General features: G+C 50.9%; 62 protein-coding genes and 2 pseudogenes. 45 read left to right on the top strand and 19 right to left on the bottom strand.

The window, feature by feature from the left end; all coding sequences use genetic code 11:
• Positions 1-204: 204 nt before the first annotated feature.
• The 5 genes from lolC to cobB are packed head-to-tail and all read left to right on the top strand — an operon-like array spanning position 205 to position 5,144.
• Positions 205-1,404: a lipoprotein-releasing ABC transporter permease subunit LolC gene (lolC, locus tag ACOTXL_RS17395; protein WP_017384712.1), complete on the top strand. Its 1,200-nt coding sequence runs from the start codon at positions 205-207 to the stop codon at positions 1,402-1,404.
• On the top strand, positions 1,397-2,098 hold the full coding sequence (gene lolD / locus ACOTXL_RS17390) for a lipoprotein-releasing ABC transporter ATP-binding protein LolD (protein WP_045350096.1): 702 nt from the start codon (positions 1,397-1,399) through the stop codon (positions 2,096-2,098). The genes lolC and lolD overlap by 8 nt, the downstream gene beginning before the upstream one ends.
• Positions 2,098-3,342, top strand: a complete 1,245-nt coding sequence (gene lolE, locus ACOTXL_RS17385; RefSeq protein WP_003857918.1) for a lipoprotein-releasing ABC transporter permease subunit LolE — start codon at positions 2,098-2,100, stop codon at positions 3,340-3,342. Before lolD ends, lolE begins: the two co-directional genes overlap by 1 nt.
• 54 nt (positions 3,343-3,396) lie before the next feature.
• Entirely contained in the window at positions 3,397-4,308 is a 912-nt protein-coding gene (gene nagK / locus ACOTXL_RS17380; protein ID WP_045350094.1) for an N-acetylglucosamine kinase, read from the top strand.
• A gap of 14 nt (positions 4,309-4,322) precedes the next feature.
• Positions 4,323-5,144, top strand: coding sequence for a Sir2 family NAD+-dependent deacetylase (cobB, locus tag ACOTXL_RS17375; protein ID WP_022647760.1), 822 nt, complete (start codon positions 4,323-4,325; stop codon positions 5,142-5,144).
• Between the two features lie 34 nt (positions 5,145-5,178).
• Here the strand turns inward: cobB and potD are convergent, their stop codons facing one another.
• The 4 genes from potD to potA are packed head-to-tail and all read right to left on the bottom strand — an operon-like array spanning position 5,179 to position 8,987.
• Positions 5,179-6,213, bottom strand: coding sequence for a spermidine/putrescine ABC transporter substrate-binding protein PotD (potD, locus tag ACOTXL_RS17370; protein ID WP_022650796.1), 1,035 nt, complete (start codon positions 6,211-6,213; stop codon positions 5,179-5,181).
• The gene (gene potC, locus ACOTXL_RS17365) at positions 6,210-7,001 is read right to left on the bottom strand and encodes a spermidine/putrescine ABC transporter permease PotC (protein WP_015570805.1); all 792 of its coding nucleotides are present in this window, start codon (positions 6,999-7,001) and stop codon (positions 6,210-6,212) included. Before potC ends, potD begins: the two co-directional genes overlap by 4 nt.
• Complete coding sequence (gene potB, locus ACOTXL_RS17360; RefSeq protein WP_017693625.1) at positions 6,998-7,855, bottom strand: spermidine/putrescine ABC transporter permease PotB; 858 nt, start codon at positions 7,853-7,855, stop codon at positions 6,998-7,000. The genes potC and potB overlap by 4 nt, the downstream gene beginning before the upstream one ends.
• Positions 7,839-8,987 carry a spermidine/putrescine ABC transporter ATP-binding protein PotA gene (gene potA / locus ACOTXL_RS17355; protein ID WP_176687082.1) on the bottom strand — a complete coding sequence of 383 codons (1,149 nt, stop codon included), beginning with the start codon at positions 8,985-8,987 and terminating at the stop codon, positions 7,839-7,841. Before potA ends, potB begins: the two co-directional genes overlap by 17 nt.
• A gap of 237 nt (positions 8,988-9,224) precedes the next feature.
• Between potA and pepT the strand changes: the two genes are divergently transcribed.
• Positions 9,225-10,448, top strand: coding sequence for a peptidase T (gene pepT, locus ACOTXL_RS17350; protein ID WP_023315823.1), 1,224 nt, complete (start codon positions 9,225-9,227; stop codon positions 10,446-10,448).
• A gap of 92 nt (positions 10,449-10,540) precedes the next feature.
• Here pepT and ACOTXL_RS17345 read toward each other — a convergent pair whose 3' ends face one another.
• From ACOTXL_RS17345 to rluE, 8 genes are all read right to left on the bottom strand, one after another.
• Positions 10,541-11,662 carry a cupin domain-containing protein gene (locus ACOTXL_RS17345; protein ID WP_023315824.1) on the bottom strand — a complete coding sequence of 374 codons (1,122 nt, stop codon included), beginning with the start codon at positions 11,660-11,662 and terminating at the stop codon, positions 10,541-10,543.
• A gap of 91 nt (positions 11,663-11,753) precedes the next feature.
• Complete coding sequence (gene phoQ, locus ACOTXL_RS17340) at positions 11,754-13,217, bottom strand: two-component system sensor histidine kinase PhoQ (protein WP_015570801.1); 1,464 nt, start codon at positions 13,215-13,217, stop codon at positions 11,754-11,756.
• Complete coding sequence (gene phoP, locus ACOTXL_RS17335) at positions 13,218-13,889, bottom strand: two-component system response regulator PhoP (RefSeq protein ID WP_026094318.1); 672 nt, start codon at positions 13,887-13,889, stop codon at positions 13,218-13,220.
• Between the two features lie 859 nt (positions 13,890-14,748).
• Positions 14,749-16,119 (bottom strand): adenylosuccinate lyase, encoded by a 1,371-nt coding sequence (purB, locus tag ACOTXL_RS17330; protein ID WP_022650802.1) that lies wholly within the window; start codon positions 16,117-16,119, stop codon positions 14,749-14,751.
• A gap of 19 nt (positions 16,120-16,138) precedes the next feature.
• Positions 16,139-16,768 carry a high frequency lysogenization protein HflD gene (gene hflD, locus ACOTXL_RS17325; RefSeq protein ID WP_003857903.1) on the bottom strand — a complete coding sequence of 210 codons (630 nt, stop codon included), beginning with the start codon at positions 16,766-16,768 and terminating at the stop codon, positions 16,139-16,141.
• 27 nt (positions 16,769-16,795) lie between these two features.
• Positions 16,796-17,908: a tRNA 2-thiouridine(34) synthase MnmA gene (gene mnmA, locus ACOTXL_RS17320; RefSeq protein WP_032103856.1), complete on the bottom strand. Its 1,113-nt coding sequence runs from the start codon at positions 17,906-17,908 to the stop codon at positions 16,796-16,798.
• A 40-nt stretch (positions 17,909-17,948) separates the two neighbouring features.
• The gene (locus ACOTXL_RS17315; RefSeq protein ID WP_022650804.1) at positions 17,949-18,422 is read right to left on the bottom strand and encodes an NUDIX hydrolase; all 474 of its coding nucleotides are present in this window, start codon (positions 18,420-18,422) and stop codon (positions 17,949-17,951) included.
• Positions 18,422-19,084 (bottom strand): 23S rRNA pseudouridine(2457) synthase RluE, encoded by a 663-nt coding sequence (gene rluE, locus ACOTXL_RS17310; protein ID WP_022650805.1) that lies wholly within the window; start codon positions 19,082-19,084, stop codon positions 18,422-18,424. The genes ACOTXL_RS17315 and rluE overlap by 1 nt, the downstream gene beginning before the upstream one ends.
• A gap of 117 nt (positions 19,085-19,201) precedes the next feature.
• Between rluE and icd the strand changes: the two genes are divergently transcribed.
• Both icd and ACOTXL_RS17300 read left to right on the top strand, forming a co-directional pair.
• Entirely contained in the window at positions 19,202-20,452 is a 1,251-nt protein-coding gene (gene icd, locus ACOTXL_RS17305; protein ID WP_045625985.1) for an NADP-dependent isocitrate dehydrogenase, read from the top strand.
• Positions 20,453-20,782: 330 nt separating this feature from the next.
• Entirely contained in the window at positions 20,783-21,994 is a 1,212-nt protein-coding gene (locus tag ACOTXL_RS17300) for a hypothetical protein (RefSeq protein ID WP_127341241.1), read from the top strand.
• Positions 21,995-22,054: 60 nt separating this feature from the next.
• Here ACOTXL_RS17300 and ACOTXL_RS17295 read toward each other — a convergent pair whose 3' ends face one another.
• From ACOTXL_RS17295 to ACOTXL_RS17275, 5 genes are all read right to left on the bottom strand, one after another.
• Positions 22,055-23,182 (bottom strand): site-specific integrase, encoded by a 1,128-nt coding sequence (locus ACOTXL_RS17295; RefSeq protein ID WP_045350088.1) that lies wholly within the window; start codon positions 23,180-23,182, stop codon positions 22,055-22,057.
• Complete coding sequence (locus ACOTXL_RS17290) at positions 23,163-23,408, bottom strand: excisionase (RefSeq protein WP_071785721.1); 246 nt, start codon at positions 23,406-23,408, stop codon at positions 23,163-23,165. Before ACOTXL_RS17290 ends, ACOTXL_RS17295 begins: the two co-directional genes overlap by 20 nt.
• Positions 23,409-23,460: 52 nt before the next feature.
• Positions 23,461-25,941 carry an exonuclease gene (locus tag ACOTXL_RS17285; protein ID WP_072223401.1) on the bottom strand — a complete coding sequence of 827 codons (2,481 nt, stop codon included), beginning with the start codon at positions 25,939-25,941 and terminating at the stop codon, positions 23,461-23,463.
• Between the two features lie 437 nt (positions 25,942-26,378).
• Positions 26,379-26,645, bottom strand: a complete 267-nt coding sequence (locus ACOTXL_RS17280; protein WP_045350086.1) for a hypothetical protein — start codon at positions 26,643-26,645, stop codon at positions 26,379-26,381.
• 295 nt (positions 26,646-26,940) lie between these two features.
• Positions 26,941-27,351 (bottom strand): helix-turn-helix domain-containing protein, encoded by a 411-nt coding sequence (locus ACOTXL_RS17275; protein ID WP_045350084.1) that lies wholly within the window; start codon positions 27,349-27,351, stop codon positions 26,941-26,943.
• 131 nt (positions 27,352-27,482) lie between these two features.
• Here ACOTXL_RS17275 and ACOTXL_RS17270 point away from each other — a divergent pair, with 131 nt between their 5' ends.
• From ACOTXL_RS17270 to ACOTXL_RS17230, 9 genes are all read left to right on the top strand, one after another.
• A complete protein-coding gene (locus ACOTXL_RS17270) occupies positions 27,483-27,710 on the top strand; it encodes a transcriptional regulator (protein ID WP_029485136.1) in 228 nt (75 codons plus the stop codon).
• A 2-nt stretch (positions 27,711-27,712) separates the two neighbouring features.
• Positions 27,713-28,267 carry a toxin YdaT family protein gene (locus ACOTXL_RS17265; RefSeq protein WP_045350080.1) on the top strand — a complete coding sequence of 185 codons (555 nt, stop codon included), beginning with the start codon at positions 27,713-27,715 and terminating at the stop codon, positions 28,265-28,267.
• 36 nt (positions 28,268-28,303) lie between these two features.
• Positions 28,304-29,362: a DnaT-like ssDNA-binding domain-containing protein gene (locus ACOTXL_RS17260; protein WP_045350078.1), complete on the top strand. Its 1,059-nt coding sequence runs from the start codon at positions 28,304-28,306 to the stop codon at positions 29,360-29,362.
• A complete protein-coding gene (locus tag ACOTXL_RS17255; RefSeq protein WP_122974555.1) occupies positions 29,274-29,819 on the top strand; it encodes a replication protein P in 546 nt (181 codons plus the stop codon). Before ACOTXL_RS17260 ends, ACOTXL_RS17255 begins: the two co-directional genes overlap by 89 nt.
• A gap of 14 nt (positions 29,820-29,833) precedes the next feature.
• Complete coding sequence (locus tag ACOTXL_RS17250) at positions 29,834-30,253, top strand: PerC family transcriptional regulator (RefSeq protein ID WP_045350075.1); 420 nt, start codon at positions 29,834-29,836, stop codon at positions 30,251-30,253.
• Positions 30,254-30,256: 3 nt separating this feature from the next.
• Entirely contained in the window at positions 30,257-30,514 is a 258-nt protein-coding gene (locus ACOTXL_RS17245; protein ID WP_045350074.1) for a DUF977 family protein, read from the top strand.
• Between the two features lie 279 nt (positions 30,515-30,793).
• Positions 30,794-32,371 carry an AAA family ATPase gene (locus tag ACOTXL_RS17240; RefSeq protein WP_045350072.1) on the top strand — a complete coding sequence of 526 codons (1,578 nt, stop codon included), beginning with the start codon at positions 30,794-30,796 and terminating at the stop codon, positions 32,369-32,371.
• Entirely contained in the window at positions 32,368-33,258 is an 891-nt protein-coding gene (locus ACOTXL_RS17235; protein ID WP_045350070.1) for an HNH endonuclease, read from the top strand. Before ACOTXL_RS17240 ends, ACOTXL_RS17235 begins: the two co-directional genes overlap by 4 nt.
• A 278-nt stretch (positions 33,259-33,536) precedes the next feature.
• Positions 33,537-34,004 carry a GNAT family N-acetyltransferase gene (locus tag ACOTXL_RS17230; RefSeq protein ID WP_045350068.1) on the top strand — a complete coding sequence of 156 codons (468 nt, stop codon included), beginning with the start codon at positions 33,537-33,539 and terminating at the stop codon, positions 34,002-34,004.
• A 139-nt stretch (positions 34,005-34,143) separates the two neighbouring features.
• Here the strand turns inward: ACOTXL_RS17230 and ACOTXL_RS17225 are convergent, their stop codons facing one another.
• Positions 34,144-34,686 carry a GNAT family N-acetyltransferase gene (locus ACOTXL_RS17225; protein ID WP_045350066.1) on the bottom strand — a complete coding sequence of 181 codons (543 nt, stop codon included), beginning with the start codon at positions 34,684-34,686 and terminating at the stop codon, positions 34,144-34,146.
• A gap of 208 nt (positions 34,687-34,894) precedes the next feature.
• On the opposite strand from ACOTXL_RS17225, the gene ACOTXL_RS17220 reads away from it, so the two are divergent.
• From ACOTXL_RS17220 to ACOTXL_RS17160, 13 genes are all read left to right on the top strand, one after another.
• Positions 34,895-35,128 (top strand): DinI-like family protein, encoded by a 234-nt coding sequence (locus ACOTXL_RS17220; protein ID WP_023315838.1) that lies wholly within the window; start codon positions 34,895-34,897, stop codon positions 35,126-35,128.
• A gap of 39 nt (positions 35,129-35,167) precedes the next feature.
• On the top strand, positions 35,168-35,401 hold the full coding sequence (locus ACOTXL_RS17215; RefSeq protein WP_230201754.1) for a hypothetical protein: 234 nt from the start codon (positions 35,168-35,170) through the stop codon (positions 35,399-35,401).
• A gap of 288 nt (positions 35,402-35,689) precedes the next feature.
• A complete protein-coding gene (locus ACOTXL_RS17210) occupies positions 35,690-37,267 on the top strand; it encodes a colicin-like bacteriocin tRNase domain-containing protein (protein ID WP_072050209.1) in 1,578 nt (525 codons plus the stop codon).
• Positions 37,268-37,276: 9 nt separating this feature from the next.
• Positions 37,277-37,531 (top strand): colicin E3-like toxin immunity protein, encoded by a 255-nt coding sequence (locus ACOTXL_RS17205; RefSeq protein ID WP_023315840.1) that lies wholly within the window; start codon positions 37,277-37,279, stop codon positions 37,529-37,531.
• A 256-nt stretch (positions 37,532-37,787) separates the two neighbouring features.
• The gene (locus tag ACOTXL_RS17200) at positions 37,788-37,988 is read left to right on the top strand and encodes a hypothetical protein (RefSeq protein WP_045351060.1); all 201 of its coding nucleotides are present in this window, start codon (positions 37,788-37,790) and stop codon (positions 37,986-37,988) included.
• The gene (locus tag ACOTXL_RS17195; RefSeq protein ID WP_045351061.1) at positions 37,979-38,347 is read left to right on the top strand and encodes a RusA family crossover junction endodeoxyribonuclease; all 369 of its coding nucleotides are present in this window, start codon (positions 37,979-37,981) and stop codon (positions 38,345-38,347) included. The genes ACOTXL_RS17200 and ACOTXL_RS17195 overlap by 10 nt, the downstream gene beginning before the upstream one ends.
• Entirely contained in the window at positions 38,347-39,366 is a 1,020-nt protein-coding gene (locus ACOTXL_RS17190; RefSeq protein ID WP_045351062.1) for a DUF968 domain-containing protein, read from the top strand. Before ACOTXL_RS17195 ends, ACOTXL_RS17190 begins: the two co-directional genes overlap by 1 nt.
• A gap of 13 nt (positions 39,367-39,379) precedes the next feature.
• A complete protein-coding gene (locus tag ACOTXL_RS17185; RefSeq protein WP_045351063.1) occupies positions 39,380-39,985 on the top strand; it encodes a hypothetical protein in 606 nt (201 codons plus the stop codon).
• Positions 39,986-41,213: 1,228 nt separating this feature from the next.
• Positions 41,214-41,429 (top strand): class II holin family protein, encoded by a 216-nt coding sequence (locus ACOTXL_RS17180; RefSeq protein WP_023292747.1) that lies wholly within the window; start codon positions 41,214-41,216, stop codon positions 41,427-41,429.
• Positions 41,429-41,965, top strand: a complete 537-nt coding sequence (locus ACOTXL_RS17175; RefSeq protein ID WP_045351064.1) for a lysozyme — start codon at positions 41,429-41,431, stop codon at positions 41,963-41,965. The genes ACOTXL_RS17180 and ACOTXL_RS17175 overlap by 1 nt, the downstream gene beginning before the upstream one ends.
• A complete protein-coding gene (locus ACOTXL_RS17170) occupies positions 41,962-42,501 on the top strand; it encodes a hypothetical protein (RefSeq protein WP_045351065.1) in 540 nt (179 codons plus the stop codon). Before ACOTXL_RS17175 ends, ACOTXL_RS17170 begins: the two co-directional genes overlap by 4 nt.
• Before the next feature lie 328 nt (positions 42,502-42,829).
• Positions 42,830-43,267, top strand: a complete 438-nt coding sequence (locus ACOTXL_RS17165; protein ID WP_045351066.1) for a hypothetical protein — start codon at positions 42,830-42,832, stop codon at positions 43,265-43,267.
• Between the two features lie 134 nt (positions 43,268-43,401).
• On the top strand, positions 43,402-43,839 hold the full coding sequence (locus ACOTXL_RS17160; RefSeq protein WP_052686676.1) for a hypothetical protein: 438 nt from the start codon (positions 43,402-43,404) through the stop codon (positions 43,837-43,839).
• A 474-nt stretch (positions 43,840-44,313) separates the two neighbouring features.
• Here the strand turns inward: ACOTXL_RS17160 and ACOTXL_RS17155 are convergent, their stop codons facing one another.
• On the bottom strand, positions 44,314-44,634 hold the full coding sequence (locus ACOTXL_RS17155; RefSeq protein ID WP_045351067.1) for a hypothetical protein: 321 nt from the start codon (positions 44,632-44,634) through the stop codon (positions 44,314-44,316).
• Positions 44,635-45,008: 374 nt separating this feature from the next.
• On the opposite strand from ACOTXL_RS17155, the gene ACOTXL_RS17150 reads away from it, so the two are divergent.
• The 15 genes and pseudogenes from ACOTXL_RS17150 to ACOTXL_RS17080 all read left to right on the top strand — a co-directional run.
• Complete coding sequence (locus ACOTXL_RS17150) at positions 45,009-45,368, top strand: HNH endonuclease (RefSeq protein WP_045351068.1); 360 nt, start codon at positions 45,009-45,011, stop codon at positions 45,366-45,368.
• Positions 45,369-45,504: 136 nt separating this feature from the next.
• Positions 45,505-45,939: a P27 family phage terminase small subunit gene (locus ACOTXL_RS17145; RefSeq protein ID WP_045351069.1), complete on the top strand. Its 435-nt coding sequence runs from the start codon at positions 45,505-45,507 to the stop codon at positions 45,937-45,939.
• A 34-nt stretch (positions 45,940-45,973) separates the two neighbouring features.
• The gene (locus tag ACOTXL_RS17140) at positions 45,974-47,689 is read left to right on the top strand and encodes a terminase large subunit (RefSeq protein WP_045351070.1); all 1,716 of its coding nucleotides are present in this window, start codon (positions 45,974-45,976) and stop codon (positions 47,687-47,689) included.
• Positions 47,683-47,862 (top strand): hypothetical protein, encoded by a 180-nt coding sequence (locus ACOTXL_RS17135; protein WP_045351071.1) that lies wholly within the window; start codon positions 47,683-47,685, stop codon positions 47,860-47,862. Before ACOTXL_RS17140 ends, ACOTXL_RS17135 begins: the two co-directional genes overlap by 7 nt.
• Positions 47,862-49,121, top strand: a complete 1,260-nt coding sequence (locus ACOTXL_RS17130; RefSeq protein WP_045351072.1) for a phage portal protein — start codon at positions 47,862-47,864, stop codon at positions 49,119-49,121. Before ACOTXL_RS17135 ends, ACOTXL_RS17130 begins: the two co-directional genes overlap by 1 nt.
• Positions 49,122-49,154: 33 nt before the next feature.
• Positions 49,155-50,072 carry a S49 family peptidase gene (locus ACOTXL_RS17125; RefSeq protein ID WP_045351073.1) on the top strand — a complete coding sequence of 306 codons (918 nt, stop codon included), beginning with the start codon at positions 49,155-49,157 and terminating at the stop codon, positions 50,070-50,072.
• Between the two features lie 68 nt (positions 50,073-50,140).
• Positions 50,141-51,436 carry a phage major capsid protein gene (locus ACOTXL_RS17120; protein ID WP_045351074.1) on the top strand — a complete coding sequence of 432 codons (1,296 nt, stop codon included), beginning with the start codon at positions 50,141-50,143 and terminating at the stop codon, positions 51,434-51,436.
• Between the two features lie 59 nt (positions 51,437-51,495).
• Complete coding sequence (locus ACOTXL_RS17115) at positions 51,496-51,942, top strand: hypothetical protein (RefSeq protein WP_052683337.1); 447 nt, start codon at positions 51,496-51,498, stop codon at positions 51,940-51,942.
• Positions 51,923-52,246, top strand: coding sequence for a head-tail connector protein (locus ACOTXL_RS17110; RefSeq protein WP_010433118.1), 324 nt, complete (start codon positions 51,923-51,925; stop codon positions 52,244-52,246). The genes ACOTXL_RS17115 and ACOTXL_RS17110 overlap by 20 nt, the downstream gene beginning before the upstream one ends.
• The gene (locus ACOTXL_RS17105) at positions 52,243-52,584 is read left to right on the top strand and encodes a phage head completion protein (protein WP_044865532.1); all 342 of its coding nucleotides are present in this window, start codon (positions 52,243-52,245) and stop codon (positions 52,582-52,584) included. Before ACOTXL_RS17110 ends, ACOTXL_RS17105 begins: the two co-directional genes overlap by 4 nt.
• Before the next feature lie 157 nt (positions 52,585-52,741).
• A pseudogene (locus tag ACOTXL_RS17100) lies at positions 52,742-53,632 on the top strand (DUF1983 domain-containing protein); the annotation flags it as partial.
• Between the two features lie 42 nt (positions 53,633-53,674).
• Positions 53,675-53,989, top strand: a complete 315-nt coding sequence (locus ACOTXL_RS17095; protein ID WP_045351076.1) for a hypothetical protein — start codon at positions 53,675-53,677, stop codon at positions 53,987-53,989.
• Positions 53,990-54,661: a hypothetical protein gene (locus ACOTXL_RS17090; protein ID WP_045351077.1), complete on the top strand. Its 672-nt coding sequence runs from the start codon at positions 53,990-53,992 to the stop codon at positions 54,659-54,661.
• Positions 54,662-54,768: 107 nt separating this feature from the next.
• Entirely contained in the window at positions 54,769-55,002 is a 234-nt protein-coding gene (gene cor / locus ACOTXL_RS17085) for a phage exclusion lipoprotein Cor (protein ID WP_045135225.1), read from the top strand.
• Between the two features lie 59 nt (positions 55,003-55,061).
• Positions 55,062-55,574 (top strand): annotated as a pseudogene (locus tag ACOTXL_RS17080) (phage tail protein); the annotation flags it as partial.

Raw genomic sequence — 55,574 nt, 5'->3', positions numbered from 1 at the left:
AGCCCTGATGTAATGGGTAACAGTCTGTATCAGGACGATTTTCGGAAAAGGTGGAGACTGTCTGGCGGAAGTTCAGTCAGTAGCATGATGATTTATCTGAATTTTTCGGAAAAATGATTACCGAATCTTACGGTTTCAGTCATTTACGCTTAACGGATTCGCTTATATACTCGTGGGTCTGCTATCAGCAAACAGACGGATTTCATGTATCAACCTGTCGCACTCTTTATAGGCTTACGTTACATGCGTGGGCGCGCCGCGGACCGCTTCGGTCGCTTTGTCTCCTGGCTTTCGACTATTGGCATTACGCTTGGCGTGATGGCACTGGTGACGGTGCTTTCCGTCATGAACGGCTTCGAGCGCGAGCTGCAAAACAATATCCTGGGGCTGATGCCGCAGGCCGTTCTCTCTTCCACTCAGGGTTCCGTTAATCCGCAACAGCTGCCGGAAAGCGCGGTGAAGTTACAGGGTGTCACGCGCGTTGCGCCGCTCACGACGGGCGATGTGGTGCTGCAAAGCGCCCGTAGCGTGGCGGTCGGGGTGATGCTGGGTATCGATCCCGCGCAAAAAGATCCGCTGACGCCGTTCCTGGTCAATGTGAAACAAACCGACCTGGAAGCGGGTAAATACAACGTCATCCTCGGCGAGCAGCTTGCCGGGCAGCTCGGGGTCAACCGTGGCGATCAGCTGCGCGTGATGGTGCCGTCAGCCAGTCAGTTTACGCCGATGGGGCGTCTGCCAAGCCAGCGCCTGTTCAACGTGATTGGCACGTTTGCGGCGAACAGCGAAGTTGATGGTTACCAGATGTTGGTGAACATTCAGGACGCCTCGCGTCTGATGCGCTACCCCGCGGGAAATATTACCGGCTGGCGTCTGTGGCTTGATGCGCCGCTGAAGGTGGATACCCTCAGCCAGCAGACGCTACCGGAAGGGACGAAATGGCAGGACTGGCGCGACCGGAAAGGCGAACTGTTCCAGGCCGTGCGCATGGAGAAAAACATGATGGGGCTGCTGCTGAGCCTGATCGTGGCCGTTGCCGCGTTTAATATCATCACCTCGCTCGGGCTGATGGTGATGGAGAAGCAAGGCGAAGTCGCCATTCTGCAAACCCAGGGGCTGACTCCGCGCCAGATCATGGCGGTATTTATGGTCCAGGGCGCCAGCGCCGGCATCATCGGCGCGCTGCTCGGCGCGGCGCTGGGGGCGCTGCTCGCCAGCCAGCTCAACAATCTCATGCCGATTATCGGCGCGCTGCTTGATGGCGCGGCGCTGCCGGTGGCTATCGAGCCGCTCCAGGTGGTCGGTATTGCGCTGGCCGCGATGGCCATTGCGCTGCTTTCTACGCTTTATCCTTCCTGGCGGGCTGCCGCCACTCAACCCGCTGAGGCTTTACGTTATGAATAAGATCCTGTTGCAGTGCGACAACCTGTCCAAACGCTATCAGGAAGGCACTGTGCAGACCGACGTGTTGCACAATGTGAGTTTTAGCGTGGGCGAAGGCGAGATGATGGCGATTGTCGGCAGCTCTGGCTCCGGTAAAAGTACGTTGCTGCACCTGCTTGGCGGGCTGGACACGCCAACCGAAGGCGATGTGATCTTCTCCGGGCAGCCGCTGAGTAAAATGTCGTCTACGGCGAAAGCCGAGCTGCGTAACCGCGAGCTGGGCTTTATCTATCAGTTCCACCATCTGCTGCCGGACTTTACGGCGCTGGAAAACGTCGCAATGCCGCTGCTGATTGGTAAAAAGAAACCCGCGGAAATTAATGCCCGCGCCAGCGACATGCTAAAAGCGGTAGGGCTGGGTCATCGCGGGAATCACCGTCCGTCTGAGCTTTCCGGCGGTGAGCGTCAGCGTGTGGCCATCGCCCGTGCGCTGGTCAACAACCCGCGCCTGGTGCTGGCGGATGAACCGACAGGTAACCTCGATGCGCGTAACGCAGACAGCATTTTCCAGCTTCTCGGCGAACTGAACGCCGCACAGGGAACCGCGTTTCTGGTGGTCACCCACGATTTACAACTGGCTATGCGGATGGGGCGTCAGCTGGAAATGCGCGACGGTCGTCTGAATGCTGAACTGACGCTGATGGGAGCGGAGTAATGGCTTCACCGTTATCGTTACTCATCGGGTTACGCTTTAGCCGCGGTCGTCGCCGGAGCGGGATGGTTTCCCTTATCTCCGTGATCTCCACCATCGGTATCGCCCTGGGCGTGGCGGTGTTGATTGTGGGCTTAAGCGCCATGAACGGCTTTGAGCGTGAACTGAATAACCGCATTCTGGCCGTTGTCCCTCACGGTGAAATCGAGCCGGTTAACCAGCCGTGGTCCAACTGGCAGGATGCCCTGAACAAAGTGGAAAAGGTGCCCGGTATTGCGGCGGCTGCACCTTACATTAACTTTACCGGGCTGGTAGAGAGCGGGGTAAACCTGCGCGCCATTCAGGTGAAAGGGGTAAATCCTCGTCAGGAAGAGCGTCTGAGCGCGCTGCCGCGCTATGTGCAAAATGGCGCATGGGCAAACTTTAAGGCCGGCGAGCAGCAGATTATCATGGGCAAAGGCGTTGCCGATGCGCTGAAGGTGAAGCAGGGCGACTGGGTCTCGATCATGATCCCGAACGCCAGCGCTGATCACAAATTGCAGCAGCCTAAGCGCGTACGTCTGCACGTCACCGGTATTTTGCAGCTGAGCGGCCAGCTCGATCACAGCTTCGCGATGGTGCCGCTGGAAGATGCACGCCAGTATCTGGATATGAGCGACAGCGTGACGGGCATTGCCATTAAGGTTAACGACGTCTTCAACGCCAATAAACTGGTGCGTGACGCTGGCAGCGTGACCAATAACTATGTCTACATCAAAAGCTGGATCGGCACTTACGGGTATATGTACCGTGATATCCAGATGATCCGCGCGATTATGTATCTGGCGATGGTGCTGGTGATTGGGGTGGCGTGTTTTAATATCGTCTCGACGCTGGTGATGGCCGTTAAGGATAAGAGCGGCGACATCGCCGTGCTGCGTACCTTAGGGGCGAAAGACGGTCTTATTCGCGCCATCTTCGTCTGGTACGGTTTACTGGCGGGGCTGTTTGGCAGCCTCTGCGGTGTGGCGATCGGCGTGGTGGTTTCCCTTCAGCTGACGCCGATTATCAACGGGATTGAAGCGCTTATTGGCCATCAGTTCCTGTCAGGCGATATCTATTTTATTGACTTCCTGCCGTCTGAACTGCACTGGCTGGACGTTATTTATGTGCTGGTTACAGCACTTTTACTGAGTCTGCTGGCAAGCTGGTATCCGGCGCGTCGCGCTAGCCGAATTGATCCGGCGAGGGTATTAAGTGGCCAGTAATTTCGTCATGGTTTAGCGGTCTTTTGGCCGCTGAATCAAACAGAGGAATGCATCATGTATTACGGATTTGATATTGGCGGCACCAAGATTGCGCTCGGCGTGTTCGATAAAGATCTTAAGCTACAATGGGAAACCCGCGTCCCCACGCCGCGCGAAAGCTACGATGAATTTTTAACCGCCATTGCCGCACTGGTGGCGCAAGCGGATGAACGCTTTGGCGTCAAAGGCAGCGTTGGCATTGGTATTCCGGGTATGCCCGAAACCGACGATAACACGCTGTACGCGGCCAACGTGCCTGCCGCCAGCGGCAAACCGCTGCGGGCCGATCTCTCCGCGCTCCTTGAACGCGATGTGCGTTTAGATAACGATGCCAACTGCTTCGCGCTCTCTGAAGCCTGGGATGATGAATTCCGTCGCTTCCCGCTGGTGATGGGGCTGATCCTCGGAACGGGCGTCGGTGGCGGGATTGTCATTAACGGTAAGCCCATTACCGGGCGCAGCTATATTACCGGCGAATTTGGCCATATCCGCCTGCCGGTGGATGCTCTGGAGGTCGTCGGACGTGATTTCCCGCTGACCCGCTGCGGCTGTGGGCAGCACGGCTGTATTGAGAACTACCTATCAGGCCGCGGGTTTGCATGGCTTTACGAACACTTCTATCATCAGAAACTTGAGGCCCCTCAAATCATTACCCTGTGGGAGCAGGGGGATGCGCAGGCGCGTGAGCACGTCGAGCGCTATCTGGATCTGCTGGCGGTGTGTCTGGGGAATATCCTGACTATCGTCGATCCGGATCTGCTGGTGATCGGGGGAGGGCTGTCAAATTTCACTGCGATTACGGAACAGTTGTCCGGGCGTCTGACCCGACATTTATTGCCGGTCGCCCGCGTGCCGCGCATTGAGCGTGCGCGACACGGGGACGCAGGAGGCATGCGCGGAGCCGCATTCCTTCATCTCACCGATTAGTTTACGAGGTTATTATGCTGTCGCGTCGCCAGGGTCGACTCAGCCGTTTTCGCAAAAATAAACGCCGCTTACGTGAACGCCTGCGTCAGCGGATCTTTTTCAGAGACAGGATGATGCCAGAAGCGATGGATAAACCCAGAGTGGTGGTGTTGACCGGGGCGGGGATCTCCGCCGAATCCGGTATTCAGACTTTCCGCGCAGCGGATGGACTGTGGGAAGAACACCGAGTTGAAGATGTGGCGACGCCGGAAGGTTTCGCCCGCGACCCGGCGCTGGTGCAGGCGTTCTACAATGCCCGCCGTCGCCAGCTTCAGCAGCCGGAGATTGCGCCGAATGCGGCGCACCTGGCGCTGGCAAAGCTGGAGGAGGCGCTGGGGGATCGTTTTCTGCTGGTCACGCAGAACATCGACAATCTTCACGAAAGGGCCGGAAACCACAACATCATTCACATGCACGGCGAACTGCTCAAGGTGCGGTGCGCATGGAGTGGTCAGGTGCTGGAGTGGAAAGAGGACGTGCTGGACGAAGACCGCTGCCACTGCTGTCAGTTCCCTTCGCGTCTGCGTCCGCATGTGGTCTGGTTTGGCGAAATGCCGCTGGGAATGGATGAGATCTACAGCGCCCTGGCCATGGCGGACGTCTTTATCGCCATTGGTACTTCGGGACATGTCTATCCGGCGGCGGGATTTGTTCACGAAGCGCGACTTCAAGGCGCCCATACGGTGGAGCTTAATCTGGAGCCAAGCCAGGTCGGGAGTGAGTTTGAAGAGAAACATTACGGTCTGGCGAGCGAGGTGGTGCCAGCCTTTGTGGATAAACTCCTGAAGGGGCTATAAGAGTAACGGGCGACATTGCGTCGCCCGTTATGCATTAACGGCCTGCTTTTAGCTTCTGATAATATTCTTCATACAGGCGGCTCGCGTCACCGACGTCGTTCTGCCATTCCCCTTTGCTGATGGTTTCAGCGTCCGGATAAAGCGATTTATCATTTGCCACTTCAGGGCTTAAAAGCTTCCGCGCGGCCAGGTTTGGCGTCGGGTAGCCGATAGTTTCCGCCACCTCTTTTGCCACATCCGGGCGCAGCAGGAAGTTGATCAGCTTCAGGGCACCCTCGACGTTTTTCGCATTCGCCGGGATCGCGAGGCTGTCCATCCAGAAGATGCCGCCCTCTTTCGGCCAGACCACCTCAAGCGGCGTCCCGGCCTGACGCGCCACAAACGCAGAGCCGTTCCAGACCATCCCCAGATTCACTTCACCTTCCATATACGGGTTAGCCGGGTTATCCGAGTTGAACGCCGCCACGTTTGGCATCAGCTTTTTCAGTTCGTTATACGCTGCTTCGATCTCTTTCGGATCGGTGGTGTTGCCGGAATAGCCGAGTTTACGCAGCGCCACCTGGAACACTTCGCGCGCATCGTCGGTTAACAGCAGGCTGCTTTTGTATTCCGGCTTCCACAGGTCAGCCCAGGATGAAACCGTTTTGGGATCAATGGCATCGCTGTTGATGCCAATTGCCGTCGCGCCCCAGATGTACGGAATGGAGTAGTCGTTGTTCGGGTCGAACGGCTTGTTTAGCATCTCAGGATCGAGGTTAGAAAAATTGGTTAGCTTCGTTTTGTCGATCTTCTGGATCATGCCTTCTTTGCGCATCTTGTCGACGAAATAGGTCGACGGCACCACCAGGTCATACGCGCCATCTTTATAGGTTTTAAGCTTGGCGTACATGGTTTCATTCGACTCGTAGGTCGAATAGATCACCTTGATGCCTGTCTCTTTGGTGAACTGCTCCAGCAGGCCCGGCGGCACATACTCGGTCCAGTTGTAGAAATAGAGCGTTTTGCTGTCATCAGCATGCGCAGCGCCCATTCCGAGCACCAGTGCCGCAGCGGCAAGCATTTTTTTCATTTCTGTGTCCCCTGAGATTTTGTTTTATCACGAGCAATAACCTGGCTGGCAATCACCAGAACCAGCGATAACACCAACAGAATAGTCGCCAGCGCGTTCACTTCGGGTGAAACACCGACTTTAACCATTGAGTAGATCTTCAACGGCAGAATTTCATAGCTCGGCCCGGTGACGAAGGAGGACACGACCACGTCGTCCATCGACAGGGTAAAGCTGAGCAGCCATCCTGCTGCCACGGCGGGCATCGCCAGCGGCAGAATGATTTTGCGCAGAATGGTCATCTCGCTGGCACCCAGATCTTTCGCCGCTTCCAGCATGCGAACGTCGAACCCTTTCAGACGCGCGTAGACGGTTACCACCACAAACGGCAGACAGAAGGTGATATGCGAGAACAGCAGCGACCAGAAACCGAGCTGGACGCCCAGCAGCATAAACAGCACCAGCAGTGAAATGGCCATCACGATATCCGGGGACATCATCACCACAAACAGCATACCGCTGACGAACGGCTTACCGCGAAAACGGTAGCGGTACAGCGCCACGGCGGTCAACGAGCCAATCAGCGTCGCGAAGGTGGCAGAGAATACCGCCATCGTCAGCGAGTGCTGAGCGGCCTGTAGCAGGCTGTCATTGTTCATCAGCAGGCCATACCATTTGGTGGTAAACCCTTGCCAGTTGATCCCGAAGCGCGAGCTGTTAAAGGAGTTCACGATCAAAATGATTATCGGAATATAAAGATACGCATAAATGGCGGTCATAAAACCACCGCGAAGCAGTCGACCGATCATTCCAGCTCCACCTTCTTATTCAGCAGGCGTGAGGCACGCCAGTAAACCAGCAGCATCAGCCCCATCACCACCGTCAGCGTTATGCTGGTGGCCGAGCCGAACGGCCAGTCGCGAATGTTAAGGAACTGGCTCTTAATCACGTTACCGATCAGCAGGTTTTTCGCCCCGCCCATCAGGTCCGAGACGTAGAACAGCCCCATCGCAGGCAGCATGACCAGCAGACAGCCGGCGATAATACCCGGCATGGTCAGCGGAATAATGATGCGGACAAAGGTTTGTAACTTACTGGCGCCCAGGTCTTTCGCTGCTTCCAGCAGCGGTTTATCGAGCTTTTCAATGCTGGAGTAGAGCGGCATCACCATAAACGGCAGCAGGATATAGACCAGGCCGACAATCACCGCGCCCGGGGTGAACATGATGCGGATCGGCGTCTCGATCACCCCCAGCCACAGCAGAAACTCGTTCAGATAACCTTTGGTGCTGAGGAAGATTTTCAGCCCGTAGATGCGGATTAACGAGTTGGTCCAGAACGGCACAATCAGTAAAAACAGCAGCAGCGGCCGCACTTTTTGCGGCAGGCGGGCCAGGAACCAGGCGAACGGATACCCCAGTACCAGGCAGGCGAGGGTGGCAATCAGCGCCATATTGAGCGAGTGCAGCAGCACGTCAAAATAGAGCGGATCGAGCAGGCGCGCGTAGTTGTCCAGCGTAAAGACCATCGCCACGAAGTTCGCATCGTCGCGGGTCAGGAAGCTGGTCACGATGATCATCAGGTTGGGAAGAAAGACAAACAACACAAGCCAACCGACGATCGTGGCAATCACCACATTCTGGAACTTACTTGTGTTCTTCATCAGCCAGTACAACCTCCCAGCTTTCTACCCAGTTGATGACCATTTTCTGATCCAGCGAGTGGTCGAAGTCCGGATCGTCCTCGTTAAAGAATTCGCTGACCATCACCATTTTGCCGTTTTCCAGTTCGACCACGGATTCGAGGGTCATCCCTTTGTAGTTACGTTCGCGAACGTAACCGATCAGACCTTCGACGTCAGCCGTGTCGTGGATTTCATCAACGCGGAGATCTTCCGGGCGCAGCAGGACGTTGAGCCTTTGCCTCTTTTCCACGGCAAAGTTCACCGTGATGTTGCATTCGCGGCCTTCCACGTTCGCGCGCACGCGCTGCTCGTCCAGACGCTCAATCACCGTGGCGTTGAAAATATTGATTTCACCAATGAAGCTGGCGACGAACAGGTTTTTCGGCTCTTCATAAATTTCACGCGGGGTGCCATCCTGCTCAATCTTGCCGTCGCGCATCACCACGATACGGTCTGACATGGTCAGGGCTTCTTCCTGATCGTGCGTGACAAACACGAACGTAATCCCGAGCTTACGCTGAAGTGCTTTCAGCTCGTTCTGCATCTGCTTGCGCAGCTTGTAGTCCAGCGCGGAAAGGGATTCATCCAGCAGGAGCAGGCGAGGTTTGTTGACCACGGCGCGGGCAATGGCCACACGCTGCTGCTGACCACCGGAAAGTTGATGAGGCTTGCGCTGGGCGAATGCCTCCAGCTGCACCATGCGCAGGGCTTCGGTAACCCGAGGCGGGATCTCGCTGGCCGGTGTTTTTTGCATCCGCAGGCCAAACGCCACGTTCTCAAACACGGTCATGTGCGGGAACAGGGCATAGCTCTGAAAGACGGTATTGACGTGGCGATCTTCGGCAGGAACCTGGGTAATGTCCTGGTTCTCAAGATGGATATGGCCGTTATCGACGCTTTCCAGCCCGGCGATAAGGCGCAGGACGGTGGTTTTGCCGCAGCCGGAGGGGCCGAGCAGCGTGAGAAACTCACCGTCATTGATGGTCAGATTAAGGTCGGAAATGACATCTTTGCCATCGAAACTTTTACGAATTCGTTCCAGTTGCACCAGCGGTGAAAGGGAACGGTGTTGTGTATTCAATTTTCGCGCTGTCCCATATAGACGCCTCAGGCAGCAGACTGAAGCGGGGTTTGTGTGTAACCACCTTGGTGACTCGTAATGAGGGCGGACATTCTACGGCAAACCCATTGAATCGCCAATCCTTCTCACTTATTCATAAGCTACATTTATTAACGCAGAACGATATAAACGTAAAAAGTTCTCGTTTGCGGGATAAAAGTGACCTGACGCAATATTTGCGTTTTGCTGCTTAATGATAATGTTGTCACAAAAAGTGAGGGTGACTGCATGGATAAACTACTTGAGCGTTTCTTACATTACGTTTCGCTGGATACCCAATCTAAGCCGGGGGTCCGACAGGTGCCAAGCACCGAAGGCCAGTGGAAGCTGCTAAATCTGCTGAAAGAGCAGATGGAGGCTATGGGGTTGGTTGACGTCACGCTCAGCGAAAAAGGGACCGTGATGGGAACGCTGCCGGCGAATATTGACGGCGATATCCCGGCAATTGGCTTTATTTCTCATGTCGATACCTCACCTGATTTTAGCGGTAAACACGTTAATCCGCAGATTGTTGAAAACTACCGCGGCGGTGATATAGCACTGGGCATTGGCGACGAAGTGCTGTCGCCAGTGATGTTCCCGGTACTGCATCAGCTGCTGGGGCAGACGTTAATCACCACCGACGGCAAAACCTTGCTGGGGGCCGATGACAAAGCGGGCATCGCCGAGATCATGACGGCGCTGGCGGTGCTGAAGGGCAAAAATATCCCGCATGGCGATATCCGCGTGGCCTTCACGCCGGATGAAGAGGTTGGAAAAGGCGCGAAACACTTTGACGTTGAGGCGTTTAACGCGCAATGGGCCTACACCGTTGACGGTGGCGGCGTGGGTGAACTTGAGTATGAAAACTTCAACGCGGCATCGGTAACGATCAAAATCGTCGGGAATAACGTGCACCCGGGCTCTGCGAAAGGAGTGATGGTGAATGCACTGTCGCTGGCTGCGCGTATTCATGCGGAAGTGCCCGCCGAAGAAAGCCCGGAGATGACGGAAGGGTATGAGGGTTTTTATCATCTGACCAGCATCAAGGGGACCGTGGACAGCGCGCAGATGCACTATATTGTCCGCGATTTCGACCGCAAAGCCTTTGAAGCGCGCAAGCGTAAGATGATGGAGATCGCGAAAAAAGTCGGCAAGGGGCTACATCCGGATTGCTATATTGAGCTCATCATCGAAGACAGCTATTACAATATGCGCGAGAAGGTGATGGAACATCCGCACATTCTTGATATCGCCCAGCAGGCGATGCGCGATTGTGACATCGAGCCGGTGATGAAACCGATCCGTGGTGGAACCGATGGTTCACAGCTGTCGTTTATGGGCCTGCCGTGCCCGAACCTGTTTACCGGTGGATATAACTACCACGGCAAGCATGAGTTCGTGACGCTGGAAGGGATGGAGAAAGCGGTGCAGGTGATTGTGCGGATAGCGGAGTTAACCGCGAAGCGGTAAAAAAAGCCCGGTGGCGCTTCGCTTACCGGGCCTACAGGAACGGCTTTTGTAGGCCGGGTAAGGCGTAGCTGCCACCCGGCAAACATCATGGTTCAGTCCTCAAAAAACCAGTACCCGCTGTTAACCAGCGCGGCCAGCATGGCGAGGAAGGAGGGATCGTCCAGCGCGTCGCCAAAGGTATCCGCAGTCAGCACCATATGGCTGGCAATTGCTTCCAGCGCCGGGCGATGCGGAGAGTCCAGGCGCTCGCCGTTGACGAATACCTCTTCGCCAATGCGCAGTACACGTAATCCGCCCAGACGAACCAGCTTATCGCCCTGCTGGAGCGCATCATAAATTTCATCTGCCTGATAAGGCGGCTCTGGCGGTGCGACGTCCAGTTCGTGACGCGACTGGCTGATAAACTCGCCAAACCACTGTCTGAAGTGCTCCGGTTCGTTGATCAGATCCAGCATCATCCCGCGCAGCTTATCCAGCTCCTCTGGCAGAATATCCGCCGGATGCTCACGCGCCGGAACGTTCGGATCGCTGTAACGGTAACTGCCCAGCTCACGCTGTAAAACATAGTCAGCAAATCCGCTGATCATCTCGCGCCCGCTTGGCGCGCGGAAACCAACCGAATAGTTCAGCGAGTTTTCCAGGGAATAACCTTCATGCGGGAAGCCCGGTGGGATATAAAGAATGTCACCTGGCTCCAGCTCTTCATCAATGATCCCTTCAAACGGATCAACCTGGAGCAGATCCGGGTGCGGGCAGTGCTGTTTCATTGGCACTTTTTCGCCCACGCGCCAGCGACGGCGACCGGTACCCTGAATGATAAACACGTCGTACTGATCCAGATGCGGACCCACGCCGCCACCGGGAACGGAGAAGGAGATCATCAGATCGTCCATTCGCCAGTCTGGCAGGGCGCGGAAGGGACGCATTAAGGCTGCGGTAGGTTCGTGCCAGTTGTTGACCGCCTGCACCAGTAAAGACCAGTTGTTTTCGCCCAGGTGATCGTAGCTTTCAAAGGGACCGTGGCTGACCTGCCATTTCCCGTCCTGGTGGCTTACCAGACGGCTGTCTACCTCGTTTTCCATCGCCAGACCAGCGAGTTCGTCAGGAGAAATAGGGTCGATAAAATTGCTGATCCCGCGTTTAAGAACGACCGGGCGTTTTTGCCAGTAACGTTCAATAAAGTCGGGCCAGTTAAGCGTTAATTGATAATCCATATTTATGTATTCCGCAGGCTCTTACTGAGTCGGATTATAACGGAAGCCCCGCTCCCTGGCTGCGAGATCCGCGTATTTTTCACATTCCGGGTCAACTATCGTTCGATACGGGATGCTGGCGGCCAAAAATGACTTCCATCCGGGCTCCGCCCAGCAAACTTTCACCGGTTTCAATCTTGCCCTCGTACTGATCGACAATTTCCCTGGCGACGGATAATCCGACGCCCTGGCCTGGCCGCAGCGTATCGGCGCGCTGGCCGCGATCGAACACCACTTCGCGTTTATTACGGGGAATGCCAGGACCATCATCCTCAACGATAATATGCAGTTCGTTATCCGTTACCCGCGCGGAGACCTCGACAAACTCCAGACAATATTTGCAGGCGTTATCGAGCAGGTTTCCCATCACTTCCATAAAGTCATTCTTCTCGCCAACAAAGCTAATTTCCGGTGAGATATCCAGACTGATGTTGACCCCTTTACGCTGGTACACCTTGTTCAGCGCCGAGGTGAGGTTATCCAGCAGCGGGGCTACCGGGTGCAGTTCACGGCTCAACAGAGCGCTTCCGGAGCGCATGCTCGCGCGGTGCAGGTAATAGCCGATCTGCTGTGAAATACGGCTGATTTGTTCCAGCATCACCGGCTCTGCATCATCCACGCTCATTTTCGAACTGCGCATGGAACGCAGGGTACTCTGCATCACCGCCAGCGGGGTTTTCAGGCTGTGCGTAAGGTCGGTGAGCGTCGTGCGATACTTGTCGTAGCGTTCACGTTCGCTTTTCAGCAGGCGGTTGAGGTTGCGCACCAGGCTGGTCAGTTCGCGCGTAGTTTCCGGGTTCAGCTTCTCGCGGTGATGTTCTTCCAGCTCGCGCACCTCTTTGGCAAGGGATTCAATCGGGCGGAGGCTCCACCATGCAGCAACCCACAGGAGAGGGATCACCAGCAGCAGGTTGGCAGCCAGAACATACACAAACCAGTTCCATACCATATATGAGCGTTTCAGCTCAACCGGGATGGTATCGATCACCACAATGGTTAACTGCGGCATGTTCAGGGTGGCGGGATAAAGGTTGATGGCCACAGAGTGGGTCATCTCCGTGTCGTCATCTTCGGCACGGATCTCATTAAGCTTGATCTGTAAGGCGCGATCGTCACGCAGCAGGCTGCTGGTGGAGTTGAGATCGGCTTCTATTTCATGAAAACCGTTGGTTTTCAGCCATTCCGGACGGATGCGCTTTTTCAGCCACGGGACATCGCGCTGGGCCCACAGCAATTTCCCTTTTTCATCGTAGATCAGCGCCAGCGTCGGGCTCTGCTGATTCAGGTTTTCCGGCATCTCGACGGTGATTCGGTTGTTCTCCCACTTCGCCAGGGTATAAAACAGGTTACTTTCGCCGCGAAGCAGGCGGAAGGTGGTTTTATCGAAGCTCACGCTATACCCGACCAGCGCCACCATCCCGTAAGAGAGCGACAGCACCAGCACGACGGCGGCGGTTGCCAGCAAAAAGCGAACCCGCAGCGAAAGGGGTAAAATGTGACGCAAAATCCCTTTCATTTAGCGTAATTCAAACAGGTAGCCCTGACCACGCACGGTGGTGATCACGTCATGCGGGTACTGCGCCTGAATTTTTTTACGCAGGCGGCCCATCAGCACGTCAATGGTGTGGCTTTCGCGCAGTTCGGCATCCGGATAGAGCTGAAGCATCAGGGAATCTTTGCTCACCACTTTACCGTTGTTACGGATCAGCGTTTCCATGATGGTGTATTCGAATGCGGTCAGCTTGATCACTTCATCATTAATAGAAAATTCGCGGCGGGAGAGATCCACCTGGAATGGCGGCAGAGAGATCACCTGCGACGCCAGCCCGCTGTTGCGGCGCAGAAGCGCCTGCATACGCGCGGCGACTTCTTCAATATGGAAGGGTTTAGTCACGTAGTCATCCGCGCCAGCGCTCAGGACTTCAACCTTGTCCTGCCAGCCTTCACGGGCAGTTAGCACCAGCACCGGCAGGGAAACGTCATGGCTACGCCAGCGGCGGATAAGGGACAATCCGTCTTCATCCGGTAGCCCTAAATCGACAATGGCGATGTCCGGCAGGTGTTCATTGAGATAATAATCGGCCTCTTTTGCGTCTTCAGCATCGTCCACCTGATGACCCATCTCCTGAAGTTGAACTTTCAGGTGATGACGTAGCAATGCGTTATCCTCAACAACCAGTACGCGCATCATCACTTCTCCCTTTATAAATGGTATGAATAGTTTAACGCTGATTATTCAGGTTGACACCAGCGCGATGAAATTAAATGATTTTTTTGCATGCTCCAGAACACAGGGGGCATGACGCCAGGCGCGGGTAATATAAACGGACTTGTTTTCGCAAGCTTCTGCAATCCGGATAAAACAGCCATCCGTTTATGAAATGTTGAAGGCGAGTCGCTTTTTTGACAGAAGGGTCACGCCAGTTTTGTAAAGATTGCCCTTTTTTTTTGTAAGGATGTTCTCACTATGTCTGCCTTTGTCTACGCTTATTTTATGGTGCGAAATTAGATTTGCATAAGATGTGCCAGAAAAGCAGCATTTTTACACGACAAAACAGCAATATAGCGAGTAAAGAGGGTTTTATGGAATGGAAGGTTGTTGAGACTATTGCGAGCCCGGAAAGCGGAACTATCTTTTGCAAAGTTGAAACACAGTATGGCCTGAATTATATCCTGTGGTTAAAGGGAGATTAATACGTCGTACAGGTGAAATCATCACCACCTCAAACCAGGGGATCCTGATTAACGATCGACGCCGTAGAGTATGGATAGCGCAGGCAATGCCCTTTACATCCATAGGCTGGATGGGGTTCAAACAGAAAAACGCGTGTCCAGGCAACCGGCAAGAGATGGATCGTCCGTGCACGGCTGAAACCCCGTGCCAGTTCGGCTTAAAACGATATATTCCGGAAAGTTATTCCACGACGAAAATTAACAACCATCCTGACGGCAGGCTTTAATCCCGGCAAAACAGGTAATGTGACGTGAAAACATCAACTCGATGATGAAAAACAGCCCCCTTTCCGGATGGAAAGGGGGAAGGGCGATTACTTCAGCTCGTCAACCATAGTGATGGCACGGCCAATATAGTTTGCCGGGGTCATCTCTTTCAGGCGCGCTTTTTCTTCTTCTGGCAGCGCCAGACCGTCGATAAACTGTTTCATACCTTCAGCATCAACGCGTTTACCGCGGGTCAGCTCTTTGAGTTTCTCGTACGGTTTTTCGATGCCGTAACGACGCATCACGGTCTGAATCGGCTCCGCCAGCACTTCCCAGTTGTGATCCAGCTCGTCCAGCAGACGGTCGCGGTTAACTTCCAGTTTGCTCACACCTTTCAGGGTGGACTGGTAGGCGATCAGCGCGTAGCCAATACCTACGCCCAGGTTACGCAGCACCGTGGAGTCAGTCAGGTCGCGCTGCCAGCGGGATACCGGCAGCTTGCTCGCCATATGCTGCAACACGGCATTCGCCAGACCCAGGTTACCTTCGGAGTTTTCGAAGTCGATTGGGTTCACTTTGTGCGGCATGGTGGACGAACCGATTTCCCCGGCGATGGTTTTCTGCTTGAAGTGGTTCAGGGCGATGTAACCCCATACGTCACGATCGAAGTCGATCAGGATGGTGTTGAAGCGCGCAATGCAGTCAAACAGCTCGGCGATGTAGTCGTGCGGCTCAATCTGGGTGGTGTACGGGTTCCACTGGATCCCCAGAGAGGTCACAAACTCTTCGCTGAACTGGTGCCAGTCCACTTCCGGGTACGCGGCGATGTGGGCGTTGTAGTTACCCACAGCGCCGTTGATTTTGCCGAGGATCTCAACCTGCTCCAGCTGACGATACTGGCGTTCCATGCGGTACGCCACGTTCGCCATCTCTTTACCCATGGTGGATGGGGTTGCTGGCTGGCCGTGAGTACGGGACAGCAGCGGAATGTCGCGGTATTCCACGGACAGCGCTTTCACCGCATCAATGATTTTACGCCAGTAAGGGAGTACCACCTCTTTCCGCGCGGTAGAGAGCATCAGCGCGTGAGACAGGTTGTTAATATCCTCAGACGTACAGGCGAAGTGAATAAATTCAGATACCGCGTGCAGGGCAGGGACGCATGCCACTTTCTCTTTCAGGAAGTATTCAACTGCTTTCACGTCGTGGTTGGTGGTGCGTTCGATGGTTTTAATGCGCGCGGCATCTTCTTCGCTGAACTCAGCAACGATTTTATCAAGGTAATCGTTTGCCTTTGCGTCAAAAGCAGGAACTTCCTTGATTGCTGTCTGGGCGGCCAGCTTTTGCAGCCAGCGTACTTCAACCTGAACACGGAACTTCAGCAGGCCATATTCGCTGAAGATCCCGCGCAGCGCGCTGACTTTATCGCCGTAGCGTCCATCGACAGGGGATACGGCGGTCAGTGAGGATAATTCCATAATTCGCAACTCCGGGAGGTTAACAATGAGCAAGAATTTGTTTTGCCTGAGTCGTCAGGCGATGACGAGAAAACATTAACTGTAGGCGGCCACCGCCGACCTGTTGCCACAGCACGGCGGCACGGATGCCTGCCAGCAGCGAAGCGCGTACCTTCGCCTGTACCTGTGGGCTTTGCAATACGGCAGGCGAACCGGTGACCTGAATACGCGGGCCGAGCGGGCTAATCACGTCAACATAAATACCGGCCATCGCGCTCAGCAGGGTCTCAGACTGGAGGTCAAAGTGGTCGAGCTGGCGCTGTAGCCCGGCGATGCGATCGCCCAGGGTATTCATTGCGCCTTTTGCCGTGTTCAGCTTACGTTCCAGCACCATCAGGCTTAAGGTGTAGCGGGTCAGTTCCGCATTCAACCCCTGACGGTTGCTGGCGTTGAGCACGCCGAGCAGAGTTTCAAGACCGAGACGAAGATTGGTTTCACTGCCGCCAAAGACGCCCAGCGTGGAGCCTGGGTTGAGGTCGATAACGCTGTTAAGTGAAACGTGCAGGGCGTCAGCGTCGCAATGACCCTGATGCGCCAGCTGTTGCACCAGACGGGCTGACTGGCAAATTCCCGCCAGCGCCAGGGTGATGTCGTAATAGTTCTTCGCCACACGGTCTCCTTTATGTGTGCAAACGGTTTAAACAGCAGGCAGCGGCAGGCGCTGTTCAATGATCCCACCGCCGAGGCAAATTTCGCCGCTGTAGAAAACAGCAGACTGGCCAGGGGTAACGGCGGAAACCGGCTCGTCGAAACGCACGTCAATGCGATCGTCATCCAGTGCGGTTACGGTGCAAGGGATGTCCGTCTGGCGGTAGCGCGTTTTCACTGTGCAGCGCAGCGTGCCTTTCAGCGGCTCGCGATCGACCCAGTGCAGCTGTTGCGCGATCAGTCCAACGGACATCAGGCGCGGGTGGTCGTGACCCTGAGCCACAACCAGAATATTGTTTTCGACGTCTTTGTCGACCACGTACCACGGATCTTCGCTGCCCTCTTTGGTGCCGCCGATACCCAGACCTTTACGCTGGCCGAGAGTGTGGTACATCAGTCCCTGGTGCTGACCAATCTCATCACCGTCAACGGTGACGATTTTGCCCGGCTGTGCAGGCAGGTAGCGCCCCAGGAACTCGCGGAATTTACGCTCGCCGATAAAACAAATACCGGTGGAGTCTTTTTTCTTCGCGGTGATCAGATCCAGATCTTCAGCAATCTTACGCACTTCCGGCTTTTCCAGCTCGCCGACCGGGAACAGACTTTGGGCAATCTGTTCGTGGCTCAGCGTATAGAGGAAGTAGCTCTGATCTTTATTGCCGTCCAGGCCGCGCAGCAGCTGGCTTTTGCCATTCACATCCGCGCGACGCACGTAGTGGCCAGTCGCAATGTAGTCTGCGCCCAGGTCTTCCGCAGCGAATTCCAGGAAGGCTTTGAATTTGATCTCTTTGTTGCACAGGATATCCGGGTTTGGCGTGCGGCCCGCTTTGTACTCTTCGAGGAAGAGTTCAAAAACGTTGTCCCAGTATTCTGCGGCAAAGTTAACGGTGTGCAGTTCGATGCCGAGCTTATCGCACACGGCCTGCGCATCGGCGAGATCCGCAGCGGCAGTGCAGTATTCCTCGCCATCGTCTTCCTCCCAGTTCTTCATGAACAGGCCCTCCACCTTATAGCCCTGTTGCTGCAACAGGTAGGCGGAAACGGAGGAATCGACACCGCCGGACATGCCGACGATTACTTTTTTCTGGCTGTTATCTGACATGGAATACTCACGACATTGAACTTCAAGGCGGCGTATTCTATCACGCCCCCCCACCATTGACACCCTCTGTAAACGGCCAGTTAAATTCTGCAATGACATCCAGCGGCAGGCGCGCCGTAGACTGCCAGCAGCGGATGCTTTCCGCAACCAGTGGCGAGCGCAGGTTTGGCGCGTTCAGGATCTCCTCTGCGGTCACCCACAGGCAGCGATCGATATCGTCGTCGTGCGGTTCAGTGGCGCACGTTTCGTTAAGCTCAACGGCGAATAAAAAGCGCAGGAAAGGTGTCTGGTCAGGCGCTATCCACTGATGCATACGGATAAAGTGCTGCGGTTCGGCGCGGATACCCGTCTCTTCCCAGAGCTCGCGTTTCGCTGCCTGCAATAAGGTTTCATTGGCTTCAAGATGCCCGGCTGGCTGGTTCCACAGCGCTTTGCCGTTAATGGTCTCTTCCACCACCAGGAATTTCCCCTGCGCGTGGACCACGCAGGCGACCGTAACATGAGGTTTAAACATCAGTTCTCCTTAGGGGTAACATCCCGCCATTCCCCGTTTGCCAGCGAGTCCAGCGTATAGCTGCCCATGGCGTAGCGAATGAGTCGCAGGGTAGGGAAGCCCACATGCGCAGTCATGCGCCTGACCTGTCGGTTGCGGCCTTCATAAAGGGTGATTTTAAGCCAGCTGGTAGGAATGGATTTACGCTCACGAATCGGCGGGTTGCGCGGCCACAGCCACTCGGGTTCATTCACACGTTCAATACCAGCCGGCAGGGTGGGACCGTCGTTCAGCGTTACGCCGTTGCGCAGCTTTGCCAGCGACGCGTCGTCCGGCTCGCCTTCAACCTGCACATAGTAAATTTTTCCGGTACGTTTGCCCGGCTGAGTAAGCCTGGCCTGGAGCACGCCGTCATTGGTAAGGACCAGCAGCCCCTCGCTGTCGCGATCCAGGCGTCCCGCTGCGTAGACTCCCTGTACGGGGATAAAGTCCTTCAGCGTGCTGCGCCCGGCCTCGTCGGTAAACTGCGGCAATACATCGTAGGGTTTATTGAACAGTATGACCCGCGTTGGCTGGGGTTCTGGCGTTCTTCTGGTGGCTTGTCGTGAGCTGAATCGCTCAACTCGGTGTTTTCTAAAAGAAGTTTTCGTCATGGTATTTTCAGGCGTTATCAATTGCCGCATTATAGCCTAATAACGAAGACCTTTCATGGCGTCGGACAATCAGGTACTATCGGAAGGCTCATTACAATTTATTAACATAAGATCAGTAACAACCAGAAGCGCTCGAAGGAGAGGTTAATGGAAAGCAAAGTAGTTGTTCCGGCGGAAGGTAAAAAGATCACCCTGCAAAACGGCAAGATTAACGTTCCTCACAACCCGATTATCCCGTTCATCGAAGGTGACGGTATCGGTGTAGACGTTACCCGGGCGATGCTGAAAGTGGTTGATGCCGCTGTTGAGAAAGCCTACAAAGGCGAGCGTAAAATTTCCTGGATGGAAATTTACACCGGTGAAAAATCCACTCAAGTTTATGGCCAGGACGTCTGGCTGCCAGCCGAAACGCTGGACCTGATCCGCGACTATCGCGTTGCTATCAAAGGCCCTCTGACCACGCCAGTTGGCGGCGGCATTCGCTCCCTGAACGTGGCGCTGCGTCAGGAACTGGATCTGTATGTGTGTCTGCGTCCGGTGCGTTACTACCAGGGCACCCCAAGCCCGGTTAAGCACCCGGAACTGACCGACATGGTTATCTTCCGTGAAAACTCTGAAGACATCTACGCGGGTATCGAATGGAAAGCGGACTCTGCTGACGCAGAAAAAGTGATTAAATTCCTGCGCGAAGAGATGGGCGTGAAGAAAATTCGCTTCCCTGAGCATTGCGGCATCGGCATCAAGCCGTGCTCCGAAGAAGGGACCAAGCGTCTGGTGCGTGCCGCCATCGAATACGCTATCACCAACGATCGTGACTCTGTGACCCTGGTGCACAAAGGCAATATCATGAAGTTCACCGAAGGCGCGTTCAAAGACTGGGGCTACCAGCTGGCGACCGAAGAGTTCGGCGGTGAACTGATCGACGGCGGCCCATGGCAGAAAATTAAGAACCCGAACACCGGTAAAGAGATCATCATTAAAGATGTGATTGCCGATGCGTTCCTGCAACAGATCCTGCTGCGTCCTGCTGAGTATGACGTGATCGCCTGTATGAACCTGAATGGTGACTACATCTCCGATGCGCTGGCAGCACAGGTGGGTGGTATCGGTATCGCCCCGGGCGCGAACATCGGTGACGAGTGCGCCCTGTTCGAAGCCACTCACGGTACTGCACCGAAATACGCAGGCCAGGATAAAGTCAACCCAGGCTCTATCATTCTGTCCGCAGAGATGATGCTGCGTCATATGGAATGGTTCGAAGCTGCAGATCTGATCGTTAAAGGTATGGAAGGCGCGATCAACGCGAAAACCGTTACCTATGACTTCGAACGTCTGATGGAAGGCGCTAAGCTGCTGAAATGTTCAGAGTTTGGCGACGCGATTATCGCGAATATGTAATCCAGATACTGGGTTAATCAAGAACGGGAGCCGATTGGTTCCCGTTTTTATTATTAGTTTTTGAACGGTTATCAAAAGTTTATCAAAATCTTTTATCAAAATCACCTCTCGTTTTATAATGAAAGATGAGCTCTAATAGTTGGACTAAATATCATATAGTTCATACATGATTGATAAAAAAATTTAACGGAATGTCTGGCGTGATTTAATTTTGTTAATGATATAGGAGTTCACAAAGGTAAGGATACATCTTTTCAGGGGGGGGGTAATCAACGAAAAACCATAGATTAGCAGGAAGAAGTTTTAATAATTAACTAGGAGGGTAAAGTTGTGAATTTTTTGTTGCTCGGTGCTGGTGCGTCTAAATCATACTCCGTTAGTCCTACCGGTGTAAGAATGCCCATTGCAAAGGATTTTTTCTCTACATTTGATAAGTTAGATATTTCTGGTCATCCATGGGTACTTATCGATGGATTATTAGACTTTATCGAGAGGGTAAAGAAAGAAAATCCTATGGATTTTTTTTCAAGAGATGTAGATATTGAAGAGTTATATACAGAGATAGAAGCGAATTTGAATCGCTATGTAGGAAAAGATGCTGGTCTTGAAAGAATCATGGCGTTCAAATCATACACTCAATTAATATTCATTTTCTCTGCTGTAATAAATTCCATTCAAAATGGACCTATATCACGTCCACATTCAGCCCTGGCAAAAATGTTAAGTAACGATGATATGGTTGCTACTTTCAATTGGGACACTCTTATGGATAGAGCGTTAAATAGCGAGACTGAATGGACAACTGATTATGGATATGGTTTTTGGCCCAAAAGCATATACAGAAATCGCTGGGTGCCGCCAAATGAAAAGCAACCCACATCACCACTTCTTATCAAATTACATGGGTCTGTGAACTGGCTAAGTAGTCATCCCATGAGTCCTGAGAAGGATGTTGTTTTAATGCAAGAATCAGCACCTGACACCGTATGGATTTACGAAAGTACAGAAGAGCCTTATGCGTGTTTTGCAGGACGGTATACACCCGGTTATGAAGATTTTTCTTATGGATACTATCCTCCTAATATCTTGGATGATCGAGGGAGGGCTGCTGGTGCGGGACGAAAACTGGTTAGCGCAAGATTGAAATTACCATGGGTGCCTGAAGGCACAGCTTCTTCTGAGGGATTAGTATCAATACCTCTTATCATACCGCCCGTGAAACAAAAAAATTATAATGGATACGGGATGTTATTTGATAACCTTTGGGAAAAGGCACAAGAAGGTCTAACAAATGCAGAACACATAATTATCATAGGCTATTCCTTTCCGCGTACAGACTTGAAAAGTAATCAGCTATTTTTAGATGCATTTTTGAATCGCAAAAACATTCCTTATATTACAATCTTGGATCCATACCCAGAGAGAGTAGCGGAGAAGTTTCGATTTGAATTCGGAATACCTAACTCCCATCTAAGGGTGATTAAAGGGTTTTTTACAGATGAAACCGATGTGAATGAATTATTCAGTTTTCAAAATTCATAGTGATAGTAAGGCTCTGCAGTTGGAAATAGCTCCTGGATTCTACTGCAGGGCGTCATTAGCCTAAAGCCCAACTGTAATCCAGCTCTTACCTCGATCATCATGGTATCGAGCTGTTTGATTAGGGGATTTATGCCCCAGCAACTTTTGGGTGTCGATACCTTGAGCTTCATAAAGACGTTCTGCTAGAGATCGTTGTTCATGGAAAGTAGCCGGTGTGCCATCCCCCCAATTTATTTTTGCTCGATCACGGGCCTTGCTGAAATTCATTGTTATTGTGTTCGACTTAACCTGTGCACCTCGTTCTGCCATTGAGGTTGCCCGGAAGAAGTGGATTAGATATGGACTCACTGCATAGTCACGGCAACGTGCAACTACATCCCTCAAACTCCAGTCAATCGCGTTAAGCCTTAGTGATAGAGGGATCGCTAGCTTGCTCCCTGTTTTCTCCTGAACGACATGCAGATGGTCATCCCAAATATCGCTAAACTTCATGTTGGAAATATCCCCGAGGCGCTGACCAGTAACGAGCGCCAAAAGCATTGCATTGCCCATGTATTGATGTTGGGCATCAGCTATTGCGAAAATTTTTTGCCATTCGTCAAGGTTAAGACGTTGTCGGGTAATCCGTCGGCGTGGTTGTTTTGTAGCAAGAGCCGGGTTATAACCCGGCGGTACCTCGCCATAATGCTGTGCTTCTTTGAACACATCTATTAACACTGAGCGTATGACCTGAGCCATTCGCGGCTGGCCCTCTTCAACATAGGACTCCAGTATCTGGGCAACATCCCGAACATCGACGGATGAAATCAATTTCATTCCCACGCTCTCACGAAGTAGGGCTACTGGTTTAGCCTTTTGCTTATGAGTGTTCGGCCTGATATCACCATTCTCCAGTCTTTCATCCTGAATTTTCCAATAACGATCCAACCATGTATTCGTTGATATCGCTTTTCCTTTGCTGGAGGCGATCTTGTCACTGATAGCCAAAACCTGTCTGGTACGCTGTTCAGCTAGTCGCTCATTGGCTTCGATTGCTATTGCTGTTGCTTCGGCCTCGTTAGTTCCAAGGCTATGAAACTTACCTGTAATGGGATGCTTATACCGCCAGTAGATTTTATTTACCTTACGACTGTAGAGCGGATAAAGATTAGGTATCTTGACGTTGTTTTTACGTGGTCGGGCAGCCATCAGACAGTATCCTTTGAAGCATAGGCGAATCAGATTTTTTAATCACAGGCTGGGTTAAATTACCTGTAATCTCGGCATCTTCTCTTACCCGCCAGTATCTTCCTTCTTTGGTAGCTGGGGGAGTGAACATGCTCTCTTTAGCATATCGACGTAAAGTATTCAGACTTGGGGGATTACTCCGGTATTTTTCCGCAGCCCATTCTTCTAAAGTCAGCATTTGAAGCATGTGATTTACCTCATAATGGCCCATATCAGGGCCATTTTCTGAAATTAAAAAATCAGTGTTCAGTCAGACGCTGCCAGATTGCTGACACGTATTTGACCTGATGAAGAGCATCCGAAATAGCCTTGTGATGTTCTCCATCAAATGGGATCTCATAGCGAGGCTCGCAGCCAACGGCTGTACCCAACTCGACAACAGTTCTTACATCCCGGTTATTCCAGAATTTCCATGGGCAGGTGATCCCCGTCCGGTCATAAGATGCCTCAAGCAGGACATTGTCATAAGTGGCACCATTCCCCCAGACCTTCACAGAATCAGGGCCGTTAGCCGCATTCTCGGTTATAAACTCATTTAGCTGTAGTAGGGCATCATCGAGCGGAATTGCATCATCCATCACTAACTCAGAACGAGCTTCAGGCGAAGCTTTGAGCCAGAAGATTATGGTAGAGGCATCCGGAACCCCGCCGCTGGCCATGGCAGATTCCAGGCTAATCACTTTGTAAAATTCCGAGCCGGTATTACCTGTTGATGGATCAAAAAACACGGCCCCGATAGATACGACTGGTGAGTCAGCCTTTTTGCCAAAAGCTTCAATGTCGACCATAAGGTGTGTATAGAGCATTTCAGGCTCGGCATGATTATGATGACCGGAATCACTATTTATGGCAGTTGTGCTGCTATAAGTTCCAGTAGAGCTTGCGCTTGAGATAGTTTCTTCCGTGCCTTCTGATAACGCAGCACCGTCCGGGATTTCATCATTGCCAGTTTCTTCCATCTGCACATTATCAACGTACTCCGCCGCGGTATTTAGTTGGTCGATTACAGCGTTGCTGGTGGTCAGCCCTTCAATAGAAAAAAGACCATTACCAACTTTTTCGAGAACCGGCTGCGTGCCGCCGTCGACTTGTGCCCCTTCATTCTGGCCGCCAGTTTCAAAAGCAGAATCAGTCACTACCTCGTTTGTCCAGCTCACCTCAGGATTATGGCGCGCAGCCGCAAGAGTTTCGTCTGATTGAGCAGAATGATCGCTTTCAGTCAGGTTCGCGTTAATGAATCCGCTGAGACGTGCCGGATACAGGTAATGCTCCGGGTGAGCGCTGCGGATAAGTGCAAAGATAGCTGCACGGGAGTAATCCAAAACCCCCGGAGTTGCGCGAAGAGCTCTAGACCATTCTTTGAATGGACTTTCTTTTTTACTAACGATCTCTTTTGCCCGACGGAAAACACCACCTGGGATATCATAAATGTTGAAATCCATTGGTAACGTGGCCAGCGCAATCTCTAAATCGAGAGTGTCGAGATCATGTTTAAGGTCAGGGTTTCTGTCGGTCTTGTTGCCTCCGCCAGCATTCGTACCGCTTTCAGTACGCTGTATTTCTGCAATGCGATTGCCTTTGGCCCATTCTTTTACCAGCAGGCCGCGGTCAATGTAATCAGTCGCCGCCCAGATTCTGGTGAATCGGAGAACCAAAGCGAGTTCGTGACGCTTTTCCTGCCTGAACACTTTGCGAATGGCGTCGGTATAGCGCCACAGGTCTTTGGTGTCGTAACCCTTAACCTGTTCGCAGTTTTCTGCCGCCAGCAGCAGGTTCTGGAGATAGCTATTGTCAGTGTCCATCTCCAGCGCGCTGATACCTTCGTATTCATCGCGTGTAATGTGGTGGCGCAGTTTGTCGGAGGTGAACTGGGCGAGTAGCTGCTTGCGGAAGGGCATGCTAACGACTGGATAACGTGTGGTTTCGTCATCATTTTCGTCAATCTGGATACCGTTATCAGGTGCAAGCCCCTGACCTGCTATAACGCCGGTCTCACTGGTGCTTTCAGATTTCAGAGGGGTAAATTTGCCACTGCGCCAGTCTTCAACTAATTGGTTGCGATCGCTGGTATCTGCTTTAGCCCAGTCAGCCATGAATGCAGCGATATCTTCAGTTTCGTGCGCTTCATCTGGCGCGAATACCTGCTTAATCGCCTGAACGAGTTTCCACTCAGCGTTCAGGCTGAGTTCGGCAACTTCAGGGATGTCGTTCTTCGCCAGCAGCAGGTTCTGAAGATAGGTGTTGCCTTCATCCAGTGACATTTCGCTGGCAGCCAGCTGCTGCTCTTTAGTGATATGTGACTGGTATTTGTCGCTGTTCATGTGCACGGCAAAACGGACCGCTGGAGTGCGGTTTTCAAGAGGAACACTCTCGACGGTACTTTCGACTTTAACGGTCGGTTCCGGTGCTGCAGTGTTGTCCACGGCTTCAGTTGATCCAGCACCAGCCTTTGGCAGCCAGGTGCGTCCATCGTCCTGGAGTTCGTAGCGTTTGCACCATGTGTAATCCACTGTGCTTTCTTCCGGCAGGTCGTTGTAAACAGGGAAATCGGTACGGATAGGCTTGCTATAATCCTTGCCCCGGCCGGTTTCAATGCCAGCATCTTCCAACTCAACATCCAGCTGCAAATTGGCTCGTGCTTCTGATTTAGCCGTGAACCAGATAACGGCATCTTCTTTGCCGGATTTCTGCGTTGCCTTGATTAAATGAAAGAATTCCATATCGGGTCCTTAATTTTGGTTGTAAGATACCCGCAGCTAGTGATTGCCGCCTTGGGTAGTGGTCATTGGTCAAAACTCGATTCCGGAAAGCTTTGGTCGGCTGACCGGGTACTTAACCCGCCTTGCGCGGGTTTTGTGCTTTATGAAGCGGTGGGATCGCCTTTTTGAGCCAGGGCGTAGCAAATGCGGCGGATTACCGCCCAAAAATAGGGCAGATGTACGGCCTGGCACCGTGCTGGTTTTCTAGCGAAATCGGTCATAGTTGATCTTCTCCTGTTAATGCCTGCCTTTTAACCACCTCAGTCTCGATGGTATGCTGAAATTTGAAATCAGCCTGCAAGGACATAAAAATGGCAACCCGTCCAATAAGTGTTTATTGGTTCAAAAACCGCGACCAATATGATTCCTGCATAGAGTTACTGACAGATTCGTGGGTTCTACCTGACGATTACCGGGATTGGCTTATCCGTTTCAATCAGATGATTGATCGTTATGAACGCAGCGGTATCGAGGTTATCAAAGTAGAGATAGAGCCCAACGAGTTCACCAACTGGTGCCTCGCCAACGGGTGTGAAATAAGCACCAAGAGCTGCAACGACTTCGCTGTTTTCCATGGCGGACGCCAGTCGCTCCGCTACAGAGATTCTGATGGGGGAGATGAGTAAACAAGCTCGCCCTTCAATTCTGAAAATTTCGATATGCATTATTTCCTACCTTGATAGTTAACCTCTATGTCGGGTGAACCAGGGGTGTTAACTCATTTCGCCTTATCGCCGGCTAGCGGAACGTTAAACCTGCTGCGCGATTGTCTTGCCATCTCATCCGGTGTTTCGTATGCCGCCGGCAGCTACTTCGTGGGCGTCCTGCCTCGATGACTCGTTGCGATAGAGATATTATTATCAATACAATCGATATGTGTCAAATTAAATCGATAGATGGGGCGAGAAAAACCTAGGGTCATTGATGACCCGAGCACAAGAGGGTGAATTAAAAGAAAGGCTATTTGGTTGGCGGGATCAGATTACGTTTCTGCAGATAAGTCTTTGCAAAATTATCGAGCTCTTCAAGTCTAAGGTCTATTATCTTGATAATTCGTTCTTTTTCATCATCTGTTGGCAATTGTTCGAATGCTTCCAGAAGTCTTTCTTGAAGTTCTGTTGACGGCTTAACTTTTGGTTTTGGTGCCCAAGGATCGTGCTCTTCGAGGGTCTCACCATCCTCCATAAAGAACCATGAGAGTGGATACCCAGTCGCAGCGGGAAGAAGATTCAGTATTTCAGATCTGGGTAAAATGTCAGAATTGCACCAGCCATTAACAGATTGAGCCTTGACTCCCAGTCTGCGTGCCAGCTCAGATTGTGATATTTCGAGATCTTTTATCGCCTTTTGCAATCTCTTACCGAAGTTCATCTCTTCATCCAATTCATCTAGTTATTAGCAATTATACAGATTTTTTCTGTAGCTCTTACTATCGAAATAATTTGACGATATCGATTTAATTTGTTTTATTGTCACTCATCGTTAACTACTGGGAACAACTGATGAAGACATCAATTCAAAAAAAGCTCTTATCGATTTGCAGTCAGGCTGAGCTAGGACGCCGGATGAAAAGGAGAGCCCAAACTGTAAACGGCTGGTTTAAAAACAAAATTCCCGGAGAGCTTGTGCTCAAAGTGAGTAAGGCCGTTGATTGGCAAGTTACTCCTAATGAATTACGTCCTGATCTTTATCCCAATCCAAAAGATGGTTTACCTCAGAAGGAGGCTTAATCATGCAGTCAGCTACATATCAACATCATAACCAACGCTTGGCCGGACCGCTGAAAACTCAAAATCAATTTATGGCGCATCGGCGAGATAGCTTTAAGCACCGTTCAATACAGGTTGCAGTTCGGGAGTGGGAATCCACTTTGCCCGGCCAGGCGCAGGAAAAAATCGCTCAGTTGGTGGCAGAGCAGTGGACGAAGGAAGGGGGCCGAGGTATCGCGGTCAACAAACAGAATTTATTCCGGTATCTGAAAAACGAAGGTGGTTCGGAAAAATACACCGCTTACATCATGCAACTGTCGGGGGCAATCGTCGCCGCTATGCCTATTGAGATCGCCAGGAAGCATGGCCTCAGTAATGCCAGAACGGAAGCCGAGCTGGTGGCGAGCGCTATCAAAGAATGCAGTGAGGCACATCAGGCGAAGTTGCTGGGCGCACCGCTGCAAAAGCTTGAGAAGGAGATCCGCGAAGCGGCAATCGCGTTATTCAACATGTTACCTGCTGACGCGGCGGGACCACTACTGGCGAGTATCAGCGCCGTAGCGCCGCAATTTTTTTAATCGAGTTTTGATCAATGAATTCTACCCGGAGGCTTCATGAGCATTGATGCAATGCGGTGGGCCAAGAAAGTTAAGACCGGAAAATCCTCCAGTAAGGCGATCCTGACCTGGCTGGCTGATATGTGCGGTGCTGACTTGTGCGCTTATCCATCTGTCGCTGCGCTTGCAGAGGCTACTGAGATGGACAGAAAGACGGTGCTTGCAGGCTTGCAGCATCTGCAGGAAATCGGCCTGGTTGTCGATACAGGTGAACGGCGCGGCAGGACAAAGCAAATTCCTGTGTACAAGCTGCTCGGTGTTGAGGAAAGCATCCCCGATGCCGAACAGACCCAAAAACGGAACTCTTTAAAGGATCCCAAAAACGGGACGGTTAATTTGAACCGTACCGAAAACGGAACTGTTAATACAAACAGTGCCATTAACGGGACTATTTCAGGTGATAAGGGTACCAAAAACGGGATTGTTAACAGTTCGGAATTTAACCAAAGAGTACCGTTTTTCCCTTTAAACAGTCCCAAAAACGGGACACGGAATCTACCAAGGAACCATAAAGATCTAAACCCCACACATAGAGAACTGGTCGAACCTGTCATTCCTGATTATCCGGATCAGCCAGGTATCGGAATTGGGCTACAGCAGCCATTCGGCAAATTCCGGATGTTTAAAAACTGGAATCCAACAGCTGACTTTGCTCGACAGGCAAATCTGTGGGGCATGCCGATCAAGGCGGGCATAAATATCGAAGCCGAACTGAGCAGCTTCATCGCTTACTGGCAAGCCGAAGGGAAAGTGTTTCATCAAATTCAGTGGGAGCAGAAGTTCGCTCGCCACCTGGATCGCGCAAAGGTTCTGAAAGCACCACAAACGGGAGGTACCGAGAATGCATCAGTTCGACCACAGCCAGCAGCATCCCGGGCTGTTCAGCAAATACAGTCAGCACACGCAGAGTGGCGACGCCGGAACGGACTTGATGGCGACGGAGACGGCGTGGCGGTTATGGCAGGTGATGGGGGAAATCTTCTCGAACCGCTGGACGCAGAAGAATGGGGCAGAACCCACGGCCCTGTGGATAGCTCAGATAGGTTCGATGACTGAGAACCAGATCAAACTGGTTTGTCAGCAATGCATGGACCGTTGCGCAGTAGGTAATACATGGCCCCCGGATCTTGCTGAGTTCGTTTCGCTGGTTTCAGAGAGTGGTGCCAATCCGTTTGGGCTGACATCTGACCGCGTGATGAGTGAATACCGTCGCTGGCGTAACGAGTCGTATCGTTTTTCGGGTAGTGACAAATATCCGTGGCCGCAGCCGGTGCTATATCACATCTGCATCGAAATGCGCAGAACTGGAGTTGAGCGTCAGATGACCGAGGGGGAACTTAAAAAACTGGCAGAGAAATTATTAACCAAATGGACGAAGCACGTAAGCAACGGGCTTTCAGTTCCACCAATCCGTCGCCAGCTAGCTGCACCGCGGCATCCGGCAGGGCCAACTCCGGCACAGCTGCTGATGGAAGAGTACCAACGCCGTAAAGCGGCAGGTTTAACCAACTAATCGAGTATTGACCAATGACCAAAGTATTAACACAAAAACAGCAGGTAGCAGTGTTTGTGCGCTACCAACCGAACTGCGCCGTAGGGGATGTTGCAGAGGCACTGGATATGTCAGGTGCAACAGCAGGCAAATTGCTTCGTGACTTAAGCGACCAAGGCGTGATCGTTCGTTCGCGGAATAGTGTTCAGTACACATACGAGGCGGTACCACACGCGGATATTCCGGATGTAATCCTTCCGTGTATGGCGGAAAAAAGCGATCCAGTCAGGATGCAGGCCGCAGAGGAGAAAGCGAAGGCGCTTGAGGCAAAAGGCCTATGGCGAAGAGCAGCTGCGGTGTATTCAGAAATGTTTGGCATAGCTGGTAGTGCTGTTGAGGTCGCCCGTATCGCCAAGCGTCGTAAAGACTGCCTGCGTCAGGCGGGGAGGGCGTAACCGATGCCGAGACCAAAAACACAGAGTGAACGCAACCAAATCATATCAAGGATCATTGAGTTGGTGAAAAAGCATGGCCGTATCACGACGAAAGAAGTCGTTGGGATGTTCGATCTGCATCGCACCACCGCAGAGAAATACATACGAATAGCCATTGCACGGGGCGAATTGATCCGCTACGGTCGTTGCGGCATTTTCCGTGACCAACGCACAATAATCGATTTCGACCTGAAACGCTTCACACACCAGAAAGTAAGGTGAATGTAGTAGATGAAAATGCCGCTTAGCCGCGGCATCTCTATGCTCTTGAAGGTCCGCTATGAGCGAGGAGCGGAACTTGGCATTTGTCATAACCGCAGGGATGTAGGACTAACATTGGCGTGTAATAATCAATCGGTAGCCGGTCACGATGAGCGGTTAAGTTCAATACTACTAATTGTTTGATGGAAAACGTATGTAATAGGGAGTAACTTAAATGAAAGATCCTGTGTTGCCGCCAAATACATTTCAGTTATTTTAATAAAAGTTAAGGGTTACTATATGTTAGAGTTTAGGGTTATTGAAAGAGGTGGGTATATTCCTGCGGTAGAAAAAAATAAGGCCTTCCTACGGGCAGATGGCTGGAATGATTATTCATTTGTTACAATGTTTTATCTTACTGTCTTTGATGAGCATGGTGAAAAATGCGATATCGGGAATGTTAAAATTGGTTTTATCGGTCAAAAAGAAGAAGTAAGTACTTATTCATTAATAGATAAAAAATTCAGTCAACTCCCTGAAATGTTTTTTTCCTTAGGTGAAAGCATTGACTATTATGTTAATCTCAGCAAGTTAAGCAATGATTTTAAAAATAACCTTCTTAAAGGTATGCAGGATTTGGTAGTACGGCCAAATCGATTAGTCGACATTGAAAATGAAAGTGTCCTTAACACCTCATTACTTAGAGGGGTCACTCTTTCAGAAATTCATGGGCAGTTCGCACGCGTGTTAAATGGTTTGCCGGAATTGTCAGATTTCCACTTTTCATTTAACAGAAAAGGTGCTTCCGGATTCAGTGATTTAACTATACCTTTTGAAGTGGCGATTGATTCAAAGCCCAGCACGAACATTCATGCTTTTATCGGGCGGAATGGGTGTGGCAAAACAACAATTTTGAATGGGATGATTGGTGCAATCACTAATCCAGAAAGCAATGAATATTTTTTCTCTGAAAATAATAGATTTATTGAGTCACGAATCCCAAAAGGATATTTTCGATCGCTTATTTCAGTTTCGTTTAGCGCATTTGATCCTTTTACTCCTCCTAAAGAACAACCAGACCCTGCAAAAGGTACACAATATTTTTATATTGGACTTAAGAATGCTGCCAGTAATAATTTAAAATCACTAGACGATCTTCGTCTGGAATTCGTTTCTGCATTTATTGGTTGCATGAGAGCAGATAGAAAGAGACAACTTTGGCTTGAAGCCATCAAAAAACTAAGTAGTGATGAAAACTTTTCCAATATGGAACTCATCAGTCTCATTTCTAAATATGAAGAATTAAAACGTAATGAATCACAGATTCAAGTAGACAATAAGAAATTCACTAAATTGCTTTATGATAATATTCAGAACTATCTGCAACGAATGAGCTCTGGGCATGCAATTGTTTTATTTACTATCACAAGATTAGTAGATGTCGTTGGTGAAAAGTCATTGGTTTTATTCGATGAACCAGAGGTTCATTTGCATCCGCCTTTGCTCTCTGCTTTTTTACGAACATTAAGCGACTTACTCGATGCACGCAATGGTGTAGCAATAATTGCAACTCATTCCCCAGTAGTACTGCAAGAGGTTCCAAAATCCTGCGTGTGGAAAGTTCTGCGGTCAAGAGAAGCAATGAATATTATCCGTCCGGATATTGAAACTTTTGGTGAGAACTTAGGTGTTTTAACTCGTGAGGTGTTTTTACTTGAAGTGACAAATTCAGGATACCACCATTTATTATCACAGTCCGTTGACTCAGGGCTTTCTTATGAAGCTATTCTAAAAAATTATAATGAACAGATAGGATTAGAAGGACGAACTGTTTTAAAAGCGATGATAATGAATAGGGATGAAGGTAAAGTACAATGAAAAAACTACCTCTCCCAGTGAGAACTTATAGCGAAATGCTTAATAAGTGCTCGGAAGGTATGAAGCAGATAAATGTTAGAAATAACTTCATTGCTCACTTCCCCACTTTTTTGCATAAAGAACAGCAATATAGGGCATTAAGCTCAATAGGTCAGTTATTTACCTACGTTAGGACACAACCTCTTGCACCTACAACCTTGGTAGTTGGTAACCTAACAAAGGTTAAATTAGAAAACCTTTATGAAAATAATCTCCGAGATAAAAACAAACCCGCTAGAGAATATTACGATGACATGCTAGTTTCATCAGGTGAAAAATGCCCATTTTGTGGTGATATAGGACAGACAAAAAATATCGATCATTTTCTTCCTGTTGCACATTATCCTGAGTTTTCGGTGATGCCTATTAATCTAGTTCCGTCGTGCCGCGACTGCAATATGGGAGAGAAAGGTCAAGTTTTCGCAGTGGATGAGGAACACCAAGCGATTCATCCCTATATTGACAAGGATATTTTCTTTCGTGAGCAATGGATATATGCTAATTTCGTTTCCGGAACCCCGGGAGCTATCAGTTTTTATGTTGAATGCCCGGCGACCTGGCGGCAGGAAGACAAAAACAGAGCTATTCATCATTTCACGCTTTTAAATATTGCTAACAGATATCGCTTGGAGGCAGGAAAACACTTGAGTGAAGTGATTACTCAAAGAAACTCTTTCGCAAGGGTTATAAGACAATTTAGTCCAACCGCTACCTCTCAGCAGCTACGGTCGGCATTTATTGAAGCCAATCTGAAACCTATTATAGATTTGAATAATTTCCCCAATTATTGGAAAAGAGTTATGTATCAGTGCTTGGCAAACTCAGCAGAGTTTTTCAGAGGGATCTAGAACATGATGAAAGATAGAAAATTAAGACGCTTATTGAAAGTGATCGCATACTTTTAAAATGAAGGGCTATTTTTACAAAATCTGGTAGTAATTTGCTAACCAATTCCTGGGCAGGTCATTGGCAACAGTGACCTGCCCCGAGAAGGATGTTTGCAATGTTCGTTCCTGGCACAGAACGGACTGGCTAACTGGGAATGGGCCCACTGTGAGAGAGGAGATGACACCCTGTTTCACAAAAAGTAGCATTGTTCTACAAGCAGCTTTCATAATGAGGTTTTATGAAAATAAGAAGGTTCCGTAATGGGGATGAAATCCCATTATTTAACGTGTTTTATTCTTCTGTACATACCATCGCATCAGACTACTACACACATGAACAAATTGATGCTTGGGCCCCGGCAGAAATCGACTTGGAACAATGGGCCAATCACATGAGGCAACTACGCCCTTTTGTTGTAGAGCTTGATGGTGAAATAGCTGGATATGCAGATCTCCAACCAAATGGGTACATTGACCATTTTTATGTCTCAGGAATCTATTCAGGACAGGGGGTAGGGACGTTACTAATGAATTGCATTCATGAGGAAGCGAGGCAACATGGAACTAGTGAGCTTACTTCAAATGTAAGTAAGGCTGCGGAAGCGTTCTTTCTACGACACGGCTTTCATGTAGTGGAGAGAGGTTTTCCTATTTGCCGTGGAATTACATTAGAAAATGCACTGATGCGAAAACATTTGGCAAAATAATAAATAACCTGCAGCAGGCAGCATTGTTTGCCTGTTTGAGCTCAACAAACCAGTACAATGAATGTCCGCTCCTTTCACACTGGGGAATTATATGGCACAGCCAAAAATTACATCCTGTGATAAGCACTTGAAATATAGATTAAATCGTTGATTTAAATTCTTTTTTTAGTAAGGCATAAACAAATGTACTGTCATATCTTTCCTCGCCTTCATCCGTAATAAATGAAACAAACTCTTTAAAGCAACCCTCCTGTCGCATACCAAGGCGGGAGCACAATCTTTGAGAGGACAGGTTGTAGTCTTCAACGTACGCATAGAGACGCCTTGCCTGTTTCACGTTAAACAAATATTTAAACAGGGCTCCAACTGATTCTGTTGCATACCCGTACCCTTCATAGCGCTGATTGAAGTGCCAACCTACGGACCACGTATTAGCATCTGGCTCGCCACTATTTTCTGCAAACAGATGGCCAATAAGGAGGTCGGCCTCTTTGAGGCAAACAGCAAATTGGCTTGGATCTTTTGCCCTTCTGCATACTTCATCTACGGCATCCTCAACTGAGTTGAGCGTTTCATCCTGAAAACAGGGAGTACGTGGCGAAGATAGATAATCCAGAAGTGCTAAAGCATCACTCTCTTTAAATGAACGAAGAATGAGTCTGGGTGAAATGGCTATTGTCATGGCTTGTCGATTCCATTAAAGATTAGTTATATGGTGCTGATTTAATGAAGAATTTATTGGGTGAATAATACTTGCTTCGACATTAACGCCCACTGTCTCGTTTGTAAACAACATAATCATACTTTAACAATTCGTGCTGTTAAGACGTTGATCAAACTTCTCCATAAGTGTACTGTATAAACATACAGCTTTTGCGGTGGAGGCGCTTATGAAAGTTGAATTAACCATTGATCGTACTAAAGAACTTCCAGAGGGTGCAGTCCCGGCACTTGAGAGAGAATTATTAAAACGACTCCAGAGTCAGTTCGATGAGTGCTGTCTGATTGTGCGTCGCGCAGGTTCCGATGGGTTAAGTGTTTACGGTGGCGAAAAAGAAGCCAAGAAGAAGGTTGAGGAAATCCTCCAGCAGACCTGGGAAAGTGCAGACGACTGGTTTTATTGAAACAGCATGCAGAAATTTTCCAGTTTGGAGGGGAGATTGGTGAAGCAAAAAGAAGAATTACCTAACAATGGCTACGCGATTATCAGATGCAACGATGGGGTTATCGTTGCGAGACTGCACTCATTTCCAGATTGTGACCGCGCTTTGATGTATAGGCGTGGAGATATGGTGTCGTTTACTCCTTTGCGGGACGAAGAAATTATTGGTACACCAACGCTATTTACCCAAATGTTGGAAAAAGCAGGATATCGTGTTCATTTGCCGTCAAGTTAGTTTCAGGCAAGTAAACATTTCAATTTTGAATATAGAGTTGTTGGTGCAGCAATAACTCTATGTTCTCATTCTCGGAATCGACTACATGGCATTCTGTAGATGAATCCCCTTTCCATACGTATATCTCCTCCCAACCTACTGTTTTAGAGATAATAAAAAACTACCAATTTTCGTTTTTTGTATCTTTCCACATTGACTTTAAAGCAGCTCGGGAATAGCATAAAACAACTGTATGTATGTACAGTTTATTGGTGTTATTTATTGATTTTAAAGTCAAAGAGGAATTTTATGCCTAACGAAGATACTATTAATGTTGATGGTAGTTCTGGCGGTAAAGATAGCGGCATTCATTGGGGTGGCGGCGGTAATGGAGGCGGTAACGGATCTAATTCATCCGGTGCAAACCTCTCTAGTACGCCCGAGGCGCAGAAACCTGCTGCATACGGTGTACCCGCTGTCATCGGCGTTTATGATGGTATGTGGGGTTTTACCTTGTTTACCAAAACGACGCTTCAGGAAGCCATGCAAGCTGCACTTACGCGCCTTGAGCAAGGTGCCGTCGCTGCAGCTCCGCTTGCCGGCCGTCTTTTAGGAGCAACTATTGGCGCTCTGATTCCATCCGAAATCGCCAAAGACGATCCCCGTATGATGGCGACGGCTCATCTGGTTAACTCTTTGCCATTTGATAAAGTCTCGACCACTCTTCCCGCTGCATTACCGACTCAGAAAGCTACAGTTGTTCACACTCGAATTGCTGATATTGTTGATGAGGATGGTAAACAGCATATCGCTGTGGTCAAAAGTAAAAACATGCCGATGAGCGTTCCGGTTGTCGATGCGAAACCAACGAAACGCGCAGGGGTTTACACTGCTGGTGTAGTTCCGGGTAAACCGGATCTGCACGTGAAAGTTGATACGGGGAAAGCACCGGCTGTATCACAATCACAATCAAAAGGTATTCAAAAAGAGCAGGGACCATCTCGTTTCCCGGGGTTCACTTCTGGCCAAAGCACTCACGAAGCCGTGGTTCGTTTCCCTGATGGCAAAAGCCCTCCTATTTATATTTCCGTGACAGAGGTGAGCACCCCTGATCAAGTTAAAAAGCGACAGGAGGAGGAGAAACGTCGTACGCTGGCTTGGGCTTTAAATAACCCGGTTGATGCTGCAGCTAAAGAAGATAAAGACGCCGGAGATGAGTTGAGTCGTGCTCAAGGCGATATTGTAAAAGCTCAGGCGCGAATTAACAAAGCTGTTCAGGCGATCCCTCTGCGTAAGAGTGAACTCGACGAGTCTAATAAACGTGTAGAAAATGCAAAGAAGTTCGTTCAGGAAACTTTAAAATATGCTCATGACCAGAGTCATCCTGGCCATCGTGTATTCCAGCAAGCTGGTTACCAATTGGGGTTAGCCCAGGAGGATGCCAAAAAACGGCAAACAGCCTACGATGCATCCCTTAAAGAAAAAGTAGATGCTGAGAAAGCTCTGAGTGTTGCTGTCGAAAGCCGTAAGCAGAAGGAGCAAAAGAAAAAGGCTTCAGAGCAAAAACTGGCTGACGAAAAGAAAAAGCCGCGTAAAGGTGCAAAAGATTATGGCCATGATTATCATCCTGTTCCAAAAACTGATGAAATTAAGGGGTTAGGTGACCTGACCAAAGGTGCACCTAAAACACCTAAACAAAATGGTGGCGGTAAACGACCTCGCTGGTATGGTGATAAAAAGAGTAAAATTTACGAATGGGATTCCCAGCATGGGGAGCTTGAAGGTTATCGCGCGAGTGATGGTAGCCATCTGGGCGCGTTTGACCCTGCATCGGGTAAGCAGGTCAAAGGGCCAGATCCGAAGCGCAACATTAAAAAATATCTTTGAGAGGGATTTATGGGCTTAAAAATTCGCATTAGCTGGTTCGATAAGAAGACAGAAGATTTCAAGGGCGAAGAGGTATCTAAAGACTTTGGAGAGGATAGTTCAGTAATGGAGAGCCTCGGTCTTCCAATGAAGGACAACCTCAATAACGGTGAATTTGATATGGATAATGGGTGGGTGCCATTCTTGCAACCGCATTTCCAGAATCGAATTGATACCAGCAAGTTCAATTACTTTGTCGCCTTCGATTATCGTGACAAATGGTAATTTGTCACTGACTATGTAATGTTGAAACCGGGCTTAGGCTCGGTTTTTCTTTATATTGCTACAAATAAATAATGTATTCCTTTCTGTTTTCGTATCACTCTCAACTCTGTTAGACTTAATTCATAGGCCTGAACACCCTATACCTGCTGCGCCACTGGAGACAAACCATGGCGCAAGAAAAGATCAAAATTAATTCCTCACTGACCCTTATTAGGGCCAGCGATTTTCTTTTGCCTCTGCAACTGCAGGAGGTGGCATGAAGAAAAGCTGGTTCACTCACACCGGTCTGACAACCGAAGAAGCCAATGAGCTGGTGGCACGCTATAAGTCTAAAGGCGTTCAGGTCGAGAAAAGCCTTGATATTGACCCTCGACTTTGGATAGTCAGCGCATTACTACCTCAGCAAAAATCCTCAGCTAAGACGGCGCAAAGTATGCGTTCCCGGGCATGGGGGTGATCGTGACCGTCTACAACATCCTCCCGATGGGTAAGCCACGCATGACGCGTGCAGACAAATGGAAAAAGCGCCCTGAAGTTATGCGTTACCGGGCCTTTTGCGATCACGTCCGGCTGCTGGGCATTTACATGCCAGAGTCAAATTCACACGTTACCTTCGTTCTTCCAATGCCGAAGAGCTGGAGCAAGAAAAAGCGCGCAGAGATGAACGGGAAGCCCCATCAGGGTAAGCCCGATCTTGATAACCTGATGAAGTCTTTGATGGATGCGCTCTTCGAAGACGACACGCATATCTGGGATTCAAGGATAACAAAGCTCTGGGGCGAGAACGGGCAGATCATTATCAGGGAGAGCGAGTGATGCGTGCGCTTCTTCAACCTGTGATTGCGCGGGAGCTGGGTGTCGTACTGTTGAAGCCAGGAAGAGAGCTGATGGAGTTGTTCACCGCAGGAAGAGTGCTGATCGAGCGCCAGCCAGAAAGTATGGCCGGGTATCAAACTGGTCGTGTTTCAGATGCGCGGCAGCCACTGGCTGAAAATGAGCAGCTGCGAAGCTTCTTTTTGAATAAAAAGGTACTGACTGCAGCTGGTGGCATAAGCGGGCTTGATTACTGGTTGCTGAAGTATGGTGGCGGACATTGCCAGTGTGCTCACAGTGATTACCACTATCATGAACTAACCATCATGCACCATGAGCCGGGCTCCATCCTGCTTTGTGGCTATTGCGACAATCAGTTGCGAGAGCAGCATACCGAGGCGCTGGCAGAGCTGGCATGCAGAAACGTAATTGCCTTTGTTCTGGATTCTGTTCGTATTTCTCTCGGTATCGACAAAAGCCGCGAGATTTCCCTCCCTGAACTCAGCTGGTGGGCTGTTCGTAAGACTGTAACGGATGCCTTACCGGAATGTTGCGCCCGGGAAGTACTTCGTTTACCTGAAGAAAGCAGGATTGGTCGCGAAAGCGATGTTACGCCTGCAGTACCGGCCACCAGCATCCTTGGGGAATTAGTGTCAGCCGTTGACCTGCCTGATGCTCAGACAGAACCGCTGGTGGGTGTAGTGGTGGATCAAGCGCCGCCTCAGTCTTTCATGCGTCGACCAAAGCGTCTGCGCTGGGAAAGTCGCGATTATCTGAATTGGGTGAAAACACAGCCCTGCGAATGCTGCCAGCAGCAATCAGACGACCCGCATCACTTAATCGGATGGGGGCAGGGTGGCATGGCAACAAAAGCGCACGACATCTTCTCCATTCCACTTTGCCGAAAACATCATACCGAACTGCATAACGACCGCCTGGCATTCGAGCGCAAATATGGCTCGCAGCTGGAAATGATCATTAGAGTGCTGGACCGGGCCTATGCGCTCGGCGTTCTGGCGTAAGGAGCTAATTAGGATGACACCACGTCAACGCCGTAATCATATTGAAGCCCTGGGCAAAGCAGCTTCTGCGCCACGCAAAAGCTGGTTAGGTAAAAGCATGCTCCTGACCAGTATTCAATCCGCATGGATTAAGTCTCTACTGACAACATGGGGAGACGGGGTAAGCGGTGGAACAGCCCCACGATTGCCTCGCGCTCATGCATGCTGGGATGTTCTTAAGGGCGGGCGATGGTCGGATAAGGCATTGTCTCGCTTTACAGCTGCACTAGAACAAGCTCGAGCAGAGGGATTCAGAGGGCCGCAGGCGTTAAATCGTGCTCACGCCATTTTGTGGCCACAGCCCGCCACCAGCATCATTGATGAAGCTATGCACAATGATGACGTTGATTTTGTCGAGCAGTCAGTGCTACAGGCGCTTGATGTAAATGACCCGGTTTATATCGTCGGTCTGCAGTATTACACCACACGCAAAAAAATCTCAGACATTACGCGGGAACTACAGTCTATCGCACCGTGGCTAACGGATTGGGAGGCCAGAAAACGAGTTCGCTGGTGCCTGGAGATATTCAGGGCGAAGGTCTTTTTATCTACGCGGAAACTCATGGCTGAGCAGAGTTGAATGATTGGATTTTAACTTTTCGTGCTCTAATTCTATTTATATATTGAAAACGAGCCAGGAATTTAGATAATTCATTCATGCTTGGCAGAGCTGCGCCGCGATGGCAGCGAACTTAAGCGACAATTTGAATATAACAAAAGCCCCGCCGGTCGGGGCTTTTGTTTTACGGCGATACGACAGGGGTATTCGCGAAGGTGCATTCCACCAGTACCCCTGTCATATCGCCGAACTCACCAGACATATTCGACGTAAAAAAAATTTTAAGGGCCCGGTGTTGCAAGCTATGGTTTATCCCTTGTGTTGACAGTTTGTTGATCCAGTTTGAATTAAACTGCGTACAATAAATGTACAGGGAGAATCTATTGTTAAAGATACTCAAAACGCTGGCGTTGGTAATCTGTTTTGTGGTTAGCTGTGCAATGTACTTTCATCTCTATGTAGTGATGAATAAGGATTGTATTGGGAATACCACAGAAGAGGTGACCTATGGGCGTCTGGATGATTGCCCTGATACTGATTGCCAGCCTTATAGCTGGAGTTGTTATTTACATTGATGTTATCTCGGATTTCATTATCGATGCCAATTTCCTTCATCTCCCATAGATGTTTTTGCGTGAGCGCTGCTTTTCGCAAAATTGCTGTGTGAAAATACTGACCCTTGGGTTCAGCGCTCATCCAAAAGCATCTCGTCAAAATCCAACTAACCGGGGTGGTTTGTTGGATGAGGTGCCTCAAATTCAAATAGCCTCGCTTCGGCGAGGTTTTTTCATTTGTAAGACCTCCATCAGGTGGCGATGTCTAATCCCATTGACCGAAGGAATAAGTTCAGCGTAATTTATTTCTGTGGTGAATCCTTTCTAAGCGAAAGGGCGTTCCAGTCGACTGCTATCTGCAGGTATGCGCGCGGCTTTGCTAACTGGGGTAGAGTCACCGGGAGGCACCCGGCACCATGACAACAATAATACAAGCTTCAAATTCCTTGAGAGCCTGCCATAAAAAGCAGGCCTTTTTTTATGGTTTTGCAAACTGCTGCTACTCTTTGAGTTGTGGGAAGTAACTGAATGCCCTGTGGTTCTCCTGGACCGATAGTGAATCAGCCGATACAGCTTCACTCCTGAGCATAGGCCTTACTCACACCTACCTTACAAATAGTCAACTCATTAGCCCGCCTTCAAAAGCGGGCTTTTTTTATTCTCACGACAGCACCCGCATAGAGCGAGGTGAGAGCATGTATCGAATGGACAAAATAACTACTGGCATTTCCTACGGCGCATCGGGAGGTAGTGCCATTTACTGGTTTAGAAGACTTCTTGACGGTTACTCCCCAGAGCAGTGGGCGGCTATAGGTGTGATCGGTAGTTTACTGTTCGGCTTGCTCACCTTTCTCACCAACCTCTATTTCCAAATCAAAGCAGACCGTCGAAGAGCTGCGCGAGGTGAATGATGTCTAATAAATCAAAACTCAGCGCAGCAGTGCTGGCACTAATCGCATCAGGTGCATCTGCTCCACTCATTTTTGACCAGTTCATCAGCGAGAAAGAAGGCAATGCGCTGGTGGCCGTTGTTGATCCGGGTGGGGTCTGGTCTTTATGTCACGGCGTTACCTTTATCGATGGCAGACGTGTTGTTAGGGGCATGACAGCCACTGAGGAACAATGCCGGAAGGTTAACGCTATTGAACGCGATAAGGCATTAGCTTGGGTTGATCGCAATATCAAAGTGCCTCTGACAGAGCCGCAGAAGGTCGGTATAGCATCCTTCTGCCCGTACAACATTGGCCCGGGTAAATGTTTCCCTTCGACCTTCTATAAGCGCATTAACGCCGGAGATCGTAAAGGGGCATGTGAAGCAATACGCTGGTGGATTAAGGACGGTGGACGTGATTGTCGCCTAACTAAAGGCCAGAAGAATGGTTGTTATGGACAGGTAGAGCGGCGCGATCAGGAAAGCGCGCTAACTTGTTGGGAGTTAGGACAATGAAAATTAATCCTGGTCTGGTCGTCATTATCATTATTGCTGGCCTGTCACTTGCTCTCGTAAAGAGTTGTGCTGATGTCAAAAATATCAAGAGTGATAACGATGTGCTTCGCAGTGATAACACGCTACAGGGGCAAGTGATTGCCACTCAGGCTTTCAATTTCAGCCGATACAATCAGGTTGCAGAGCACGCCAACAGGCTTAATTCGCTGATTGATATCAGCACCGAAGAAACTGTAATCGAATACCGGGAGATTCTCCGCCGTGAAAAAACCTGTGATTTGCCTGTTCCTGCTGACATTGCTGGTGGGCTGCTCGAATACGCGCACAGTTTACGTGCCAGCGCCATGTACACCGATACCGGCAGACCTAACCAAGCCGATGATCGTACCGCTGCCGCCAGCTCAATGACCTATTGCCAGGCTGTCCTGTGGATTAAGCCGCTGCTGGCAGTTATTGAGAAAGGTAACAATAACTTTGCTGGTGTTCGTGAGATTGAGTTTCAGCGTCAATCCAGTTCACTGACCTGGAATCAATAATGCTGATTCTGTTTATCCTCCTAGCTATATGGCTCGATAGCTGCGGGGAAGAGGGCTGGCCCGATGTTAGCCCGTCTATTTCTCAGCTGGTGATCCTGAGAGAGCGTCTGGTGCATAGCAAGGGGCTATGTTGAGAAAAGAGCCGAGAGCATTACAGCAGGCATTCCTTGAGTACCTGCGATAATGCCTTACTCATCAGACATGCTTCACTCGCTTAGCACTCGAGGCAGCGCTTAATATCCGAAAAAATCAACTTTGATGGGATGCTCGCTATCGGAAGTTAGATACCTACCAGGGTAGAATAACCTCCTTAAATCATGGAGGCTTTATGTTGCAGGCGATTTTGGGAGCAAGTTGGGCAAACATCTGGGCATCGATTTCGGCAATTTTTACATTATTGGCAGTTATTGTTGCTGGGTTGGCACTGTTACGTTGGAAAAAACAAGATGAGTTGAAGGCTAAGATGGCTTTTAAACAAGCTATTGCAGATTACCTTTACGCCTTACTCCTTCTTCCTGATGACTTAAGTGATGAGAAGGCATACGCCGATTATTACGACTTAAGGATGAGTTTGATTTCAAAATTTAATCAATGCCGTAATACTTTTCTTTATTGCGAAGGTTTGCTTGATAAGGAGATCGATGTTCTGGCTCACTGGAATAATATTTACTCGCATCATTCATCTTTTCTTAAAGGAGAGGACGGTAGCACTGTTCTGCATAATGCGTGTGACAGCATTCTGAAGATAAGATTCGTCTTTAAGTGAAAGCCGGGTTTCCCCGGCTCTGCTTCAGAACATATCCATCTGCGGTGTAGCACGGGGATCGTATTCATCAACAGCAATCCCCAGTTTATGCGTTTACCAGGGTAGAATAATCTACTTAACTCAAGGAGGTTTTCATGTGGCAAACAATCTACGCTTGGCCGTGGGCAACAATTTGGGCTGCAATATCTGCAATATTTACAGCTGCAACCGTAGGTATTGCGTTTTGCGCGATGAAAGAATGGAAAAAACAGGAGCAGTTTAAGGCGAAGGTAAATTTTAAATCAGCCGTCGCCAAATACGCCTATTGCCTGGTTGCGCTTCCAAGCCATTTGAGCCCTCCGGGAACCACAAGGGATAATCCAGCGAAGATTGATGAGCTGACTGATTTATTGGCTGAAGCCGCTTTTGCTTGGTTTAGCCTGGAGGGTTCGTTGGTGGACAATAAGCATGTGACGGAATCTTGGCTTTTCATCAATGACAATCATATTCGATATGTGGATGGCGAGATTTCCTATCATGAAATTCATACGCACTGCGCTAATATAGTCACCAAGCCAATTAACAAGAAGTAAGCCGGGTTTTCCCGGCTTTGCTTTAGAACATATCCAACTGCGGTGTGGCGTGGGGATTGTACTCATCAACAGCAATTCCCAACTCCTTTCTGAACCACCGCGCGACCAACTGTCGATGGCAAAACTCTCCCGGCGGCTCCCAGCACAGCAGTACAGGCTCACATCTTGCCAACAGATGCAGCTCATTCCAGGTCTGTTCCGGATTCAGCTTCGCCAGTATCTCGTGCTCATAGAGTTCGATATAGCGGGAAACTGAAACCGAGTTAAACCATTCCCCCGGCGCCAGCTTCTTAAACGTGTGATAACTCGCGTGGGGGGGGGGCGCGTCGCGTACCGGGCAATGCTGATTCCGCCTACAAGGACCAGCTCGATCAGTTTTTAACGTTGCTTAGATACCATAGTGCGAACCTCATAAGGGGGTAACTCAGTAGTGGATTGTTTAATTCATTGTTTTTAAATAAAAAAATAATGAGGTTAGGAAAACTTAAGTCCAATTAAAGCCAAAATCGCAGGTATAGCTTTGGCGGCGATTGTAAAAATCACATGGAACTTAGTTTTTTCTTTTAGCTTACTCAAGTCGTATCCAATCCATATGACAGCGAAGGCTATACCAATCCACGCTAAAGAAACTTTTAAATTATTTTCTTCCAACAGCGCAGCATTAAGCGCGGCGGCGTAGGGAATGCTGAAAATAAAGGCAATCATTAGCACCATGCATGTTTTGTTGTCACTTGGATGATGCGGTTTTTTCTGTGATGTAATTGCGAAGGTGCTGAGTTGCTGATTAGTTGTCATATGTATATACCTTAAAAGATTTAAGCAAAGTATAATAAATGAATTAGCTGGTATTTATTACCTCCAATTAATAGTAGGGTGCTAGCGAAGGAAGGTGCGAGTTAGATGAATGAACCATGAAACTACCAACTTAAACCCTTAATTTGTGGGGGCGAACTTAATAAAATTCAGTTCATGTTGGATGTGGTTAATATGTGGGCTTTATAATGTATAATTATTAGCTTGATCTCATTTTTATAAGTTGGGATTGCAAGTCATCATGGTTCTTATAACTCGCCAATGTAATTAAGTGGGGGGGTTATTAAGCATGAATGACAACATTTATAATGGAGTGAGGTTAATGCTCAAACTCATCAATATTAAGACAATTAGCTATGCCCCCTCGTATTAAAAGACCTTGTCGCCATATGGGGTGCTCAGCGGTAGTGAATGATTCATTTGGCTACTGTGATCTCCATCAAAAACATGCCAGTGAAGGATGGCGCAACTATCAGAACGGTAAAAGCCGACAAGAGCGTGGTTATGGGCGTCCCTGGGAAGTCAGGCGTGCACGTATCCTTCTGCGAGATAAACATATATGCCAGGAGTGTCGACGCGCTGGCATCGCAACACGTGCAAATACCGTCGACCATATCCTTGCCAAGGCTCACGGAGGAACGGACGATGATTTCAATCTGGAGGCATTGTGTTGGCCATGCCATCGAGCCAAGACTGCAAGGGAGCGTCTCCGGTGAAACTCGGCCGGTCAGCGCATGGGGAGGGGGGGATCAAATCCTTAACCCCTTTCGCTTTTAAGGACTGCCGCTCCCGGTAGTTTTTTGCGCGTGAGAAATAAGAATTTTTTTTTGATGATTTTTGAGGTGTTTCGCTATGAGTACCGGAGTGAGATCGCCGGGTGGAGGCCGTAAGCAGAAGAAGACCGGAACGCAGGTCAGTTCTCTGACTCGTGCAGTTTCACCGCCGGATGAACTGCTGGGTGAGATGGCGATCGATGCCTGGAAACGAACCTGTAAAATTCTGATTAATCGTGGTTCGTTTGAAATGGAGGACTGCTATCTGCTGATGGAATATTGCAATACGGTGCAGCTCCTTTACGACGCGAACCAGGAAATAAAAGCTGATGGGATTGGGGATGAAACTGCTGCCGGTGGGCAGAAAATGGGAGCTGCAGTAAAGGCGCGGGATAAGTATATCTCACAGCTTATCCGTCTTAGCGTAGTTCTGAAACTTGATCCCAACAGCAGAGCCAGAAAACGCGCGCCGGGCGAAGAAAGTAAATCCGGCAATGAATTTGACGAATTTTGATTGGGACGATGTTCCCAATTCTTAGGGACTTATTATGGCCGCGTACCCGAGCGTCAATATGGCGAACCAGTATGCGCGGGATGTGCTGAACGGGAAAATACTTGCCTGCAAGAGCATCCAGCTGGCATGCCAGCGCCATTTTAAAGATCTGAAAATTTCTCTCGATAAGGATTACCCCTACCGGTTCGACCGTGAACTGGCGGAACGCGCCTGCCGTTTCGTTCAGCTTTTACCGCATTCCAGCGGTGATTTAGCCGGTCAAAAACTGAAGCTGGAACCCTGGCAGGCGTTTGCATTCAGCTCAATTTTCGGCTGGGTCACGAAAAAGACCAAAAAGCGCCGATTTCGCGAAGCGTATATCCGGGTGGCCAGGAAGAACGGGAAATCGTTTTTCGCGGCAGGCATTGGCACGTACATGTTCTGCGCTGACGGTGAAAACAGCGCGGAAGTGTACTGCGGGGCCACCACGATGGCGCAGGCGAAAAAGGTCTTCACCCCAGCCAGGCAGATGGCAGATCGCCTTCCGTCGCTCCGCTCAAAATTCAGTATTTCGGTCTGGGTTGACAGCCTGACCCGTCCTGACGGTTCGCTGTTCGCGCCCATCGCCGGGAAGCCTGGCGACGGTGACAGCCCACACTGCGCAATTATTGATGAATATCATGAGCACGATACGGATCACATGTATGAAGCCATGACGCTGGGCATGGGCGCACGTTCGCAGCCGCTGACGCTTATCATCACCACGGCGGGTACGTCGCTGGAATCGCCATGCTACGACAAGGATAAGCAGGTCAAGGAGATGCTCAACGGGCATGTGCCTAACGACCGCCTGTTTGGCCTGGTTTATGAGCTCGATGAAGGGGACGACTGGACCGACCCGACCAACTTCATTAAAGCGAACCCTAACCTCAACGTGTCGATATCGTATGACGATCTGCTGGCGGAGATGGAGGTCGCTAAACAGGTTCCGCGCAAGGTCAACGCCTTTAAAACGAAGCGTCTGAATATCTGGGTATCCGGTAAAGCCGCGTTCTACAACATGACGCAATGGCATGCTGCAGCCGATAAATCCCTGCGCTACGAGGACTTTGCCGGCGAGGATTATTACCTCGGTCTGGACCTTGCCCAGCGCCTGGATCTTAACGCCGGTGTTGGCGTTTTCGTACGCGAAATTGAGGGTAAGAAACACTACTACTGCATCAGGCCGAAATTCTGGGTACCGGAGGACACGGTCCGGAGCACGGACCCGAAAATTGCCAAAACTGCAGACCGGTATGTGAAGTTCGTCGAAATGGGGGCGCTTGAAGCGACAGATGGGGCAGAAGCGGATTATCGCGAAATTCTGGCCAGCATTATCGACCTTCAGGAAATTGATAAGGTCCGCGTCAGCGAAATCCCCATCGACCCCAGCGGGGCCACGGCACTCAGCCACGAGCTGCAGGACCACGGGTTTGAGCCCATTTCTATCCGGCAGGACTACACCAACATGTCGCCGCCGATGAAGGAGCTGGAAGCGGCGCTCGCTGGCGGTCGTTTCCACCATGACGGTAACCCGGTCCTGTCATGGTGTATCAGCAACGTTATCGGAAAAAATGTCCCCGGAAGCGACGATATAGTCCGACCGACGAAGGGCGACAAGCAGTCAAAAATCGACGGCGCGACAGCGCTGTTTATGGCTATAGGCCGCGCAATGCTGAACGGTCGGGCCAGCAATCAATCCGTTTATGATGAGGAAGACGTCGCATGTTAACGGCAATTATTACTTTTATGATCGGCCTGTTCGGCGCGGCGCTTATCTCGTTTGGCGCGTGGATGGTGTTTCCGCCTGCAGGCATTATTGCTGCAGGCGTGTTTTGCCTTCTGGCATCCTATTTTGCTGCCAGAGCCGCTGCGCCTGCGAATGATTCTCCAGGGGGTAACTGATGTTCATTCCTCAGTTCTTCCGGGGCAGGTCGCGTCCGGGAGGGAGCAACTGGACAACGGTTCTCGGTAGCGTCAGCGCCAGCAAGAGCTCATCGGGCATGCTGGTGACGCCGGAAACGGCAATGGGGATCGGGGCTATTCGCGCCTGTGTGACGCTCCTTGCCGAATCCATCGCCCAGCTGCCCGTCGAGCTTTATCAGCGCGACGAAAAAGGCGGTCGGCGCAGGGCAACGGATCATCCCCTGTACGATGTGATCCATTCGCAGCCAAACAGAAAGGACACCAGCTTTGAATATTACGAACAGCAGCAGGGCGTGCTGGGGCTTGAGGGGAACAGCTATTCCCTGATTGACCGGCACGGCAACGGCGATATCGCTGAACTGATACCGATTAACCCCAAAAAGGTCATCGTCCTGAAAGGGCCGGACGGGATGCCGTATTACGAGCTGCCTGAGCTGGATGAAACGGTGCCGATGCGCATGATGCATCACATCAAGTATTTCTCGCTCGACGGATACATCGGCACCTCACCGATTCAGACAAACGCGGACGTTCTCGGGCTGGGCATGGCGGTTGAGCAGCACGCCGCGCAGGTGTTCGCCCGTGGCACCACGATGTCCGGCGTGATTGAGCGCCCCAAAGAGGCGGGAGCCATCAAGAGCCAGGCGTCAATTGACAAGCTTCTGGCCAAATGGACGGACCGCTATTCCGGTGTGCGAAACGCCTTCAGCGTGGCGCTGCTGCAGGAGGGCATGAGCTATAAGCAGCTGTCGCAGGACAACGAAAAAGCGCAGCTGCTGCAGTCGCGGCAGTGGACGGTAAACGAGGTGTGTCGGCTTTACAAAATCCCGCCGCACATGATTCAGCTTCTCGACAAATCGACCAACAACAACATCGAGCACCAGGGGCTTCAGTACGTGATGTACACGCTGCTGGCCTGGCTGAAGCGCCATGAAGCGGCGATGATGCGCGATTTGTTGTTACCCAGCGAGCGTCGCGACTTTTATATCGAGTTCAACGTCTCGTCGCTGCTGCGCGGCGATCAGAAATCGCGTTACGAGTCCTACGCGCTGGGCCGCCAGTGGGGCTGGCTGTCGGTAAACGATATCCGGCGCATGGAGAACATGGCCCCGGTAGAGGGCGGCGACAAGTATCTGACGCCGCTGAACATGGTCGATACCAGCACCGTTCACGGGCTGGATAAAGCCACCCCCGCGCAGATAAGCGAAATCAGCGCAATCCTGCAGCGAACTGCATAAAACCTGATTATCAGGCTCTCACAGGTATACACAATGTCGAAATTAATCAACCTGCCGCACCTGGCTGACCAGGTGTTCGGGGTGCCTCACTACGCCACGCGGCAAATCATGGACTCGGTGAAGTCGATCCTGGTTCCTCGCCTGCAGGGCATGAATGTGGCCCCGCTGGAAATGGCCCTGGGGCCGGATGAGTCACAGGAAACGAATGAACCTCAGCAAAGCGGCGGCGGCGTGGGCGTTATTCCTGTCCACGGCATCCTGGTCCCCCGGCGTGGCCAGATCGTGAATATGTGTACGGAGCTGAACAGCTACGAGCGTATTCGCGGCCAGCTGGCTTCCCTTCTGAACGACCCGGGCATTAAAGAAATCGTGCTCGATATTAACTCGGGCGGTGGCGCGGTATCGGGCTGTAAGGAGCTGGCAGACTACATTTTCCAGTCGCGCAGCGTGAAGCCCATTACGGCCATCGTGAACTTCAGCGCGTTCTCTGCGGCGTACTTTATCGCGTCGGCCTGCAGCAAAATTATCGTCAGCGAAACCAGCGGCGTGGGCTCCATCGGGGTCATCCTGGAGCACATGGAAGCATCGAAATGGGAGGAGAGCGTGGGGCTGAAATTTACCACGTTCTCGCGCGGCGATAACAAGAACAACGGATCCCCACATGAACCGCTGACGGAGCTGGCCACGTCCCAGATACAGGCGATGATCGACGGTGCATACCAGACGTTCACATCCTCCGTCGCGCAGTATCGCGGCATAGATATCGACGCCGTTATCGGCACCCAGGCCGCGCTGTATTTCGGGCAGAACGCCATAGCGGCAGGGCTGGCAGATGAGATGTCCGATCCTCAGTCAGCCATCAACGCGATTGCCGCGAAATACAAACCCTCGCCCCAGCAATCCAGTATCCAGTTACGTGCTGCTGTTATGGATCAGCAGGCCCGTATGTAACCCGACGCGAAGCGTCACCGTAAGCAGCCAGATGGCTGCTTTTTTTATGCGTAAAAGAGAGAAAAACGATGAACAAAATCGAAGAACTGCGTCGCCAGCGCGCGGGTATTAACACTCAGGTTCAGGCCCTGGCACAGATTGAAATGAACGGCGGTACGCTGAGCGCGGAGCAGCTGGAGCAATTCAGCGATCTGCAGGCTCAGTTTGATGAGCTTTCAGCATCCATTGAGCGTCTGGAAGCGGCAGAACGTCTTGCCGCCACCACGGCAGTTCCGGTGAAGGCTGCGCAGAACGGTCGCAATGCACCGGCTGTGCAGGTAAAAGCCGAACCGGCGCAGTACAAAGGCGCAGGCATGACCCGCATGGTGATGGCCATCGCGGCAGGTAAAGGCGACCTGCAGCAGGCCGCGGCGTTTGCTGCGGAAGACCTGAACGATCAGGGGCTGTCGATGGCTATCACGACCGCAGCCAATTCAGGCGGCGCGCTCGTTCCGCAGAACATGCAGAACGAGGTGATTGAGCTCCTGCGCGACCGCACCATCGTGCGTAAGCTCGGGGCGCGAAGCATCCCACTGCCGAACGGTAACCTGGCGATCCCGCGACTGGCCAGCGGCTCAACGGCAAGCTATGTCGGTGAAGGCAAGGATGTGAAGGCGAGCGGTGCGACTTTCGATGACGTCAAACTGAACGCCAAAACGCTGATCACCATGGTGCCGATTTCCAACCAGCTGATTGGTCGCGGCGGCTTCAACGTCGAGCAGCTGATTTTAGGCGACATCATCAGCGGCATTTCCACCCGTGAAGATAAGGCGTTTCTCCGTGACGACGGTACCAACGACACCCCGAAAGGGATGAAGGCCGTGGCCACGGCGGGTAGCCGCACGCTCCCATGGGTGGCGGACGAAGAAGTGAACCTGCAGACCATCGATACCTACCTTGATGCCCTCATCCTCATGGCCATGGACGGTAACAGCAATATGCTGAAGAGCGGCTGGGGCATGTCCAACCGCACCTACATGAAGCTGTTCGGCCTGCGCGACGGGAACGGCAACAAGGTTTATCCGGAAATGGCAACGGGGATGCTGAAAGGCTATCCGATTGAGCGCACCTCGGCTATTCCGGCGAACCTGGGCACGGGCGGCAAGGAGTCTGAGATTTACTTTGCGGACTTCAACGATGTCCTGATTGGTGAAGACGGCGCAATGGTGGTCGATTTCTCCCGCGAGGCGACCTACATCGATGCAGACGGGAACACCGTTTCCGCGTTCGCGCGTAACCAGTCCCTGATCCGCGTCATCATGGAGCACGATATCGGCTTCCGCCATATCGAAGGCCTGGCGCTGGGTACCGGCGTTACCTGGTAATACTCCGACAATCGTGATTAACAGCCCGCCCCGCGCGGGCTTTTTTACAGGTGAACATCATGGCTCCTAAAACCAAAAACACTCAGAAAGACGATACCGCCACCGACACCAATGCCGAGCCAGCGGTAACGACTGCAGCTGATACTTCAGCACCTGCACCAGATGTTAACACCGGTTCTGCAGGCGAAGCCGGTGGTGACGGTGATGGTACCGAACCCGGTCCGGACGGCGACGATACGGATTCAGGTGGTGATGCGAAACAGGATGAAACCCCAGAGGAACGCATGTCAAAACTGACTGGAAAAGTCGCTGCGGTACAAAACGGGCGCGTCGCGGTGACGTTCCTTGGTCCGTTCAGCCGCTACAGCCGTGGCGATGTGGCCTGCTTTGACAGCGCCGTCGCGCAGGACATGGTGGACCGAAATATCGCCGTCTGGGCAAAAGATGCAGAACGCGCCCTTCAACCGAATAAGGACGATGACGCGCATGATACTGACATTGGCTGAAGCCAAAACCCAGCTGCGCCTCGAGCTGGATTTTGATGAGCACGACAGCCTGCTGACCAGCCTGATTGGCGCGGCTCAGCGCAGCATCGAGCGCAGCTACTACTGCAGGCTGGTAGAGAACCAGGCGCAGCTTGACGCACTGCCTGACGGTGAGACGGGTTACATCATTGATGAAGATATCAAGCTGGCCGCGAAGATGATGGTCTCGCAGTGGTATCTGAATCCCACCGGCACGGCAGAAGGTTCGCCGTCCGATTTGGGCGTTGAGTACCTGCTGTTCCCGCTAATGGAGCATACCGTATGAGTGACCCCCTGCGCCCCGGCGAGCTGAACTGCCGGATAACACTTAGCTACATGGAAACAGAACGCGGGGAGCTCGGCGAGACGCTTCCGGCCCGTGAGGTGAGCGCCGGAAAGGCCTGGTCCAAAAAGGAGCTGGTATCCGGGCGGAAGGTCAGGACGCTGGACCAGCAGCAGGTCGTCGAAACGTGCCTCTTCACGCTGTACCCGCGCAAGGTTGACGTGGACTGGAAGGTATCGACAGCGGACCGGGTATATACCGTTCGCAACGTCGAGCGCCTGACGGATCGGATAATCATCACCGGAGAGGCGGATTCACGCCATGATCGAGTCAGCAATTAAAACCGCCGTCGAGCGGATTACCGGGCTGGATACGTACCCGCTGCTGCTTCCGGATACGATGCAGGAAGGCGCGACGTTCCAGCGTATTTCTGACCCGCAGGTTGGTGACGGACTGAGGCGGACCGGGCTGTCCGAGGTCCGGATACAGATTTCGCTTTATGTTGTCGATGTGTCGTCTTCTCTCTCAGAGCTTGAGCAGACCGTCGCAACGGCTGATAACGCGTTGGGTCAGCGAATAGATAGCATCAACGTGTCTATGGACGGCATGACGGGTGGGGTGAAAAACTCGGCTATCGCAATTATTCAGGGCAACCTGGCTCAGGTGGCCACGCGTAAATCGTTGTCGGCTTCAGTCGCCGGTAACAGCGCACAGCTGGACCGCATTGATGAGGTGATTGTCAACGACAGGGAGGCAACGGCGCGCTCTCTGCTGAGTCTGCAGACGGACGTTAACGGCAACAAAGCATCCATCAACAACCTGAATCAGACGTTCTCGGATTACCAGCAGGCTATGGCCACGCAGGTAAACAGCATCACGGCGACCGTTAATGGCCACACTTCTGCGATCACCACCAATGCGCAGGCCATTGCGAACGTCAACGGCGACCTGAAGGCGATGTACAGCATTAAGGTCGGGTTATCCAGCAACGGCCAGTATTACGCGGCAGGGATGGGTATCGGCGTGGAGAATACGCCATCCGGCATGCAGTCGCAGGTTATCTTCCTGGCTGACCGCTTCGCTGTTACCCACCAGGCCGGAGCGACCGTTACGCTTCCGTTCGTTATCCAGAACGGGCAGGTAATTATCAGAGATACGGTAATAGGCGATGCCACTATCACGCGAGCGAAACTGGCTGAAACAATCAGCTCGGTTAACTACGTTCCGAACCAGGCTGGCCTGTCCATAAACTTTAGAACGGGCACGCTTGAGAACTACGGTTCGACAGCTGGCGAGGGGGCCATGAAACAGACCAACCAGACAATCAGTGTACGGGACTCCAACAATGTGTTGAGGGTGCAGATCGGGAGAATCACTGGTACATGGTGACGGGAGGCCTCTTGCGGGGCCTCTATTTTTTCAGGAGATACGATGGCGGAATACGGTGTTCAAACATGGGATGCATCAGGCAAGGTTAACAACTATGGAATTAAGCCAGTCAGCGTTTGCGGCTATCTGCAACTGGCCGTTAACCAGAAAACAGGCTCTTATTCCGTTGCCCTTCCACCGGGTTGCAAACTGACCTACTTTCAGGCCATGAACGATGATAAGTGGGGAACAGGAAGAAGGAAGATCTCCATCTCCGGCGGTACTGCAACGGTTTCCTCTGTGGGGGATACCGACTATTCCGCAGGGACTGAACCCGCAGTTGCAGCTTTTCTCATTTTCCAGATCGAGAGGGCATAAATGGCGCAGTACGGCGGTTTACTGACGACGACGAGCGGTGAGGTATGGGTTACCGCGAACAGCTCGCCAATTGCATTACAGGCGCGAAAGACAGCGGCACTGCAGGGAACCTCGGGTTTCAATACAAAGGTGACGCACACCTTTCCCTCAGGTCAGCCCGTTGTGGCCTTCGTTCATTGCACGGTTGAAGTGGAAATCACTCAGACGGTAAGCGGAAACTCCATCACGATTGATTTTCTCAGACCTAATGCAACCGGCACAGCGTACGTTTATTTTTTCACAATTTTCCCCCAGACAAAGCCAGATTACGGGATGGCCGTGTGGGATGCATCGGGGACCCTGATTTTAACCCACGAGACGCGCACGCTCGGCGATGTTGTTACCATAGGAACTGCCGGAGTAGATGCAAGCTCAGGCTACAACATCAACACAACCCGGGCGGGGAAGTGGGCTTGCATGCCCGTCATGCTCGGCCTGATTACCGGGGTTATATCAGCCGGTGGCCAGCCGCAGCCCTACGCTGCAATTTACAAGAGCATGGCAAAACTCGAGGGAAGCAATACGCGGATATTTGCCAGACCTCAGACAACCCCCTCCGGAGGGCTGCAAAACGTCGCGTACTCAAACATGAGAAACGTCATCATGGCCATCAATTGCGCCAACTACGATTGATCGTTTTCAGCGATCAATTTCTAATAATTGATCTACCAAATCAATTATATCCCGTTGATTCATATTGTTATTGTGTAACCTTGTGAATGCCCTGGGATATAACCACTATGAAAAACATGATTCTTTGCCTGGCGGTGGCGGTTTTACTCTCCGGTTGCGCTGGCGTTATTGAGAAACAGCAACCTGTGTGTTCCGGTACAGCCCTTATCGGCGGGCAGGAAAACAGTGTCCAGATTTACGGAGTGCGTAAACAAAACAATCAGACCCAGTACCGCGCCGGTTATCCCTTTAACTGGACCTGGGTTAGTGCCAACACGTTCACCAGCACCACCTGCCAATAACTCATTCTGTTTCAAAACAAACCTCGCTACGGCGGGGTTTTTTATTGCCTGGAGAAAATATGCTTTATAACACTGGCACCATCGCCGTTAACGGAAACACCGCAACCGGCACCGGCACAAATTGGACTGCACCAGCCAGCCAGGTTCGCGCTGGCCAGACAATTATCGTTATGTCCAACCCGGTGCAGATGTTTCAGATTTCATCCGTGAACAGCGCCACGTCACTGACGGTAACGCCTGCTGCATCACCGGCGCTCAGTGGCCAGAAGTACGGCATTCTGGTATCAGACAATATCTCGGTCGATGGCCTGGCGCAGGCGATGTCGCAGCTCATCAAAGAGTATGACGAGAATATCGGTGCGTGGGAGACATTCGCCACCACATCTGCAAATCAGAGCATCACTGTAACCATCAACGGCACCGCCGTAACCATCCCCGGCATCGGGAAATTGGCGCAGAAAGGGAGCAACGGTGCGCTTGCAATCGCTGACGGCGGGACCGGGGCAACGAAGGTGGAAGACGCTCGCACAAACCTCGGTTTGGGAAGTAGCGCGACAAAGGACGTCGGAACG

Origin of the sequence: Enterobacter cloacae complex sp. IR5402 (assembly GCF_049238125.1) — a bacterium.
In the GTDB taxonomy this organism is placed as follows: Bacteria; Pseudomonadota; Gammaproteobacteria; order Enterobacterales; family Enterobacteriaceae; genus Enterobacter; species Enterobacter hormaechei_C.
This window is presented reverse-complemented; position numbering and strand designations above follow the sequence as displayed.

Excerpts from the sequence above, each read along its gene's own strand:
- lolC (WP_017384712.1), top strand. The coding sequence starts at position 205 with ATGTATCAACCTGTCGCACTCTTTATAGGCTTACGTTACATGCGTGGG.
- lolD (WP_045350096.1), top strand. The coding sequence starts at position 1,397 with ATGAATAAGATCCTGTTGCAGTGCGACAACCTGTCCAAACGCTATCAG.
- lolE (WP_003857918.1), top strand. The coding sequence starts at position 2,098 with ATGGCTTCACCGTTATCGTTACTCATCGGGTTACGCTTTAGCCGCGGT.
- nagK (WP_045350094.1), top strand. The coding sequence starts at position 3,397 with ATGTATTACGGATTTGATATTGGCGGCACCAAGATTGCGCTCGGCGTG.
- cobB (WP_022647760.1), top strand. The coding sequence starts at position 4,323 with ATGCTGTCGCGTCGCCAGGGTCGACTCAGCCGTTTTCGCAAAAATAAA.
- potD (WP_022650796.1), bottom strand. The coding sequence starts at position 6,213 with ATGAAAAAAATGCTTGCCGCTGCGGCACTGGTGCTCGGAATGGGCGCT.
- potC (WP_015570805.1), bottom strand. The coding sequence starts at position 7,001 with ATGATCGGTCGACTGCTTCGCGGTGGTTTTATGACCGCCATTTATGCG.
- potB (WP_017693625.1), bottom strand. The coding sequence starts at position 7,855 with ATGAAGAACACAAGTAAGTTCCAGAATGTGGTGATTGCCACGATCGTC.
- pepT (WP_023315823.1), top strand. The coding sequence starts at position 9,225 with ATGGATAAACTACTTGAGCGTTTCTTACATTACGTTTCGCTGGATACC.
- ACOTXL_RS17345 (WP_023315824.1), bottom strand. The coding sequence starts at position 11,662 with ATGGATTATCAATTAACGCTTAACTGGCCCGACTTTATTGAACGTTAC.
- phoQ (WP_015570801.1), bottom strand. The coding sequence starts at position 13,217 with ATGAAAGGGATTTTGCGTCACATTTTACCCCTTTCGCTGCGGGTTCGC.
- phoP (WP_026094318.1), bottom strand. The coding sequence starts at position 13,889 with ATGCGCGTACTGGTTGTTGAGGATAACGCATTGCTACGTCATCACCTG.
- purB (WP_022650802.1), bottom strand. The coding sequence starts at position 16,119 with ATGGAATTATCCTCACTGACCGCCGTATCCCCTGTCGATGGACGCTAC.
- mnmA (WP_032103856.1), bottom strand. The coding sequence starts at position 17,908 with ATGTCAGATAACAGCCAGAAAAAAGTAATCGTCGGCATGTCCGGCGGT.
- ACOTXL_RS17315 (WP_022650804.1), bottom strand. The coding sequence starts at position 18,422 with ATGTTTAAACCTCATGTTACGGTCGCCTGCGTGGTCCACGCGCAGGGG.
- rluE (WP_022650805.1), bottom strand. The coding sequence starts at position 19,084 with ATGCGGCAATTGATAACGCCTGAAAATACCATGACGAAAACTTCTTTT.
- icd (WP_045625985.1), top strand. The coding sequence starts at position 19,202 with ATGGAAAGCAAAGTAGTTGTTCCGGCGGAAGGTAAAAAGATCACCCTG.
- ACOTXL_RS17295 (WP_045350088.1), bottom strand. The coding sequence starts at position 23,182 with ATGGCTGCCCGACCACGTAAAAACAACGTCAAGATACCTAATCTTTAT.
- ACOTXL_RS17290 (WP_071785721.1), bottom strand. The coding sequence starts at position 23,408 with ATGCTTCAAATGCTGACTTTAGAAGAATGGGCTGCGGAAAAATACCGG.
- ACOTXL_RS17285 (WP_072223401.1), bottom strand. The coding sequence starts at position 25,941 with ATGGAATTCTTTCATTTAATCAAGGCAACGCAGAAATCCGGCAAAGAA.
- ACOTXL_RS17280 (WP_045350086.1), bottom strand. The coding sequence starts at position 26,645 with ATGCATATCGAAATTTTCAGAATTGAAGGGCGAGCTTGTTTACTCATC.
- ACOTXL_RS17275 (WP_045350084.1), bottom strand. The coding sequence starts at position 27,351 with ATGAACTTCGGTAAGAGATTGCAAAAGGCGATAAAAGATCTCGAAATA.
- ACOTXL_RS17270 (WP_029485136.1), top strand. The coding sequence starts at position 27,483 with ATGAAGACATCAATTCAAAAAAAGCTCTTATCGATTTGCAGTCAGGCT.
- ACOTXL_RS17265 (WP_045350080.1), top strand. The coding sequence starts at position 27,713 with ATGCAGTCAGCTACATATCAACATCATAACCAACGCTTGGCCGGACCG.
- ACOTXL_RS17260 (WP_045350078.1), top strand. The coding sequence starts at position 28,304 with ATGAGCATTGATGCAATGCGGTGGGCCAAGAAAGTTAAGACCGGAAAA.
- ACOTXL_RS17255 (WP_122974555.1), top strand. The coding sequence starts at position 29,274 with ATGGGGGAAATCTTCTCGAACCGCTGGACGCAGAAGAATGGGGCAGAA.
- ACOTXL_RS17250 (WP_045350075.1), top strand. The coding sequence starts at position 29,834 with ATGACCAAAGTATTAACACAAAAACAGCAGGTAGCAGTGTTTGTGCGC.
- ACOTXL_RS17245 (WP_045350074.1), top strand. The coding sequence starts at position 30,257 with ATGCCGAGACCAAAAACACAGAGTGAACGCAACCAAATCATATCAAGG.
- ACOTXL_RS17240 (WP_045350072.1), top strand. The coding sequence starts at position 30,794 with ATGTTAGAGTTTAGGGTTATTGAAAGAGGTGGGTATATTCCTGCGGTA.
- ACOTXL_RS17235 (WP_045350070.1), top strand. The coding sequence starts at position 32,368 with ATGAAAAAACTACCTCTCCCAGTGAGAACTTATAGCGAAATGCTTAAT.
- ACOTXL_RS17230 (WP_045350068.1), top strand. The coding sequence starts at position 33,537 with ATGAAAATAAGAAGGTTCCGTAATGGGGATGAAATCCCATTATTTAAC.
- ACOTXL_RS17225 (WP_045350066.1), bottom strand. The coding sequence starts at position 34,686 with ATGACAATAGCCATTTCACCCAGACTCATTCTTCGTTCATTTAAAGAG.
- ACOTXL_RS17220 (WP_023315838.1), top strand. The coding sequence starts at position 34,895 with ATGAAAGTTGAATTAACCATTGATCGTACTAAAGAACTTCCAGAGGGT.
- ACOTXL_RS17210 (WP_072050209.1), top strand. The coding sequence starts at position 35,690 with ATGCCTAACGAAGATACTATTAATGTTGATGGTAGTTCTGGCGGTAAA.
- ACOTXL_RS17205 (WP_023315840.1), top strand. The coding sequence starts at position 37,277 with ATGGGCTTAAAAATTCGCATTAGCTGGTTCGATAAGAAGACAGAAGAT.
- ACOTXL_RS17200 (WP_045351060.1), top strand. The coding sequence starts at position 37,788 with ATGAAGAAAAGCTGGTTCACTCACACCGGTCTGACAACCGAAGAAGCC.
- ACOTXL_RS17195 (WP_045351061.1), top strand. The coding sequence starts at position 37,979 with ATGGGGGTGATCGTGACCGTCTACAACATCCTCCCGATGGGTAAGCCA.
- ACOTXL_RS17190 (WP_045351062.1), top strand. The coding sequence starts at position 38,347 with ATGCGTGCGCTTCTTCAACCTGTGATTGCGCGGGAGCTGGGTGTCGTA.
- ACOTXL_RS17185 (WP_045351063.1), top strand. The coding sequence starts at position 39,380 with ATGACACCACGTCAACGCCGTAATCATATTGAAGCCCTGGGCAAAGCA.
- ACOTXL_RS17180 (WP_023292747.1), top strand. The coding sequence starts at position 41,214 with ATGTATCGAATGGACAAAATAACTACTGGCATTTCCTACGGCGCATCG.
- ACOTXL_RS17175 (WP_045351064.1), top strand. The coding sequence starts at position 41,429 with ATGTCTAATAAATCAAAACTCAGCGCAGCAGTGCTGGCACTAATCGCA.
- ACOTXL_RS17170 (WP_045351065.1), top strand. The coding sequence starts at position 41,962 with ATGAAAATTAATCCTGGTCTGGTCGTCATTATCATTATTGCTGGCCTG.
- ACOTXL_RS17165 (WP_045351066.1), top strand. The coding sequence starts at position 42,830 with ATGTTGCAGGCGATTTTGGGAGCAAGTTGGGCAAACATCTGGGCATCG.
- ACOTXL_RS17160 (WP_052686676.1), top strand. The coding sequence starts at position 43,402 with ATGTGGCAAACAATCTACGCTTGGCCGTGGGCAACAATTTGGGCTGCA.
- ACOTXL_RS17155 (WP_045351067.1), bottom strand. The coding sequence starts at position 44,634 with ATGACAACTAATCAGCAACTCAGCACCTTCGCAATTACATCACAGAAA.
- ACOTXL_RS17150 (WP_045351068.1), top strand. The coding sequence starts at position 45,009 with ATGCCCCCTCGTATTAAAAGACCTTGTCGCCATATGGGGTGCTCAGCG.
- ACOTXL_RS17145 (WP_045351069.1), top strand. The coding sequence starts at position 45,505 with ATGAGTACCGGAGTGAGATCGCCGGGTGGAGGCCGTAAGCAGAAGAAG.
- ACOTXL_RS17140 (WP_045351070.1), top strand. The coding sequence starts at position 45,974 with ATGGCCGCGTACCCGAGCGTCAATATGGCGAACCAGTATGCGCGGGAT.
- ACOTXL_RS17135 (WP_045351071.1), top strand. The coding sequence starts at position 47,683 with ATGTTAACGGCAATTATTACTTTTATGATCGGCCTGTTCGGCGCGGCG.
- ACOTXL_RS17130 (WP_045351072.1), top strand. The coding sequence starts at position 47,862 with ATGTTCATTCCTCAGTTCTTCCGGGGCAGGTCGCGTCCGGGAGGGAGC.
- ACOTXL_RS17125 (WP_045351073.1), top strand. The coding sequence starts at position 49,155 with ATGTCGAAATTAATCAACCTGCCGCACCTGGCTGACCAGGTGTTCGGG.
- ACOTXL_RS17120 (WP_045351074.1), top strand. The coding sequence starts at position 50,141 with ATGAACAAAATCGAAGAACTGCGTCGCCAGCGCGCGGGTATTAACACT.
- ACOTXL_RS17115 (WP_052683337.1), top strand. The coding sequence starts at position 51,496 with ATGGCTCCTAAAACCAAAAACACTCAGAAAGACGATACCGCCACCGAC.
- ACOTXL_RS17110 (WP_010433118.1), top strand. The coding sequence starts at position 51,923 with ATGATACTGACATTGGCTGAAGCCAAAACCCAGCTGCGCCTCGAGCTG.
- ACOTXL_RS17105 (WP_044865532.1), top strand. The coding sequence starts at position 52,243 with ATGAGTGACCCCCTGCGCCCCGGCGAGCTGAACTGCCGGATAACACTT.
- ACOTXL_RS17095 (WP_045351076.1), top strand. The coding sequence starts at position 53,675 with ATGGCGGAATACGGTGTTCAAACATGGGATGCATCAGGCAAGGTTAAC.
- ACOTXL_RS17090 (WP_045351077.1), top strand. The coding sequence starts at position 53,990 with ATGGCGCAGTACGGCGGTTTACTGACGACGACGAGCGGTGAGGTATGG.
- cor (WP_045135225.1), top strand. The coding sequence starts at position 54,769 with ATGAAAAACATGATTCTTTGCCTGGCGGTGGCGGTTTTACTCTCCGGT.